47 protein-coding genes and 1 pseudogene are annotated in these 44,841 nt (G+C 45.0%); 47 read left to right on the top strand and 1 reads right to left on the bottom strand.

The features are described 5' to 3' along the window. The first annotated feature begins 83 nt into the window (after positions 1-83). From aac(6') to RP262_RS08710, 25 genes are all read left to right on the top strand, one after another. The gene (gene aac(6') / locus RP262_RS08830) at positions 84-512 is read left to right on the top strand and encodes an aminoglycoside 6'-N-acetyltransferase (protein WP_002912789.1); all 429 of its coding nucleotides are present in this window, start codon (positions 84-86) and stop codon (positions 510-512) included. A 120-nt stretch (positions 513-632) separates the two neighbouring features. Then, positions 633-1,511 carry a phosphotransferase gene (locus tag RP262_RS08825; protein ID WP_311154909.1) on the top strand — a complete coding sequence of 293 codons (879 nt, stop codon included), beginning with the start codon at positions 633-635 and terminating at the stop codon, positions 1,509-1,511. 238 nt (positions 1,512-1,749) lie between these two features. After that, positions 1,750-3,507: a glycoside hydrolase family 13 protein gene (locus tag RP262_RS08820; protein WP_311154908.1), complete on the top strand. Its 1,758-nt coding sequence runs from the start codon at positions 1,750-1,752 to the stop codon at positions 3,505-3,507. A gap of 85 nt (positions 3,508-3,592) precedes the next feature. Then, a complete protein-coding gene (locus RP262_RS08815) occupies positions 3,593-4,090 on the top strand; it encodes a hypothetical protein (RefSeq protein ID WP_311154907.1) in 498 nt (165 codons plus the stop codon). A 58-nt stretch (positions 4,091-4,148) separates the two neighbouring features. Then, positions 4,149-4,691 (top strand): ClbS/DfsB family four-helix bundle protein, encoded by a 543-nt coding sequence (locus tag RP262_RS08810; RefSeq protein WP_311154906.1) that lies wholly within the window; start codon positions 4,149-4,151, stop codon positions 4,689-4,691. 33 nt (positions 4,692-4,724) lie between these two features. After that, positions 4,725-5,570, top strand: a complete 846-nt coding sequence (locus RP262_RS08805; RefSeq protein WP_311154905.1) for a DUF4300 family protein — start codon at positions 4,725-4,727, stop codon at positions 5,568-5,570. A 46-nt stretch (positions 5,571-5,616) separates the two neighbouring features. Then, a complete protein-coding gene (locus RP262_RS08800) occupies positions 5,617-5,928 on the top strand; it encodes a hypothetical protein (RefSeq protein WP_311154904.1) in 312 nt (103 codons plus the stop codon). Positions 5,929-6,128: 200 nt separating this feature from the next. Continuing rightward, a complete protein-coding gene (rexB, locus tag RP262_RS08795) occupies positions 6,129-9,410 on the top strand; it encodes an ATP-dependent nuclease subunit B (protein WP_311154903.1) in 3,282 nt (1,093 codons plus the stop codon). Next, positions 9,407-13,081, top strand: coding sequence for a helicase-exonuclease AddAB subunit AddA (gene addA / locus RP262_RS08790; protein WP_311154902.1), 3,675 nt, complete (start codon positions 9,407-9,409; stop codon positions 13,079-13,081). Before rexB ends, addA begins: the two co-directional genes overlap by 4 nt. Positions 13,082-13,114: 33 nt before the next feature. After that, entirely contained in the window at positions 13,115-13,420 is a 306-nt protein-coding gene (locus RP262_RS08785) for a DUF4298 domain-containing protein (RefSeq protein ID WP_311154901.1), read from the top strand. Positions 13,421-13,886: 466 nt separating this feature from the next. After that, positions 13,887-14,945 (top strand): histidinol-phosphate transaminase, encoded by a 1,059-nt coding sequence (gene hisC / locus RP262_RS08780; RefSeq protein ID WP_311154900.1) that lies wholly within the window; start codon positions 13,887-13,889, stop codon positions 14,943-14,945. Between the two features lie 55 nt (positions 14,946-15,000). Further along, on the top strand, positions 15,001-15,990 hold the full coding sequence (locus tag RP262_RS08775; protein ID WP_311154899.1) for an ATP phosphoribosyltransferase regulatory subunit: 990 nt from the start codon (positions 15,001-15,003) through the stop codon (positions 15,988-15,990). Then, on the top strand, positions 15,987-16,631 hold the full coding sequence (hisG, locus tag RP262_RS08770) for an ATP phosphoribosyltransferase (RefSeq protein ID WP_008809347.1): 645 nt from the start codon (positions 15,987-15,989) through the stop codon (positions 16,629-16,631). The genes RP262_RS08775 and hisG overlap by 4 nt, the downstream gene beginning before the upstream one ends. Beyond that, positions 16,628-17,920 (top strand): histidinol dehydrogenase, encoded by a 1,293-nt coding sequence (gene hisD / locus RP262_RS08765; RefSeq protein WP_311154898.1) that lies wholly within the window; start codon positions 16,628-16,630, stop codon positions 17,918-17,920. Before hisG ends, hisD begins: the two co-directional genes overlap by 4 nt. An 11-nt stretch (positions 17,921-17,931) precedes the next feature. Beyond that, a complete protein-coding gene (hisB, locus tag RP262_RS08760) occupies positions 17,932-18,516 on the top strand; it encodes an imidazoleglycerol-phosphate dehydratase HisB (protein WP_125382440.1) in 585 nt (194 codons plus the stop codon). 34 nt (positions 18,517-18,550) lie between these two features. After that, entirely contained in the window at positions 18,551-19,174 is a 624-nt protein-coding gene (gene hisH / locus RP262_RS08755; RefSeq protein WP_311154897.1) for an imidazole glycerol phosphate synthase subunit HisH, read from the top strand. Further along, positions 19,152-19,874, top strand: coding sequence for a 1-(5-phosphoribosyl)-5-[(5-phosphoribosylamino)methylideneamino]imidazole-4-carboxamide isomerase (gene hisA, locus RP262_RS08750; protein ID WP_311154896.1), 723 nt, complete (start codon positions 19,152-19,154; stop codon positions 19,872-19,874). Before hisH ends, hisA begins: the two co-directional genes overlap by 23 nt. A 2-nt stretch (positions 19,875-19,876) precedes the next feature. Beyond that, positions 19,877-20,635 carry an imidazole glycerol phosphate synthase subunit HisF gene (gene hisF, locus RP262_RS08745; protein ID WP_311154895.1) on the top strand — a complete coding sequence of 253 codons (759 nt, stop codon included), beginning with the start codon at positions 19,877-19,879 and terminating at the stop codon, positions 20,633-20,635. Then, complete coding sequence (gene hisI / locus RP262_RS08740; protein WP_002904741.1) at positions 20,635-20,979, top strand: phosphoribosyl-AMP cyclohydrolase; 345 nt, start codon at positions 20,635-20,637, stop codon at positions 20,977-20,979. Before hisF ends, hisI begins: the two co-directional genes overlap by 1 nt. Before the next feature lie 117 nt (positions 20,980-21,096). Further along, positions 21,097-21,411 (top strand): phosphoribosyl-ATP diphosphatase, encoded by a 315-nt coding sequence (gene hisE, locus RP262_RS08735; protein WP_311154894.1) that lies wholly within the window; start codon positions 21,097-21,099, stop codon positions 21,409-21,411. 33 nt (positions 21,412-21,444) lie between these two features. Beyond that, positions 21,445-22,194: a PHP domain-containing protein gene (locus RP262_RS08730; protein WP_311154893.1), complete on the top strand. Its 750-nt coding sequence runs from the start codon at positions 21,445-21,447 to the stop codon at positions 22,192-22,194. An 11-nt stretch (positions 22,195-22,205) separates the two neighbouring features. Next, the gene (locus RP262_RS08725; RefSeq protein WP_311154892.1) at positions 22,206-22,520 is read left to right on the top strand and encodes a GNAT family N-acetyltransferase; all 315 of its coding nucleotides are present in this window, start codon (positions 22,206-22,208) and stop codon (positions 22,518-22,520) included. 16 nt (positions 22,521-22,536) lie between these two features. Then, the gene (locus RP262_RS08720) at positions 22,537-23,463 is read left to right on the top strand and encodes a YafY family protein (protein WP_311154891.1); all 927 of its coding nucleotides are present in this window, start codon (positions 22,537-22,539) and stop codon (positions 23,461-23,463) included. An 83-nt stretch (positions 23,464-23,546) separates the two neighbouring features. Next, the gene (locus RP262_RS08715; RefSeq protein ID WP_311154890.1) at positions 23,547-23,912 is read left to right on the top strand and encodes a hypothetical protein; all 366 of its coding nucleotides are present in this window, start codon (positions 23,547-23,549) and stop codon (positions 23,910-23,912) included. Between the two features lie 197 nt (positions 23,913-24,109). Beyond that, on the top strand, positions 24,110-24,508 hold the full coding sequence (locus RP262_RS08710; RefSeq protein ID WP_311154889.1) for a hypothetical protein: 399 nt from the start codon (positions 24,110-24,112) through the stop codon (positions 24,506-24,508). A gap of 74 nt (positions 24,509-24,582) precedes the next feature. On the opposite strand, the gene RP262_RS08705 is transcribed toward RP262_RS08710, so the two are convergent. Beyond that, positions 24,583-24,753: a DUF3042 family protein gene (locus RP262_RS08705; protein WP_002895160.1), complete on the bottom strand. Its 171-nt coding sequence runs from the start codon at positions 24,751-24,753 to the stop codon at positions 24,583-24,585. An 82-nt stretch (positions 24,754-24,835) separates the two neighbouring features. On the opposite strand from RP262_RS08705, the gene miaA reads away from it, so the two are divergent. The 22 genes and pseudogenes from miaA to rfbB form a co-directional block, all read left to right on the top strand. Further along, positions 24,836-25,720 carry a tRNA (adenosine(37)-N6)-dimethylallyltransferase MiaA gene (miaA, locus tag RP262_RS08700; RefSeq protein ID WP_311154888.1) on the top strand — a complete coding sequence of 295 codons (885 nt, stop codon included), beginning with the start codon at positions 24,836-24,838 and terminating at the stop codon, positions 25,718-25,720. Between the two features lie 31 nt (positions 25,721-25,751). Then, a complete protein-coding gene (hflX, locus tag RP262_RS08695) occupies positions 25,752-26,990 on the top strand; it encodes a GTPase HflX (RefSeq protein WP_311154887.1) in 1,239 nt (412 codons plus the stop codon). After that, a complete protein-coding gene (locus RP262_RS08690; RefSeq protein ID WP_311154886.1) occupies positions 26,983-27,606 on the top strand; it encodes a cystathionine beta-lyase in 624 nt (207 codons plus the stop codon). Before hflX ends, RP262_RS08690 begins: the two co-directional genes overlap by 8 nt. 10 nt (positions 27,607-27,616) lie before the next feature. Beyond that, positions 27,617-28,546: a ribonuclease Z gene (gene rnz / locus RP262_RS08685; protein WP_311154885.1), complete on the top strand. Its 930-nt coding sequence runs from the start codon at positions 27,617-27,619 to the stop codon at positions 28,544-28,546. A 39-nt stretch (positions 28,547-28,585) separates the two neighbouring features. Further along, a complete protein-coding gene (locus RP262_RS08680; RefSeq protein ID WP_311154884.1) occupies positions 28,586-29,077 on the top strand; it encodes a hypothetical protein in 492 nt (163 codons plus the stop codon). Between the two features lie 28 nt (positions 29,078-29,105). Beyond that, positions 29,106-29,861, top strand: coding sequence for an SDR family oxidoreductase (locus RP262_RS08675; RefSeq protein ID WP_311154883.1), 756 nt, complete (start codon positions 29,106-29,108; stop codon positions 29,859-29,861). Between the two features lie 6 nt (positions 29,862-29,867). Beyond that, positions 29,868-30,578: a methyltransferase domain-containing protein gene (locus RP262_RS08670; RefSeq protein ID WP_311154882.1), complete on the top strand. Its 711-nt coding sequence runs from the start codon at positions 29,868-29,870 to the stop codon at positions 30,576-30,578. A 58-nt stretch (positions 30,579-30,636) separates the two neighbouring features. Continuing rightward, positions 30,637-31,677 (top strand): acyltransferase family protein, encoded by a 1,041-nt coding sequence (locus tag RP262_RS08665; protein ID WP_311154881.1) that lies wholly within the window; start codon positions 30,637-30,639, stop codon positions 31,675-31,677. A 93-nt stretch (positions 31,678-31,770) separates the two neighbouring features. After that, positions 31,771-32,361 carry an HD domain-containing protein gene (locus RP262_RS08660; protein WP_311154880.1) on the top strand — a complete coding sequence of 197 codons (591 nt, stop codon included), beginning with the start codon at positions 31,771-31,773 and terminating at the stop codon, positions 32,359-32,361. Positions 32,362-32,466: 105 nt separating this feature from the next. Further along, positions 32,467-34,689 (top strand): single-stranded-DNA-specific exonuclease RecJ, encoded by a 2,223-nt coding sequence (gene recJ, locus RP262_RS08655; RefSeq protein WP_311154879.1) that lies wholly within the window; start codon positions 32,467-32,469, stop codon positions 34,687-34,689. A gap of 272 nt (positions 34,690-34,961) precedes the next feature. After that, a complete protein-coding gene (locus tag RP262_RS08650; RefSeq protein WP_311154878.1) occupies positions 34,962-35,474 on the top strand; it encodes an adenine phosphoribosyltransferase in 513 nt (170 codons plus the stop codon). Between the two features lie 147 nt (positions 35,475-35,621). After that, positions 35,622-36,563, top strand: a complete 942-nt coding sequence (metA, locus tag RP262_RS08645) for a homoserine O-succinyltransferase (RefSeq protein ID WP_311154877.1) — start codon at positions 35,622-35,624, stop codon at positions 36,561-36,563. 8 nt (positions 36,564-36,571) lie between these two features. Further along, entirely contained in the window at positions 36,572-37,252 is a 681-nt protein-coding gene (locus RP262_RS08640; RefSeq protein ID WP_311154876.1) for a DnaD domain-containing protein, read from the top strand. A gap of 67 nt (positions 37,253-37,319) precedes the next feature. Beyond that, positions 37,320-38,108: a glutathione-dependent disulfide-bond oxidoreductase gene (gene yghU, locus RP262_RS08635; RefSeq protein ID WP_311154875.1), complete on the top strand. Its 789-nt coding sequence runs from the start codon at positions 37,320-37,322 to the stop codon at positions 38,106-38,108. Positions 38,109-38,247: 139 nt separating this feature from the next. Beyond that, on the top strand, positions 38,248-38,937 hold the full coding sequence (locus RP262_RS08630; protein ID WP_311154874.1) for a tRNA (adenine(22)-N(1))-methyltransferase TrmK: 690 nt from the start codon (positions 38,248-38,250) through the stop codon (positions 38,935-38,937). Next, complete coding sequence (locus RP262_RS08625) at positions 38,924-39,721, top strand: Nif3-like dinuclear metal center hexameric protein (protein WP_311154873.1); 798 nt, start codon at positions 38,924-38,926, stop codon at positions 39,719-39,721. The genes RP262_RS08630 and RP262_RS08625 overlap by 14 nt, the downstream gene beginning before the upstream one ends. An 11-nt stretch (positions 39,722-39,732) precedes the next feature. Beyond that, entirely contained in the window at positions 39,733-40,827 is a 1,095-nt protein-coding gene (locus RP262_RS08620; protein WP_311154872.1) for an FAD-dependent oxidoreductase, read from the top strand. 1 nt (position 40,828) lies between these two features. Further along, positions 40,829-41,299, top strand: a complete 471-nt coding sequence (locus RP262_RS08615) for an 8-oxo-dGTP diphosphatase (RefSeq protein WP_311154871.1) — start codon at positions 40,829-40,831, stop codon at positions 41,297-41,299. Positions 41,300-41,321: 22 nt separating this feature from the next. Then, a pseudogene (gene tmpA, locus RP262_RS08610) lies at positions 41,322-42,146 on the top strand (ZIP family manganese transporter TmpA). Between the two features lie 134 nt (positions 42,147-42,280). Continuing rightward, positions 42,281-43,150 carry a glucose-1-phosphate thymidylyltransferase RfbA gene (rfbA, locus tag RP262_RS08605; protein WP_002897349.1) on the top strand — a complete coding sequence of 290 codons (870 nt, stop codon included), beginning with the start codon at positions 42,281-42,283 and terminating at the stop codon, positions 43,148-43,150. A 4-nt stretch (positions 43,151-43,154) separates the two neighbouring features. After that, on the top strand, positions 43,155-43,748 hold the full coding sequence (locus RP262_RS08600; protein ID WP_311154870.1) for a dTDP-4-dehydrorhamnose 3,5-epimerase family protein: 594 nt from the start codon (positions 43,155-43,157) through the stop codon (positions 43,746-43,748). Positions 43,749-43,961: 213 nt separating this feature from the next. Next, on the top strand, positions 43,962-44,841 hold an 880-nt coding region (rfbB, locus tag RP262_RS08595), incomplete at its 3' end, for a dTDP-glucose 4,6-dehydratase (protein ID WP_311154869.1).

Raw genomic sequence — 44,841 nt, 5'->3', positions numbered from 1 at the left:
GATGGTATTGGTATCAATCAATGAGTAACAAAGTAACAGCATGATTCGAAACATTTGCTTGTAATTTGCGGAGGAACATCAATATGGATGGAATAACAAAAGATTCTATAAAAACGGCTAAACTAATGAAACAATTATGGCCCCAATTGACCGATAAAGAAGCTATTGATGAAGTAAAAAGATATACGAATGGCAAAAATACTGCAATCTTTACTGAAGTTGAAGGTGACACAATTGTAGGTTTAGCACTATGTTCACTCAGATTTGATTATGTTGAAGGTTGTAAATATAGTCCTGTTGGATTCTTAGAAGGGATTATTGTCGACGAGGAATATCGTTTAAAGGATATTGCTAAAAATCTCTGTACAAAATGTGAGGAATGGGCGAAAAATAAAGGATGTAAGGAATTTGCAAGTGACTGTACTTTAACGAATACGGATTCTATAAGATTTCATCTCAATATTGGATTTCAGGAGGCAAATAGAATTATTCATTTTAAGAAGAAATTATAATTTCAGAACGTGGTCAAAATTTATGTATCTTTAGGAAGTGTGAAAGAATGTACGGACTACGAATTACTTTTCATTAGTTAAGAATATAGTAATCTTGTAAAGTTAATCGAGGAGTTATTGATGGAGTTTATTAGTAAGATAGCCATAAGTAAAGGCTGGTCAGATGATAAAAAATATTGTGTTACAGACCAGAACCAGCAAAAATATTTATTGCGTGTTTCTGATAAAGGAAAGTTAGATTCTAAGAAAATTGAATTTGATATAATGGAGAAGGTTGCATTTCTTGGAGTTCGTATGTGTAAACCGATTAAATTTGAATTCTGCGGTGACGAAGTGCATTGTATACACGAGTGGATAGATGGAAGAGATGCAATAGATACCATTTTAACTTATTCAGAAAACCAACAATACACTTACGGAGTAGAGGCAGGAAGAATACTTAGAAAGATTCATACAATTCCTGCTACAGAAGTTTGTGAAGACTGGGAAATCTTTTTTAATCGAAAAATTGATGATAAAATCTCCAAATACAAAGAATGTCCCGTCCAATATGAAAGTGGGCAGGTCTTTATTGATTTTTTGAACGAAAACCGTGAACTGCTAAAAAATAGACCCCGGGTTTTGCAACATGGTGATTATCATATTGGGAATTTCATGATTGGAGAAGATTGTGAGATTTATGTGATTGACTTTGATCGTTTTGACTTTGGAGATCCTTGGGAGGAGTTCAATCGTATTGTGTGGTCTGTTCAAGTATCTCCCTCTTTTGCATCAGGTATGATAGATGGATATTTTGATGACAAGGTTCCAGATTTATTTTGGAAACTTCTTGCCGTTTACATTCTAAGTAACATAGTTGGAGCTCTTCCATGGGCTGTTCCTTATGGAGAAGAGGAAATATCAGTAATGCAAAATCAAGCTAAGGAAATTTTAGAATGGTATGATGATATGAACCGACTAGTCCCAAGTTGGTATATGAACAAGAATAATACTGAATAATTTAAGCGTTTGAATATCAATTTGGAAAAAGAATAGAATACAATGAAATCTCAAAATTGAAACTACTATTAAGCCTTGTCCTCAAGGCTTTTTAATATTTCCTGCTATACCTCCTATTCCCAAACTTGAACAATAGCTTGCAATCATTTTTTTAAAATAGTATACTAGGGCTAAGTTATGGAATCGTTTGCATAGAATTACGATGAATTAAAAAAAAGAAATCTAGGAGTTGAAAAGTATGGAATTAACAGCCATTTATCATAGACCGGAGTCGGAGTATGCCTATCTTTATAAAAAAGGTCAAGTGCATATCAGAATTAGGACTAAGAAAGAGGATATAGAGAAAATCGTTTTGCACTATGGGGATCCCTTTATCTTTCTTGAGGATTCCTATGAAGATGTGAAAGAGATGGTCAAAGTGACTTCTGATGCCTTATTTGATTATTGGCAAGTTGCTGTCTCTGTGCGCTTTGCTCGGATTCAGTATCTGTTTGAGCTTGAGGATAAAGAGGGGCAAAGTGTCCTGTATGGAGATAAAGGTTTCGCTGACAATAGTCCAGAAAACCTTGCTTTAGAGGGCAATGGTTTTAAACTCCCTTATATTCACGAAATTGACGGCTGCCAGGTTCCTGACTGGGTTTCAAAAACGGTCTGGTATCAGATTTTCCCAGAACGATTTTCCAACGGAAATGCTGAACTTACACCAGAAGGAGCTCTAGATTGGGATCCGTCTATCAGACCTAAAAGTAGTGATTTCTTTGGTGGGGATTTACAGGGGATTATTGACCATCTGGATTATTTGCAAGACCTAGGGATTACAGGGCTCTATCTCTGTCCCATCTTTGAGTCTCCAAGTAATCACAAGTACAATACGACGGATTACTTTGAAATTGATCGACACTTTGGAGACAAGAGTACCTTCCGCCAACTGGTGGAGCAAGCTCATCTGCGTGGCATGAAGGTTATGCTGGATGCGGTTTTCAATCATATGGGCGATCAATCCGCTCAATGGCAGGATGTTCTCCAGCATGGTGAAAATTCAGCTTACAAAGACTGGTTCCACATTCAAGAGTTCCCAGTGACGAATGACAAGCTTGTGAATCCCAAAGAACTGCCTTATCATACCTTTGCCTTTGCCAGCTATATGCCTAAGTTAAATACAGCAAATCCTGAGGTAAAAGACTATCTCTTAAGCGTTGCGACCTATTGGATTGAACATTTTGATATTGATGCTTGGCGGCTGGATGTGGCCAATGAAGTTGATCATCAATTCTGGCGAGATTTCCGCAAGGCCGTTTTGTCCAAAAAGCCTGACCTTTATATTCTTGGAGAGGTTTGGCATACCTCTCAGCCTTGGTTAAATGGAGATGAGTTTCACGCTGTCATGAACTATCCTCTATCGGATAGTATCAAGGACTACTTTTTGAGCAGGAGCAAGAAGACCAGTCAATTCATAGCTGAGATTAACTGCCAGTCTATGTACTACAAGCAGCAGATTTCTGAGGTCATGTTTAATCTCTTGGATTCGCATGATACGGAGCGCATCTTGACGACAGCTCAAGGTGATATCCAGCTTGTAAAATCCGCACTTGCCTTTCTCTTTTTACAAAGGGGAACTCCTTGTATCTATTATGGGACTGAGCTAGAATTGGGCGGAGGTATGGATCCGGATTGTAGACGGGTCATGCCTTGGGAGCGGGTTTCAAGTAGCAATGACATGCTCAATTTTATGAAGAACTTGATTCAGCTTCGCACGGAAACTGCGGACATTATTCAGCATGGGAAATTTACCTTAGAAGAAATCGAGCCTAATGTGCTTGTTTTAGAGTGGGAACATGACGGTCAAAGTATCCGAGCGATTTTTAATCAGTCGAATGAGAATTATCTTTTAGACAGAGATTCATCTGATTTGGTGAGTCATTGCCAAACTGATGACGAGAAACTTGTCATCTTACCAAAGGGGGTTGTAGTTTATTGTGATGAGTCTAAAAGGTAATGAAGTTGAAACATAGAAACTCGGACAAACAGGCTCTTTAAACCTTCTTTTTTAAAGTGTCAGAATTTTTTCATGGTGGTGTAAGATGAAATCAAAAGAACTTCTGAAGAAAAGACTGATTAATTTAGCTAGCGGGGAATTGGCAGCTTTTTTAGTATTTTGGATGAATTTTTTCCTACTAAAAAAGTGGATTTTTACTACCGAAGCCTTCATTTCTATTTCCTTCTCTTTATTTCTGCTAACTTTTATCTTGATACAAGGTTCCATTTTTTGGTGGATTTTAATCAAGAGGATTTCCAATCCAGGATTTGCTGAAAAGTATACGGGAAAGATTTACAAGATATTGAAGAAATTAGATTTTATTTTACTAGCTGTGGGAATTTTTGTGATATTATTGAATCATGGAGAAGTTTCCACGTTCATTATTTCTTTTTCGATTTGGATATTTGCTCTTATAGAGTGGGTAAATTACTATCAATTGCAATTGTCCTACAGCTTGAATCCTGCTGTTTTATGGAGATATTTTCGACATAGGAAATTGAAAAAGAGTAAAATAGCAAAGGAAATTGATAAAATCCTATAATGCTGATGATTTGCAAAATGATTTCCAAGAGCCGAAAGATGCAAAGGAGTGCAATCTTATGCCTAGACCGAAAACTAAAGAAGATCTGCTGTTAGCTGCTAAGGAAAACTTTGAGAAGTTACAAACTCTCATTTCCAAATTGTCTGATGAAGAGTTACACACGCCTTTTGATTTTTCTCGGGATGAAAAGAAGAAAGAGGCCCATTGGAGACGAGATAAAAATCTAAGAGATGTTTTGATTCACCTCTATGAATGGCATCAGCTCTTGTTGAATTGGGTGCATGCCAATCAAAATGGACAAGAGCAGCCTTTTCTTCCTGCTCCCTATAACTGGAGGACCTATGAAGAGTTGAATCTGGAATTTTGGAAGAAACATCAGAATACTTCTCTTGAAGAGGCAACTGAGATCTTTCATCAGTCCCATCAAGATGTTTTGCACTTGGCAGACACATTTACAAACGAAGAATTATTTTCAAAAAATGTCTATAAATGGGTCGGAGGAACTGTACTAGGTTCCTATTTTGTAAGTGCTACCTCCAGTCATTATGACTGGGCCATGAAAAAGTTGAAGGCTCATCAGAAAAATTGTAAATTAAAGTAATTAATTGAATACGAGTAGTGGAGAAGAAAAAATATGAAAAAATATAGTAAAATAATCATGTACTGTGCCTGCCTGGCCATGGCTTTGGGGCTGGCGGCATGCGCTAGTTCCCAGAAAAATAATCAAACAAGTCAAACTACATCGACTTATTCAAATCTAAACAGTAAAAAGAGTGTCGAAGAAGTTAAGAATTTGTTGGCTGCCGACTTGGATAAAGACAGTGTCGATAACTTTGTCAATCTAGTCAATGACTACAATGGACTTGTTGGCTCTACTGGATTAACGGGCGATTTCACTAAGTTTACCAAAACCGAATATGATGTAGAAAAAATCAATCCTCTATGGCAGGCAAAGAAGGGCGATTTTATCGGGACAAATTGCCGGATTAATACCTATACTTTGTTGAAAAATAGCATCGAAATTCCTCAAATTGAAAAAGATGACGAACTCTTGTTCATAGATAATGATTCGATTGACAAGGGGAAGCTCTTTGATGCCAAGGATAAGGAAGATTTTAATATCTTGTTTTCAAGAGTCAAGACTGAAGCGACTCAAGATGTAAAAGTCCATGCTAAGAAGATGGAGGAATACTTCAAGCAGTTCAAGTTTAGTGAAAAAGCAAGGATGCTTTCTGTCATTGTCCACGACAATCTTGATGGTGATTCTCTCTTTGTAGGGCATGTCGGCGTCTTAGTTCCAGACAAAGACGGATATTTATTTATCGAAAAGCTGACCTTTGAAGAGCCTTACCAGGCTATCAAGTTTGCGACCAAGGAAGATGTCTACAAATACTTGCAGACCAAATATAAAGACTACACAGGGGAAGGTTTGGCCAAGCCCTTTATCATGGACAATGATAAGTGGGTAGAGGGTAAGTAATGTGCTTTAGTTAGCATTAAGAAAATAGAACTGGGAGATTTAGCGTATGGAATTAAAAGATTTTACAGAAAAAGAGCAAGAGCAGATTAGTCAAGGGCTCAGCACTGCAGAAATTTCTGATAAGGAAGCTGCCAAAAAGATTCTGGCACTTGTGCCTAAGGAATGGATTAATAGGATTCCTTTTTTCGTGAGAGGGCATGCGACGACCAAGACCGTTGAGAGAGTTGCCAAGCAATATCCTGAACTATTCGCTGTTGCTAAGCAGCAAGGCGAACTTCCTAACAAGGAAAGAAAAGAATTGCGCGTGGTTATGACAAGCATTTTTGAAGAAAAGATGAATAAGCATAAGATTAAATGAGCCCTTACTTTGAAAGAAGTGAGAGCCTTAGGAAGTCACTGAAAGCAGTGGCTTTTTCGTTTTTTATGGAAATGACGAAGCTATTCACTAACGCTATCTTTGGATGCAGGCTTCTAATTGGGCTTTGGGACTATTCTCCATGAGAATTATTGGCAAAAATGGTATAATGTTCCTATATTTTCTAGAGGAAAAGGCAGGCTATGAAATTACTTTATACAGATATTCGCCATTCTTTGACCAAGGTTTTAGTGGCTGAGGCTGAGAGCTTGGTGGCGGCTGGTAAGCGAGTCTTTTATATTGCGCCAAATTCGCTATCTTTTGAGAAGGAGCGAGCGGTTTTGGAGTGCCTGAAAACTCAGGCTTCCTTTGCCATTACGGTGACGCGCTTTGCCCAGATGGCTCGGTATTTTGTCCTCAATGATGTTCGGCAAGGGCAGAGTTTGGACGATATTGGTCTAGGAATGCTGATTTATCGGACCTTGACAGAGTTAGATGATGGAGAGCTTAAGGTCTATGGCAGGATTAAGAAGGATCCCCAGTTTATCCAGCAGCTGATGGATCTATACCATGAACTTCAGACTGCCCAAATGTCATTTGCGGATTTGGAATTTCTTGAGGAGCCTGAGAAGCGGGAGGATCTAGTTAAGATTTTTACAGCGGTGACTGCTGCTCTGAATAAGGGTGATTTTGATTCGTCTTCTCAGATTGCTGCTTTTGCCCAGCATATTCTGTCAGGTGACACAGATGAGGAATTGGCAGATTTGGCCCTGGTCATCGATGGCTTTACTCGTTTTTCTGCTGAAGAGGAATACCTGGTCGGTCTTCTGCATCGAAAAGGTGTGGAGATTGTCATCGGGACCTATGCCAGCCAAAAAGCCTATCGAGCAGCCTTTCGTGAGGGCAATCTCTATCAGGCCAGCGTGGATTTTCTGCGAAAACTGGCTGAGGACTATCAGGTCAAGCCTGACCATATCCCTCATGCGGAAGCAGAAGATGCCTTTGGACGGATTTCTAGGATTTTGGAGAGTCGTTATGACTTTTCTGAGCCGGCTGTTGAAGTTAGTGAGACAGACCGCGCGCAGCTTCAGATTTGGGCTACTATGAATCAGAAAGAAGAGCTGGAGTATGTGGCTAAGTCCATCCGGCAGCGGGTTCATGATGGTGTGCGCTATAAGGATATTCGTCTGCTTTTGGGAGATGTGGAAGCCTACCAGCTTCAGCTCAAGACCATTTTTGGCCAATATCAGATTCCCTACTATCTGGGGCGGAGCGAGTCGATGGCCCAGCATCCGCTGGTTCAGTTTATCGAGTCCTTGGAGCGGCTCAAACGCTATAATTTCCAATTGGAAGACCTGCTCAATCTCTTAAAGACGGGGCTCTATGGCGATTTGACTCAAGAGGAGCTGGATCAATTTGAGCAATATCTGCGCTTTGCGGATATCAAGGGAGCAGGCAAGCTAGCCAAGGATTTCACGGCTAATAGCCAAGGGAAATTTGACCTAGACTGTCTCAATCATATTCGTCGCCGAGTCATGACTCCGCTGCAAGACTTTTTCAAATCCCGTAGCCAGACGGCGTCTGGTCTCCTAGCTAAGTTTACGGAGTTTGTCCAAGCAGCTCGTTTGTCGGATAATTTGACAGCTCTGTTGCAGGGAGAAAGTCAGCAGGAGCAGGAGCGTCATGAGGAAGTCTGGAAGGCTTTCAGCCATGTCTTAGAGCAGTTTGCTCAAGTCTTTGCAGATAGCAAGGTCAAACTAGACGATTTTCTAGCCTTGGTCTTGTCAGGTATGCTTTTGTCCAACTATCGGACGGTGCCAGCGACAGTAGATGTGGTCAAGGTCCAGTCTTATGACCTGATAGAGCCTTTAGCAGCACCTTATGTCTACGCGATTGGACTGACACAGGAGCGTTTCCCTAAAATCGCACAAAACAAGAGTCTGCTTAGTGATGAAGACCGGGCTCGGCTCAATGATGCAACGGATTCTCAGGCGGAACTCCAGATTGCCAGCTCAGAAAATCTCAAGAAGAATCGCTATACGGCTCTGTCGCTGATGAATTCTGCTACCAGAGAGCTGATCTTGTCTGCGCCAGCCTTAGTCAATGAAGTAGAGGACAGCATGTCGACCTATCTACTGGAATTGACTGCAGCTCCGCTTTCTTTGCCTATCATTGTCAAAAAGCCTCAAGCTTCCAGTGATGATATTGGCAGCTACCGAGCTCTGCTTTCTCAAATCATCGAGCTCTACCAAGAGGAGATTGATCGAGAGTGGACAGCGGAGGAGCAGACTTTTTGGGCGGTGGCTGTGCGGGTTCTCCGCAAGAAATTGGCAGCAGAAGGCATCAGCATTCCGCAAATCAGCAAGGAACTGAAAACGGAGACGCTGCAGCCGGAAACTCTGCAAGTCCTTTATCCAAAAGATCAGCCTCTCCGACTTTCTGCGTCAGCTCTAAACGAATATTTCCGGCATCAGTATGCTTATTTTCTCAAGTATGTTCTGCGCCTGCAGGAAGAGTGGACCATTCATCCCGATGCTCGCAGTCATGGGATTTTCCTTCATCGGATCTTTGAAAAGGTCCTGCAGGATGATTCGTCGGCTGATTTTGACCGACGTTTAGCGCAGGCTATGGAGGAGACCAGCCGAGAGACCGAGTTTGAGAGCATCTACAGTGAGTCGGGACAGACTCGTTTTGCCCGCCAGCTCTTGCTAGATACGGCGCGGGCGACCGGCTGGGTGCTGGCTCATCCGACTGGGATTGAGACCATTGGTGAGGAGACAGGCTTTGGCTCAGCTTCTAAGCCTTTCCTGACCTTGGAAAATGGCAGAGCAGTGACCGTGAGCGGTAAGGTGGACCGGATTGACCGTATGACCAAGACCGAGAGTCTGGGAGTGGTGGACTATAAGTCTGGCGATATTAAGTTCAGCTTTGAAAAGTTCTTTAATGGACTGAATTCTCAGCTGCCGACCTATCTGGCAGCGATTGAAGAGTTAGCAGACTATCAAGAGGATAAGGGAACATTTGGTGCCATGTATTTGCAGATGACCGATCCGATTGTGGCGCTTAAAGATACCAAGACCTTGGCGGATGCAGTCAATCAGTCTATGAAGCCATTGCAGTACAAGGGGCTATTTGTGGCTGATGCTGTCAAGGAGCTTGGTCCGCTCTATGAAAAAAATAAGACCAACTTGCTGAGTCAGGGAGACTTGGACTTGCTGCTGGCCTACAATACTTATCTCTACAAAAAAGCTGCAGAAGGCATTCTATCAGGCCATTTTGCAGTCAATCCTTATACAGAGAATGGGCGAAGCATTGCTCCTTATGTAGAGCAGTTTAAGGCCATTACTGGCTTTGAAGCCAATCTCCATCTAGGACAGGCACGGCAGCTAGAAAAGCTGGATGCAAGCAAGTTTGATAGACGGCCGACTGGTGAGAAGTTACGCCAGGCCTGGCTAGAAAAGATGAGGGAGGAGATGGAAAAATGAAGAGAATTCCTTTTTTAACTGCAGAAGAAATTGCTCTTAAGCAAGCCCAAGAAGCTGCTTCGGACAAGCCACAGAAAAAGACTGCAGAGCAGATTGAGGCCATCTACTCCTCTGGCCAGAATATTCTGGTCTCCGCATCGGCCGGCTCGGGTAAGACTTTTGTCATGGTCCAGCGGATTATCGACCAGATTCTAAGAGGTGTTGCTGTCAGTCAGCTCTTTATCTCAACCTTTACCGTCAAGGCGGCAGGCGAGCTAAAAGAGAGGTTGGAGAAGGAACTGGGGCAGGCCTTGAAAGAGGCCGAGAGTCCTGAACTCAAGCAACATTTGGCCCAGCAATTAGCTGATCTGCCCAATGCCGATATTGGTACCATGGACGCCTTTACCCAGAAAGTACTTAGTCGCTATGGTTACCTGCTTGGTTTGGCACCGAACTTTCGGATTCTCCAGTCTGCCAGTGAGCAGCTGATTCTGCAAAATGAAGTCTTTAGCCAAGTATTTGATCGTTACTATAACAGCGAGCGTCAGGATTTGTTTAGCCGTTTGGTTAAGAATTTTACTGGTAAGCGCAAGGATTTATCAGGCTTCCGGGAGCAAGTTTATCGGATTTACAGCTTTCTGCAGTCAACCAGCAGTCCTCAGCGCTGGCTGAAGGAAACCTTCCTTTATGGCTATGAGCACAGCGACTTTGCAGCAGAGAGAGAGCGGATATTTGGTCAAATCAAATCAGCTCTTTTGGAACTGGAAGCTTTCTTTTCTGCCCATCTGGAGCATGAAGGAAGAGAGTTTGCGGGCGCCAAGTATCAGGAGAATGTCCAAGACGCTCTGACCGCCTTAGCAGGGCTGAATGAATTGTCACCGATAGAAGAAACAGCTCAGATTCTCAAACAAATCGTGGCACTTTCCCAACTGTCCAATGGCCAAGCCTTTACAGCTCGGGTTGGCAAGAATGCAGACGAGCTCAAAAAAGAAATGGCCAAGGACTACAATGAGGCCAGGAAGCCTATGATTGAGCGGCTGCGCAGCTTTGACCAGCAGCTTTATCAGCTAGACTTTATCGAGCAGCATCAGGATGAATGCCTGCCTCTAGTTGAGCTTCTGCGGGATTTTGTGGCGGATTTTGCACAGGCTTACTTGGAGCGTAAGAAGGCGGAAAATGCCTTTGAATTTGGTGACATCAGCCATTTTGCTATTGAGATTTTAGAGACATTCCCAGAGGTGCGTCGCTTTTATCAGGAACGTTACCACGAGGTCATGGTGGATGAGTATCAGGATACCAACCACACGCAGGAGCGCATGCTGGACTTGCTTTCCAGAGGGCAAAATCGCTTTATGGTAGGTGATATCAAGCAGTCTATCTACCGCTTCCGTCAAGCGGATCCGCAGATTTTCAGTGATAAGTTTAAGGCTTATCAAGAGGATAGCAGTCAGGGCAAGCTAATCGTCCTTAAGGAAAATTTCCGTAGTCATCTTGAGGTGCTAGAAGCAACCAATGATGTTTTCAAACGCCTGATGGATGAAGAAGTCGGTGAAATTGACTACAATGAAACCCACTATCTGGTGGCTGGCAATCCATCCAAACGCGAGCCTAATCCAGCTAACCGCGCTTCCTTCTTAATCTATGAAGGCTCCAAGGAGAGTCTGGAAGAGGAGGCTGATGAAGGCTTGCCACAGGCAGTATCAGCTGGAGAAGTGGATCTAGTCATCAAGGAAATCATCCGCCTGCACAATGAAGAAGGAGTGGCATTTAAAGATATTACGCTGCTGACGGCATCCAGAACCCGCAATGATTTGATTTTAGCTGCCTTTGAGCAGCACCAAATTCCGCTGGTACCAGATGATGGCGCAGCAAACTATCTGCAGTCGGTTGAGGTTTTGGTTATGCTGGATACCCTTCGGACCATCAATAATCCACTGAATGACTATGCCCTGACAGCCCTTCTCAAGTCTCCCATGTTTGACTTTGGTGAGGATGAGCTGGCTCGGCTGTACCTGCAGGCCAGTCAAGAACGTTCTCAAGAAAATCTTTATGAAAAATTGCTCAATGCCCTTGAAGGAAGAGGTTTGAACCCTGCTTTAGTCACCCAGGAACTGCAGAAAAAGCTGCAGCATTTCCATGAGACCCTACAAAGCTGGCGGATCTATTCCAAGACGCATTCGCTGTATGACTTGATTTGGAAGATTTACCAGGACCGTTTCTACTATGATATGGTGGGGACTCTGGCCAATGGTGCCCAGAGACAGGCCAATCTCTATGCTCTCTCTTTACGGGCCAACGAGTATGAAAAGTCTAGCTTTAAAGGTCTGTCTCGCTTTATCGGGATGATAGACCGTATCTTGGAAAATCAGCACGATCTAGCCAGTGTGCCAGTGGCGGCACCTAAGGATGCCGTTCGTCTCATGACCATTCATAAGAGTAAGGGGCTGGAGTTCAAGTATGTCTTTCTGCTCAATATGGACAAGGCCTTCAATCGTCAGGATAGCAGCTCTGCTATTATCCTTAGCCGAGCCAAGGGAATCGGCATCAAGTATGTAGCGGATGTATCAGTGTCTGTGGAAGACCCCTATGCGCCGAATCAGCTGCGCATTTCCATGGATACGCTGCCTTATCAGCAGAATCTAGCGGAGCTGCAGTTGGCTAGTCTGTCTGAGCAGATGCGCTTGCTTTATGTGGCTATGACGCGGGCTGAAACCAAGCTTTATCTGGTCGGCAAGGGCAGTCAAGAGGCCTTGGATAAGCGTCAGTGGGGCAAGAGCCAGCAAGGGCGTTTGTCTGCCAGTCTGCGCAGCCAACTCAACAATTTCCAAGACTGGCTCTATGCCATTCAGGCTGTTTTTTCCGATGAGAATCTCGCCTACGAGACCCGTTTTGTCACTGATGAGGAGCTAACTGCTGAAGAGATAGGGCAGATTAATGAGCTTGTGCTCTTTCCAGCGGATGATTTGGCAGATAATCGTCAGTCGGATGATATCCGTCGGGCTCTGGATATTTTAGAAAGCGTGGATCAGCTGAATAGCCAGTATCGCTCTGCTATTGAGCTGCCTAGTGTACGAACTCCAAGTCAGATTAAGAAGTTTTATGAGCCCATCATGGATACGGATGGTCTGGATATTATGGATGAGCGAGCAGCTTTTAGGCCTCAGCCCAGCTTTGAGTTGCCTGATTTTGGCAAGAAAGCCAAAGTGACTGGAGCTCAAGTCGGCAGTGCCGTTCATGAACTCATGCAGCGGATTCCTTTGGATGGCCGTCCCAGCATGGCTGTACTTCGTTCTGCCTTGGCTCAGGTTCAGGCCGATGAAGCGGTCAAAAAGCAGATTCAGCTGCCTAAGATTGCATCTTTCTTCGAGACGGATTTGGGACGCCTCTTGATTGAGAACAGTGACAGAGTTCGTCGAGAAGCACCGTTTGCCATGCTCAAGAGGGATGACGCTAGCGGTCAGGAATTTGTTTTGCGGGGGATTTTGGATGGTTACCTGCTCTTTGAGGACCGAATCATTCTCTTTGATTACAAGACGGATAAATATAAAGATTCATCTGAGTTGATTGCTCGCTATCGTGGCCAGCTAGACTTATATGCTCAAGCTCTCAGCCGTTCTTATGGCATTTCGCAGATTGAAAAATATTTGATTCTGCTTGGCGGTGAGCAGCTGCAGGTAGTTAAGGTGGATTGATTAGCTTGTCATGTCTGGAAAGGAAGGAAGCCTGTGGAACAGTTAGAACGCATTCAAAAAATGGAAAAGCACCTGAATAAATATTCTCAGGTATTGGCAAGAGCTCAGGAAGCTTTAGCTGAGCTGGAGCGCTGCCAGTCAGATTATATCCAGCTGAGGGACTACTATACTGGTCAGGAATTTTTTGATGATTTAGAGTTCTCGAATGGCCCGGATTTCCCTGAAAATATAGCTTGCGGCGTCTTAAGCGAAGATGCTGTCTATGACCTGATGGGGGAGCATTTTGAGACAGCGATTAGTTTGTTGGATTTGTCTAGTGCCATGCTGAAAGAACGTTAATTCATTTAGAAAGAAAAAAATATTTAATTTTTTTCAATTTTCCTCTTGCTTTTTAATAAAAATTCATGTAGAATATTCAACAATAAATTGAAAGCGATGAGAGAAAAAGTCTGAGACAAGAAACAGAGAGTGCCTAATGGTGAGACGGCATGCAATCCTTAGACGACACATTCTTGAGTGCGGATGCGAAATCAGTCAGCAGTCTGAGACTAGTGTCCGACGGTTGATTGCCGTTATCAATCTGGAGTCTTGTACTCCCAGAGGGTCCTCAGGCGACTGGGGTCCGAATAAAGGTGGAACCGCGTGTCAACGTCCTTGCAAAGTTTTTTTGCGAGGGCTTTTTATTATATTTAAACTAGAAGATTCCCCTATTTTCCTTTAGCAAAGCGGTAAATTTCGTCTTCAATTTTTTATAAGCCCAAAAATAAGTGTCAGATAATGGCTAGTGTGAAAGAGAGGTGGCAAGATGGTTAAGCTAAAAGGTCTCAGGCAGATCAATCCCTATGTAGCGGGGCAGCAGCCTAATGAGCCAGACATGATTAAGCTCAATACCAATGAAAATGCTTATGGGCCAAGTCCTAAGGTGGCAGAGGCCCTGCAGAACTTTGATGCCCAGGAGTTGCGCAAGTATTCCAGTTTGGATCAGGCGGAGATCTGTCAGGCTTTGGCGGCAAATTTAGGTATTTCGCCCGACCAGCTCATTATTGGTAACGGGAGTGATGACATCTTGTCCATGGCTTTCCTGGCCTTCTTTAACAGCGGCGAGTCGGTCTTATTTCCGGACTTGACCTATGGTTTTTACAAGGTTTGGGCGGACCTCTACCACGTGCCTTTTCGAGAAATCCCTCTGACAGCCGATTTTGAGGTCCATCCGTCAGATTATTTTGGAGATAATGGCGGTATTATTCTGGCCAATCCCAATGCCCCGACAGGGATTTATCTGCCGCTGGAACAGTTGGAGGAAATTCTGGCGTCCAATCAGGATGTGGTCGTGGTGGTGGATGAGGCCTATATTCACTTTGGTGGTCAATCTGCCCTGCCTCTTCTAGAAACCTATCCCAACCTCTTTATCACGCGGACCTTTTCCAAGGATGCGGCCTTGGCTGGTCTGCGGGTGGGCTACGGCATCGGCCATCCAGACTTAATAGCTGTCATGAAAGCTGTCAAGGACTCCATTAATCCTTACTCAGTGGATATGTTAGCAGAGCGCTTGGCTCTTGCAGCGGTGAAAGATTGGGATTATTATTTGGAGACCGGTAGAGCCATTCAAGAGACCCGAGATTGGTTTTCTGGGGAATTGACTGCGCTGGATTTCCAAGTCCTGCCTAGTCAGACCAACTTTGTCCTAGCTCAGCCAACTAGAATCTCTGCAGCAGAGGTTTTCCAGAAGCTAGAGGAGCGTCGGATTTATGTGCGGTATTTTCCAAAAGCAGAGCGAATCAAAGACTTTCTGCGCATCTCTATCGGACGGCGAGAGGAGATGGAAGCAGTCTTGGCAGTTATCAAGGAAATTTGCAGCAGCTGAGAGTTTGACTCAAATCCAGCCAGTGTAAGAATAGAGCAAGAAAGGAAAGCAGCCTATGAATAAAATCACCCTTCCGATTGGCATGCATGACAAACTTTTCAAGAGGGCACGTGTGACCTACGAGATTGAGCGGGACATCAGTGATTTCCTGATGGCTCAGGGCTTCAATCGGATTGACACACCGACTTTAGAGCATTTTGAGGTCTTCAGTGACCATGTGGAGCCCCATCATTATCATCTTTTCGATAAAAAAGGCGAGCTATTGGTGCTACGGCCTGATGTGACCAGCCAGATTGGTCGGGTCATTGCTTCGACCAGAGTGCATACGCCGACCAAGTTTTCCTATTCGGGCAAGGTCTTTCACTATCAAGAAGAGCTGCGCGGTCTTGCCAACGAGCTCAGTCAAGCTGGTATTGAGATTATCGGCTATCCAGCTCGCGAGGCGGTGCTTGAGGCTATCAAGACAGCCAAGCAGTCGCTGGATTTAGCGCAGGTTAAGTCTTATCAGTTCGAGTTTTCCCATGCGGCGATCCTGCAGACCATCCTAGAGAGTCTGGCCTTGGATTCGCAGGAGGAGGCCCAGCTACTTGATTATATTCGCAAGAAAAATCGAACGGGGATCTTTGAATTCACCCAGACCAGATCGAGTGAATTTGATGAGTTTTTACAGGAGCTGCCTTATCTGTTTGGCCCTAGCCAACAGGTTTTAGCTAGGGCCAGAGAGCTGGTTGACAACGAGCGGATATTGACGGCTCTAGATGATGTGGAGCAGGTTCTGCAGAGCCTATCAGGCTTGCTGGATCAGACAATCATGGACTTGGGTCAGGTAGCGACCATGCCTTACTATACTGGATTGACCTTCAAGGTCTTTGGAGACCGAGTACCAGATGCTTTTCTATCTGGTGGTCGCTATGATCAGCTTTTTAAGCGCTTCGGGGCAGCAGAACTGACAGCTATCGGCTGGTCCCTAGACATTGACAGTGTCTATCAGGCCATTCATGATGACCTGCCTGACGAGGGCGGAAAGGAAGGTGATGGCAGATGAGTCAGATTACCATTGCCCTGACCAAGGGGCGGATTGAGGAAGATACGGTCAAGCTCTTGACCCAGGCTGGCTTTGATATGTCCTTCATGGCAGACAAGGGGCGCAGCTTGATTTTTGAAAGTCCAGACAGTCGCTTTCGCTTTCTCTTGGTCAAAGGGCCTGACGTGACGACCTATGTGCGCCACGGAGTCGCTGATCTGGGCATCGTCGGCAAGGATATTCTTTTTGAGCATCCGACTGGCTATCTGGAGCTGCTGGATCTGAACTTTGGCCTTTGTAAATTCTCACTGGCCTCGGTGCCCAGCTATGACCCTCATGATCACAAGCGCAAGCGGATTGCGACCAAGTACCCGACGGTGGCAACTGATTATTTTAATCAAAAAGGGGAAGATGTGGAAATTATCTCCATCCAAGGCAGTGTGGAGATTTCACCAGTTCTGGGCTTGGCGGATGCCATTGTTGATATTGTGGAGACGGGGCATACCCTGTCAGCTAATGGCCTGCTGGTTTTTGAAGACATTTGTCGGGTGTCTGCCCGGCTCATTGCCAATCAGGCTTCCCTGAAAAATAACCCGGATATCATGCCTTTTGTGGCAAAGATTGAATCCCTAGTAGGAAGAAGAGAGGTGGCTTTTAAATGACAATTATCAAGCGTTTAAGTGGAAGTAACGAAGAAATTTCATGGATTTTATACGAAGAGCAGCAGCAGCTCAGCCAGCAGAACTTAGATGTGGAAGAAGCGGTGGCTGAGATTATAGAAACGGTCAAACAGGACGGTGACCAAGCTTTAAGAGACTATACCATGCTCTTTGACAAGGTTGAGGTGACAGAGTTTGAGATTGGGCAGGAGCTGATTGATCAGGCTTTTGAGGAGATTGATCCAGAGGTCTTGGCCGCCCTGAAAAATGCCCAAGCCAATATCGAATCCTACCACCGCCAGCAGTTGGAGACTGGTTTTGAGGATAGTCCCAGCGAGGGTGTTATCCGTGGTCAGTTGATTCGGCCGATTGAACGGGTCGGCACCTATGTACCTGGTGGCACCGCAGCTTATCCATCCTCCGTCCTCATGAATGTTATCCCAGCCAAGATTGCCGGTGTCAAGGAAATCATCATGATTACACCACCCCAGGAGCATTTTACTCCAGCGATTTTGGTTGCAGCCAAGCTGGCTGGTGTGGATCGAATTTTCCAAATTGGCGGAGCCCAAGGTGTAGCAGCTCTGGCTTATGGAACTGAGACCATTCCCAAGGTAGATAAGATAACGGGACCTGGCAATATCTTTGTGGCTACGGCCAAGAAGATGGTTTATGGTGTCGTGGGAATTGACATGATTGCTGGGCCTTCGGAGATTGGAGTCATTGCGGATCGTTCAGCCAGTCCAGTCTATGTGGCGGCCGACCTTCTATCGCAAGCTGAGCACGACAAGCTAGCTCGGGCTATTCTGGTGACCGACTCGGAATTGTTGGCGGATCAAGTCGAAGCAGAGCTGGACAGACAGCTCAAAGAGCTGCCGCGGAAGGAAATAGCACGTGCTTCGATTGAGAACAACGGCCGCATCATCCTTGCGTCTTCTAAGAAAGCCATGTTTGAGCTCATGAATCAGGTGGCACCTGAGCATTTGGAAATAGCCATGGATGATGCCTACAGCTATCTGGATCAGGTTGAAAATGCTGGCTCTGTCTTTCTGGGACACTATACCAGTGAGCCAATTGGTGACTACTATGCGGGAGCCAATCACGTTTTACCGACAACCAGCACCAGCCGTTTTTCATCAGCTTTGGGTGTCTATGACTTCATCAAGCGCATCCAGTACACCCAGTACAGCCGTGCTGCTGTAGGGGCAGCTGACAAGGATATTACCAGTCTGGCCTATGCAGAAGGCCTGCAGGGACATGCCAAGGCCATCGAAGCCCGCAGACAGGAAAAATAGAAGGAGTTGCCATGAGACAAGCTGAAATCAAGCGAAAAACACAGGAGACCGATATTGAACTGACTGTGAATCTCGACCAACAGGAGCCGGTAGCTATCGAGACTGGTGTCGGATTCTTTGACCATATGCTGACCCTTTTTGCCCGCCACAGTAGGATTTCTCTGACGGTCAAGGCTGAAGGCGACCTTTGGGTGGACAGCCATCATACGGTCGAGGATGTGGGCATCGTGCTGGGGCAGGCTCTGCGTCAGATTTTGGGAGACAAGGCCGGTATCAACCGCTACGGTACTAGCTTTGTGCCTATGGATGAAACCCTAGGCATGGCCAGTCTGGACTTATCCGGTCGCTCCTATCTGGTCTTTGAGGCGGATTTTGATAATCCCAAGCTTGGGAATTTCGATACTGAGCTGGTGGAGGAATTTTTCCAAGCCCTAGCCTTTAATCTGCAGATGAATCTGCACCTGAAAATCCTTCATGGCAAGAACAGCCACCACAAGGCGGAAAGTCTCTTTAAGGCGACTGGACGAGCTTTGCGGGAGGCTATTACGATAAATCCAGAGATTCATGGAGTCAACTCCACCAAGGGCTTGCTCTAGCTTGTCCTTCTGAGTGAAAGGAGTTGATGTAGAGATGATGATTGTTATTGATTATGACGCGGGAAATACTGCAAATGTTCTCCGCGCTCTGGCTCAGGTCGGAGTAGAAGCGCGTCTGTCAGCTGATCCGCAGGAAGTTTTAGCTGCCGATGGTTTGATTTTACCAGGAGTAGGTGCTTTTCCTACTGCCATGCAGGAGTTGGAAAAGCGAGGGCTGGTGTCAGTTATTCAGGAGGCTGTGGCTGATGGCAAGCCTCTCTTGGGCATTTGCTTAGGCATGCAGCTCCTGCTGGAGGTTGGATTGGAGAATGGTCAAAGCTCTGGACTGGGTTTGATTCCCGGTGTTTGCCGCCGGATTCCGGACCAGGCTGGTCTGCCTGTGCCTCACATGGGCTGGAATGACTTACAGCTCCAGCAGTCGTCTGCTTTGACAGCTGGTCTTGATGGCCAGTCAGTCTATTTCGTCCATAGCTACTATACGGATGTTCCAGAGGAGTACTTGGATGTAACGGCTGATTATGGGCGACCTATCCCAGCCATGATTCACAGAGGCTCGGTCTTTGGCTGCCAGTTTCACCCAGAAAAGTCTGGTGCTGTTGGCCTCGGTATCCTAGAGAAGTTTAAGGAGTATGTCTATGAAAATACTGCCCGCTATTGATATCAAAGATGGCCAGGCCGTCCGCCTTTTTAAAGGGGATTTTAGCCAGAAGACGGTAGTCAATCCCGATGTCTTGGAGCAAGCTCGAGTTTTCAAAGAAGCTGGGGTTGCCATGATTCATGTGGTTGACTTGGACGGAGCCTTAGAAGGTCGGGCGGCCAATCGAGATTTGATTGCTCGGATTAAAGCGGTGACTGGCCTAGCTATCCAAGTCGGGGGTGGCATCCGCAGTCTGGAGCAGATTGAAGATTACCTGGCGGTCGGTATTGATCGTGTCATTATCGGCTCCATGGCTGTTAAGAATCCTGAATTTGTTGAGGCTGCGCTGGAGCGCTTTGGAAGCAGCAAAATCGTGATTGGCATTGATACGAAAGAGGGGCTGGTTGCGACTGAGGGTTGGCTGGAAACCAGCAGTCAAGACTATGTCAGTCTGGCGCTGGCCATGGAAAAAATCGGCGTCCGTCTCTTCGTCTATACAGATGTGGAGCGAGACGGGACTCTTACTGGCCCCAATATCCAGCATTATCAAAAATTGCTGGCGTCCCTCAAGCATGCTCAAGTCATTGCCTCAGGTGGCATCCAGTCAGCGGATGACTTAGAAGAACTGAAAAAGCTGGGCTTGGCTGGTGCTATTGTGGGCAAGGCCTATTACAGTGGACGAATTAGCCTAGAGCAGATCAAGGAAGTAGAAAGGGGATAGTCATGCTGAAAAAACGAATCATTCCCTGTCTGGATGTCAAGGACGGCCGGGTGGTCAAGGGCATCAACTTTGTCAATCTGACTGATGTAGGAGATCCAGTCGATGCGGCCAAGGCCTACTATGAAGCTGGCTGTGATGAGTTGGTCTTTCTGGACATTACCGCCACCCATGAGGAGCGGGACACGACGGTCGATATGGTCCGGCGCGTGGCGGAGCAGGTTTTCATTCCCTTTACCGTCGGGGGCGGCATTCGTACGGTTGAGGACATGAAGCGGATGTTGCAGGCTGGGGCAGATAAGGTTGCAGTTAATTCCTCAGCATTGGCAAGTCCTCAGCTTTTGGCTGACTGTGCTGAGAAATTCGGCAGCCAATGCGTGGTGCTGGCCGTGGATGCTAAGAAAGAAGCGGATGGCAGCTGGCATGTCTATCTGGCTGGTGGCCGCAAGGACAGCGGTCGAGACCTGTTAGATTGGGTTCAAGAAGCTGTCAGTCTCGGAGCGGGGGAAATTCTTCTGACCAGTATGGACAAGGACGGGACCAAGTCTGGTTTTGACTTGCCAATGCTGGAAGCCGTCTCCCAAGTGGTGTCCGTTCCCATCATCGCATCTGGTGGTGCTGGCAGTAGCCAGCATATCCTAGAAGTTTTTGAAAAGACTGCAGCGACAGGTGCCTTGGCCGCTTCAATTTTCCATTATGGTCAGGTCTCCATCGCAGAGACCAAAAAAGCCATGCTGGAAGCTGGATTGGAGGTGCGCATCTGATGACAGAAGTAAAGTTAGATTTTCAAAAGCAAGGCGGTCTTATACCTGCCATTATCCTAGACCACACCAGCAAAGAAGTCCTCATGCTGGCCTATCTCAATGAAGAAGCCTACCAACTGACCCGCACTAGCGGACAAATGTGGTACTGGAGTCGGTCACGTCAGGAGCTTTGGCATAAGGGAGCCACCAGCGGCCACTACCAGACCGTCAAAAAAATCACAGCTGATTGCGACTTAGATACCCTGCTGATCGAGGTTGACCAACTGGGAGCAGCCTGCCACACCGGTGCCAAATCCTGCTTTTTCCATCCAATCTGGGATGAACAAGCCAGCAAAACTGACTAAAAGCTCCCTTGGTTTACTTTAGTACTTGGTTAATGCAAAAATAAAACTAAGATATCAGCCTGCCATTGGAAAGAATTGCTTTTTATAGTAAAATAAGGACAGTAACAAGGAGATACCATGCTAGAAACCCTCTATCAAGAAGCCCTCAAACGCAAAAAAGAGCCCAAGGAAGGCTCCTATACCAGCTATCTCTATGACAAGGGGCTGGACAAGATTCTCAAAAAAGTCGGTGAAGAAGCGACAGAAGTGGTCATTGCGGCTAAAAATGCTAACAAGGACGAGATGGCCAATGAGACAGCTGATCTGCTCTACCATCTGGCGGTCGCTCTCGTCGAGACTGGCGTCAGTCTGGAAGAGGTAGAGGCCGTCCTCCAGGCCCGTCAGGGCAAGCAAAGCCGGATTCACGACCGACCTGAAATTGATAATTACTAAAAGGACACGAGATTTGCAGAAAGGCGGTCCAGCATGCGCGATAACCATCTTCATACCTATTTTTCCTATGATTCTGAGGCAGATTTCTGTGACTATCTGGACCATTACGAGGGCGAGATTGTCACCACTGAGCACTATGATTTGTCCAATCCCTACCCTTACGAAGCTGTCTCGCCCCACGATGATGTGCCTGACTATGAGGCCTATTCAGCAAAAATAGCAGAGCTGAACCAGCAATATGGCAACCGCATCAAAAAGGGCATTGAAATTGGCTATTACGCTCCGCGTAAGGACGATATCCTAGCTTTCCTAGCGGACAAGGAATATGACCTGAAACTATTGTCCGTCCACCACAATGGTAGTTTTGACTATCTGGAAGTTCCTGTCCTGCAGCTGGATAAGATGGAGCTGATTCACTCCTACCTGAGAGAGTTGGAAGAGGCTATCGAGGCTGTGCCAGCAGATGTCTTAGCTCACTTTGACTATGGTTTCCGCAAATTCGATCTTACCGTAGAGGAGTTAAAAACTTTTGAACCAGAGCTGCGACAGCTTTTTCAAAAGATGATTGACCATGGTCTGGCCTTTGAGCTCAACTGCAAGTCCATGTATCTATATGGTCACGAGGAACTCTATATCTATGCTCTTTCGCTAGTCAAGGAGCTGGGTGGCCAGCGGTTTTCAGTGGGATCAGACGGCCATAAGCTGGAGCATTTCCGCTTGCAATTTGACCGAGTTGGCAAAATTTTAGCTGAAGCTGGCATAGGCGAGGAGCAGTTGATCTAGAAGGAGAAGTCATGACTGAGATTAGGCCCTTAAAATCAGAGAAAATCCCGCTCTTAGAGGAATTTCTTTACCAAGCTATTTTTATTCTCCCAGGTCTAGAGCCGCTGCCCAGAACTATCTTGAAGGAGCCAGAACTAGAGATGTATATCAAGGACTTTAGGCAGCAGTTGATGACGGCCATGCTGGACTTGCTCAAGTCCAAAGGCTACCCAAGTGTCTCCCTCTCCGTTTCAAAAGACAATCCCGCCGTTGGCTTTTATCAAAGACTGGGCTTTGTTACGGTTGAAGAGAGAGAAGACGATTATTTGATGCTGTGCCGATTGTAATAAGAAAAGAAAACTCATGAAACTAGAACGATTAATTTATATTCTACTAGCCCTTTTGAATAAGAGACAGATAACAGCTAAAGAAATTGCTGAACGTTTTGAAATATCTACTCGTACCGTATATCGAGATATGGATACGCTCAGCTTAGCTGGAATCCCTATCTACTCTGAACGTGGGGATAAGGGTGGTTTTTATATACCAGATGACTACAAGATGGACAGCAGTTTTTTCACAGAAGAAGAAAAGCAGTTTATCATCAATATGAGCCAAAATGTTGGCAAAATTGTTGGCCGTCCGAGTTTTGACAATATTGAGCATAAGCTTACTTCTCAAGAGGCGATCGATAGGGTTAATCCTTTTTACTTCGATCTTACTTCATGGTCTCTCAATACAAATTATTTACTTGAAATTGAGCAGGCTATACAAACTGGGAAGAAAGTTTCCTTTTCTTATTTTTCTAAAAAACAAGAACGAAGTCGGCGAACGATTCTTCCTCATCGACTGATTTTTAAACTAAATGCTTGGTATGTTATCGGCTACTGTTTAGAAAAGTTAGATTTTCGTTTTTTCAAACTCAGCAGAATTCGAGATTTGCAGCCAGCAGAAGAGGCTGTCGATATTGGAGATTACCCACTTTTATCTCAAGAAAAGTTAGAGCTTCTTTTAAATCCATCCAAAGATAAAGTTGAGGGCAGTAAAGAAGAAGTAGAGCTAATTTTTGAAGAATCTGCGCTTCCAAAAATTTATGACCATTTCACAGAAGAAGAAATCACTGTTGAGCAAACCAGAATAAAGGTCCATGCTTTCAGAGCATTAACACCGGCCTTTTTCGAATTGATTTTAAGTTTTGCTCATCAAGTAAAAGTCATATCACCAAAAGAACTGCAGGATAAATTAATTGATACTCTTCAAAAAAATCTTCAGCAATATGACAGACTGTAGTCATATTGCTTTTTGTATACTCTTAAGTGGGCTCAAGCTTTCATTAGTTTGAAAACTGCCTAAATTATTTTTGGAGGTTCCAAATGGATACAAAAACATTAGCAGAAAGCTATTTTACCGCAGTTAATAAAGGTGGCTGGGAAGATTTCGTAGCAGAAAACTTTAATTATGGAATGTGCGACAGTCAGGAGATCAGGCAAGGGCGTGATGTTTATCTGCAAGGTGCAGGTCAATTCTATGCTTTGAGCCAGCATCTTGAAGTGAAGAAGTTATTGGTAGAGGGACGAGAAGCAGCAGCTTTAAATCGCTATCGCCTGCAGTCACCACAAGGAAATGAACTAGAGTTGGATGTGGCGGAATTTTTAAAATTTGATGAATCAGACAAATTGATTGCATCTACTATTTACTTTGATACTCATCGTTTTCAAGAGTTTATGCAAGGGAGATAAGCATGTAGAAAAGTCACCGAATGGTGGCTTTTTTCAGTAATCAATGACTTCTACAAATGCTTTATCGTATTATTTGTAAGTTTTCTTGCCGAGTGGTAAAATAAAGCCGAAATAAAATATGTTCTCCTAGAGCAATATAATTGATTAGTAATAATTAATTTGACTGTTCTTCGTAGTCATATAAAGGAGTTGATTTTATGACTAATACTAGGCGAGCAGTGCTAGCGCTGAGTTTGGGTGTTTTGTTATTGCTAGCAGTGGGAATTCTACTGCAGGTTCATTTTTGGAGAATGATCATTTTGCTAGGTCTATTCTTTTTTGTGGAAGTATTTATCATCTGGTACTCAGGAAGTAAGTCTAAGTCGCAGATTAGTGGCAGGCAAAGCCTTGAACTCTTCTGGCTTTATATCAAACAGTTGAAAATCTTTTATGTCACAATTGTGTGTCTTGCGATTCCTTTCGTTTCTCTGTCTTCCAATCCTGCTTTCGATTTGTTTTTTGTGCTTGAGCTGTTAGTATTTTTGCTCTTAAGCAATTATATCTTTAGCTCTTATGGCATTCAACCGCCCAAGAAAGAAAGAGCTTTTAAAGTCTAATAGCTTTGATTACTGTTTTTTCAAAAAAGAAAAAAGCCTGGATTTTTCCAGGCTTTTTAGTGAAATGTGCAGGCTTAGTGTGCTACACGTTTGCGAGCTGCTTTTTTACGGTTTTCTTCGATGAAAGCCGCTTTTTGTTCTTCAGGTTCGATGACTTTTTTCTTGACAGCATATACTGCGCCTGCCACAGCAGCTACAGTAGCTGCAACTCCTGTAAGAACGCCTTTTCCAAATCCTTTAGCCATGTGATTTCTCCTTTTCTGAACTTTTATTATTTATGTTATAATTAATAGTAACGAAAAATCAAAATTTTTTCAAGGAAAAACGATGAAAACCAAAATAATTGTGATAGTGGGGCCTACGGCGGTCGGAAAAACGGCTTTGAGTATCGAGGTAGCCAAGCGCTTCAATGGGCAAATCATCAGCGGTGACAGTCAGCAGGTCTATCGTGGCTTGGATATTGGTACAGCTAAGATTCGTTTGGATGAGCAAGAGGGCATTCCCCATCATCTGCTGGATGTGAGGGAGGTTGGAGAAAGCTACTCGGCCTATGATTTTGTGACTGAGGCGGATCAGGCTATTCGTGAGATTGAGTCTCAAGGTCAGCTTCCCATCATTTGTGGCGGCACAGGTCTCTATATCCAGAGCTTGCTCGAGGGCTATCATCTGGGCGGCTCCGTCCCTCACGAGGAGATTCTGGCCTATCGGGCGCAGCTGGATAGTTGGTCAGATGAAGCTTTGTTTGGGAAAATAGCAGAGCTGGGTATCGAGATTCCTCAGATAAATCGACGCAGGGCTATGAGGGCGCTAGAGATTGCTCAGTTAGGCGGGCAACTAGAAAACAGTCAGCCAGATTATGATGCCCTGCTGATTTGTCTAGATGATGAGCGGGAGCGACTTTATGAGCGAATCAATCAGCGAGTAGATCTGATGATAGAAGCCGGGCTTTTAGAAGAAGCCCGTTGGCTGTTTGATAAAGCTCCGACCAGTCAAGCCAGCAAAGGCATCGGCTACAAGGAACTTTTCCCCTACTTTGAAGGCCGGATAAGTCTTGAAGAGGCGGTGGACAAGCTCAAGCAAAATACCCGACGTTTCGCCAAGCGCCAGCTGACTTGGTTTCGAAATCGGATGTCTGTAACCTTTTATCAGGTGGGAAATCCAGACTATAAAAATCAGGTCATGGAAGACATCAGGAAGTTTTTGGACAAGTAACTGGCTGACCAAGTCTTAGTAAGGATATGAGATGATAGAAACAGAGAAAAAAACAGAGCGTGTCTTTTTGGTCGGTGTGGAACTAGCAGACACGGAGAATTTTGACCTATCCATGGAGGAGCTGCAAAGTCTAGCTAAGACTGCAGGGGCTGAGGTAGTTGGCTCCTATAGCCAGAAGCGGGAAAAGTATGACAGCAAGACCTTTGTCGGATCTGGAAAGTTAGAAGAAATCCGGCAGATGGTTGATGCCGAAGAGATTTCGACTGTTATTGTCAATAACCGCTTGACACCTCGCCAGAATGTCAATCTGGAGGAAAGCTTGGGTGTCAAGGTTATTGACCGTATGCAGCTGATTTTGGATATTTTTGCCATGAGAGCTAGGAGTCACGAGGGCAAGTTTCAGGTGCATCTGGCCCAGCTCAAGTACCTCTTGCCTCGCTTGGTTGGTCAGGGCATTATGCTCAGCCGTCAGGCAGGTGGCATTGGCTCCCGCGGGCCTGGTGAAAGCCAGCTGGAGCTCAATCGACGCAGTGTCCGCAATCAGATTCATGATATTGAGCGCCAGCTCAAGGTTGTCGAGAAAAATCGGGCAACCGTTCGTGAAAAACGGCTGGAATCCAGTATTTTCAAAATCGGCCTCATCGGTTATACCAATGCTGGAAAGTCTACGATTATGAACTGCTTGACTAGTAAGAGTCAGTATGAGGCCGACGAACTCTTTGCGACGCTAGATGCCACGACCAAGAACATCAACCTCAGTGGTCAGCTCAATGTCACGCTGACTGACACGGTCGGCTTCATTCAGGATTTGCCTACAGAGCTAGTATCCAGCTTTAAATCCACACTGGAAGAGAGTAAAAATGTCGATTTGCTGGTCCATGTTATTGACGCTAGCGACCCTCATCATGAAGAACATGAAAAGACCGTCCTTGACATCATGAAAGAGCTGGACATGCTGGATATTCCCCGGCTGACTCTCTATAACAAAGCGGACAAGGCGGAGCATTTCACCCCGACCCTGACTCCTTATTCTTTGATTTCGGCTAAGGCGGACAATAGCAGAGCTGTTTTGCAGCAAGTCCTGCTGGAGCGGATGAAAGAGTTATTTTTGCCTTTTACCATCAAGGTAGCACCTGCTAAAGCTTACAAGATTCATGATTTAGAGAAAGTCGCGATTATGGGGAAACGAGAATACTTAGACGATGTCGAAGTCATTTCAGGATGGATTGCCGAGAAAAACAAATGGAAACTGGAAGAATTTTATGACTGATTATATAGATTTGGCCCTCAAATACGGTGGTTTTACGAGCCTAGACAGGATCTACTTAGAGCAAGTATTGGCTGGCCTGACAGAGGAGCAGAAGAGAAGCTTTATCACGCCACCTCCTAGTGTTATCAACGCTTACTTTGCAGAGCTTTATCAGAAGAAAAGTCCTGAAGCCGCGACAGCCTATTTTTTAGAAATCAGTCAGGCGCTGGACTTGTGGAATCCGGAGCCTAGCTTTGTAGAAAGTAAACCTTTTGTACGACTTAATCTTTCTGGCAAGTCCTATGGATTTTGCTATGAGAGCGAGAAAGTCGGCTTGGTCTTCCCTGAAAAGCCAGAGCCTGCAACAGCTGACTTGCTCTTTGAAATCGCCCAAGTCTTTCCACAATACTTGGTCTATGAAGAAGCTGGGAGAATAAAAATGGTGCCTCTCAAATCTGAGTCGCAAGTCGTGGACAGTCAGGCGCTGACTGCCTTGACCGATTGGCAGCAGCTGGCTGATGGCAGCCAGAGGGTTCTGGGCTACAATCAAGACGAAGTGAGTCAGCTGGCTCAGTCCTATGCTGGCAGAAAATACTATCACTCGCAGAATCGCTCTGCCATGATTTATATCATTTAGAAAGAATAACATGCAATTACAATTTTTAGGAACCGGAGCCGGTCAGCCCTCCAAGGCTCGCAATGTGTCCAGCCTTGTCCTCAAGCTTTTGGAGGAAATCAATGAGGTCTGGATGTTTGACTGCGGCGAAGGCACCCAGCACCAGATTTTGGAGACGACGATTAAACCTCGCAAAATCAGTAAGATTTTCATCACGCATCTGCATGGCGACCATATTTTTGGCTTGCCGGGCTTTCTGTCCAGTCGCTCCTTTCAGGCTAATGAAGAGCAGACGAATTTAGAAATTTATGGTCCCAAAGGCATTAAAAACTTTGTCCTGTCTAGTCTGCGCGTGTCAGGTTCTCGTCTACCTTATCGGATTGATTTTCATGAGTTTGATGAAAACAGTCTGGGCAAGATTCTGGAAACGGACAAGTTCACAGTTTATGCGGATAAGCTGGATCACACGATTTTCTGTGTGGGCTATCGGGTGATGCAGAAAGATTTGGAAGGAACGCTGGATGCAGATAAGCTACGAGCAGCGGGTGTTCCCTTTGGCCCCCTTTTTGGAAAGGTTAAGAATGGTCAGGATATCGTCCTAGAAGATGGGACCAAAATCATCGCAGCCGACTATATCTCAGCTCCTCGTCCAGGCAAGACCATTACTATTCTAGGTGATACCCGTAAGACTGCTGCCAGCGTTCGCTTGGCTGTGGCAGCAGATGTGCTGGTCCATGAAGCGACCTATGGCAAGGGAGATGAAAAACTGGCCCGTAATCACGGTCATTCTACCAATATGCAGGCAGCAGAAGTAGCTAAGGAAGCTGGTGCCAAGCGCCTCCTCCTCAATCATATCAGTGCTCGCTTTCTAGCCAAGGACATCAGCCAAATGCGCCGCGATGCCAGTGCTGTCTTTGACAACGTCCATGTGGTTAAGGACTTGGAAGAGGTGGAGTTATAATTTTACAGTCTCGGACAGTTTCGTTGAGAGGAAAATAAGATGACAGTTGAAAATCGTTTATTTGATAAAGCTGATTGGTATTTTGAGGATGCATTAACCAACTATATTTATAGTTATAACTTAGAAAATGAAGAATTAACACAAGATGATTATCGAGAGGTTCATCGTTGGGCTGCGAATCATATTGGCTTCTTCGTTACTTGGCTCATCCAGCATGATGCAAAGGAAATGATGATTCCTGATGAAGAAACATCATTCCAAAGTGTCAAAGACGAGCAAACTTTGGGTGTAGATTATGTTCTAGACTGGTGTGACGGAAAATTGGGAACAATGGATATCAAAAAGGATTTTCAGGCTTTTGTGAACGATTACTATGAGCATCAGTACATGAAGGATTATTCCAAATTTGTAGTCGATGACTTGTACGACCTACCTTTGGAATTTTTAGGTAGCTGGGAGGATTATCATCTTTTTGCTGCTGTCATTGATCAAGCTTATGCTGACTATTTAGCTGGAAAAAGATTTCATTAAAACGATCAACACTTTGAAAGGGATTGAGATGCGCACTATCATCATCACAGGGGCTAGCGGTGGACTGGCCCAGGAAATAGTTAAGCTCTTGCCTCATGACCGACTGATTTTGGTCGGAAGGAGCAAGGCTAAGCTGGAAAAACTATATGGAGAAAAAGAAAATCTTGACCTAGTGGAGCTGGATATCACAGACAGCTCAGCTTTGGAAAACTTTGCTGAGCGGATTGACAGCCAGTATGGCCACGTAGATGTCCTAGTCAATAACGCTGGCTATGGGATTTTTGAAGAATTTGACAAAATCACCTTTAGCGATATCGAGGCCATGTTTGAGGTCAATACCTTTGCCCTGATGAACCTATCCCGTATCTTTGGGACTCGGATGAAGCAGGCAGGTCAAGGACATATCGTCAATATCGTTAGTATGGCCGGCCTCATTGCCAGTAGCAAGTCCAGTCTTTACTCAGCGACCAAGTTTGCAGCGATTGGTTTTTCCAATGCCCTGCGTTTGGAACTCCTGCCTTTTGGGGTTTATGTCACGACGGTGAACCCAGGTCCTATTAAAACTTCCTTTTTCGATCAAGCGGATCCTGATGGTTCCTATGTAAAAGCAGTCGACAAGTATATCCTTGAGCCTGACTTTGTAGCGAGCAAAATTGTCAGCTCCTTTGGCAAAAAGAAGCGGGAAATTAATCTACCTGGGATTCTCAATCTAGCGCACAAGCTTTATACCCTTTTTCCAAGAATTGCTGACAAGATGGCAGCCAATATGTTTAACTATAAGTGAGGTTTTATGACAGCTAATCTACAAGCGTACAAGGCTCATCTGCAGGCGCCTTGGGGCAAGCTTCAGTATGATATTGTTTTTGCCTTTCTAGAGTCGCTGAAGGGCCAGAAAATTCTTGATTTCGGTAGCGGTTTTGGGATTGTGGCTGATTTTCTAGCGGAAAACAACCAAGTGACCGCCATCGAACCGAACCCAGAAATTATTGCTGAGCGCAAGAAGGACTTTTCCTATGAGCAATTGCAAGGTAGCTTGGACCTTCTGCAAACATTGCCAGTCCAGTCTTTTGATGTCATCATCTGTCATAATGTCTTAGAGTATGTATCTGACCCTGCTCTCTATTTGACAGAATTTTCCCGCCTCTTAAAAAAGGACGGCAAAATTTCTCTGGTCAAGCATCACGAGGTTGGGCGCATTATGCATACGGTGGTTTTTGAAAATGATCCAGAAAAAGCCCAGCAGCTTTTGGCGGGTGAGACATATCAAACCCACAGCATGGGAGCTGCTAAGGTCTATCAGGTTCAGGAAGTGATTTCAGGTCTTCCGATAGAAGTTGAGGATTATCAAGGACTACGGATTTTTTACGGGCTGCAATCCAATGACTATAAAACTGCCCCTGACTGGGCTGAAAAGATGTTTGAGATGGAGCTGGCTGTCTGCAACCAATCACCTTATCGAGACATCGCTGCCTTTCAGCATGTTTGGCTAGTCAAGTCCTAGGTCAAAGGAAAAAAGTGCTCATTTACATCTTAAACAAACCTCGTAAGGAGAAAGCTTGATGCAAAGGAGAGAAGTCATAGAGCCAGGGCAGCCAGTCAATTATGCCCTGATCAGCCTTTTTCAATATATCGCTTCTGTTTTGGTGATTATGGTCCATTGCCAGAGGCTTTTTGAACATGAAGCTCTGCATTTTATTCAGAAGAGTATGTTTGGCCGCATGGCAGTGCCTTTCTTTTTAATTTCTTCAGCCTATTTTTTCCGAGTACGCTGGAAGCGAGAGCACAGTTCTACGAAACTGACTCTGTATATTAAAGGCATTTTAAAGGTCTATGGCTTCTGGAGCTTGGTCTATCTCCCCTATGCTTTGACTTATTTCCAATCACTGCATTTACCGCTCTACCTAGCTCCGCTGGCTATCCTAGCAGCGCTCTTCTACATAGGAATGAGCTACCAGCTCTGGTATATCCCCGCCTTTCTCTTAGGCTTGCTGCTGGTCCATTTTTTGTATAGGAAGTTAGGCTCTAAGAAAACATTTGTCCTTTTACTGCTTCTCTATGCCTTAGGTGCTATTGAGACTTATCACGCCTATCTGGCGCCTAGTCTGCTGACAGACTGGTACGATGCCTATGCCAAGCTCTTTTTCACTAGCAGGAATGGCCTCTTCTATACGCCCATTTTTATCTATTTAGGCTACTTTCTAGCTGATTACGGGCAGGTAGCATTATTTCAGAAAAAACGCTGGCTGTCTCTTCTGCTGGCAAGCCTTTTCCTGGTAGGTGAAGGAGTTCTGGTTTACATCAGGCAGGGACTGGATAAAAACTTTTTCTTTGCTCTCATTCCCTTTACGCTCTTCTTATTCAATTGGCTGTTAAAAACTCAGTGGAAGCGTGAAAAAAACTGGCGACATTTAAAAGATCTAAGTATCCTTTATTTCTTCCTCCATCCTATCTTTATTGAGTTATCTTTCTTTCTGCTCAAATCCCGGCACTTGACCAAGTGGGAAACTGGCCGTTGGGCCTTCCTTCTGACGCTTATCCTGACCCATCTGACGTCAGAATTAGTGATTCGATGGCAAAGGAAAAAAACAGAAAAGAAGTGAAAGTTTAGTTTTTGAAGAAAATGATATAGATTGTTTTGAGTAACTATCAATTTTGAATAGAATTAGCTATAAAACATTTCAAAGGAGTTTCACATGCTTGAACGTCTACAACAGCAGCTGGCTTTTACCAATGAGCTGGAAAAGCTGAAAGCCACTCATCGCAACAATCGTACCTTGGATGCCTATCGTTTTGAGAATTCTGCAGAGCATAGTTGGCAGGGGGCGCTCATGGCGCTAGTCTTTCGAGAATATATCCCTGAAGAAGTTAATCTGAAAAAGGTCATGTCTATGTTATTGATTCATGATTTGGGCGAAATATATGCTGGCGATACCTTTATCTTTGACGACGTGGGCAAGAGCGATTCTTACGATAGAGAGCTGGAGTCCTTGAAAATCAGTTTGGACAAGTTGCCATCAGATCAGCAGAATATCTTTTTAGGGCTCTGGCAGGAGTTTGAAACCGGCATTAGCATAGAAGCTAAATATGCACGAGTGCTGGATGCTCTGGTTCCCCTGCTCAATCACTTGGAAGTCGCTCAGCCCCATGACAACCCTCATGGCCTGACCAAGTCGCAGGTTATTTCTAAGAAATCCTTTATCAAAGAAACCTCTGAAACTCTTTGGGAATTGGCTCAGGAAGTTATTGATCAAAGTGTTGCTAAGGGGCTTTACCTAGATGAGTGAGCCTGATGGTCTCGCTCGTAGATAGAAAGTTTGAGACTGGTTGAACCAGTCTTTTCATGTTATAATATTCAGACAAGATTGAACGGAGAAAGTGTTTCACTCATCATGATTAGCTCAAAATACGACTGGCAGTTTGCCACTAATTTTACAGATGAAAAATTTTTAAAACAGGCTAAGAAAGCCGGATTAGAACCTGCCGCTGCCAGTCTTCTTTACCAAAGAGGTGTGCAGACTGAAGTGGCTTTACAGGAATTTTTGGAGCCTAGTTTAGACCAGCTTCATGACCCTTATAGCCTCCATGATATGGAACGGGCAGTGAAGCGGATTCGCGCAGCGATTGAGAATTACGAACAGATTTTGATCTATGGTGATTATGATGCTGATGGGATGACCTCGGCATCTATTGTCAAGGAAGCCTTGGAGCAGTTGGGGGCTGAGTGTCAGGTCTATCTGCCCAATCGCTTTACGGATGGCTATGGTCCTAATAGCAGTGTTTACAAATATTTTATTGAAAATCAAGGCATCTCGCTCATTATTACAGTAGATAATGGAGTGGCGGGCCTTGAAGCTATCGAACTGGCCCAGTCTCTGGGCGTGGATGTCATCGTGACGGATCACCACTCCATGCCTGAGGAGCTGCCAAACGCCTATGCTATCGTCCATCCGGAACATAGCGGAGCGGATTACCCTTTCAAGCATCTGGCTGGTTGTGGAGTGGCTTTTAAGCTGGCAACTGCCTTGTTGGAAGAAGTCCAAGTCGAACTTTTGGACTTAGTTGCCATTGGCACCATTGCCGATATGGTCAGTCTGACAGGGGAAAATCGGATCTTAGTCAAATACGGCCTTTCCGTCCTCAAAAATACCCTGCGAGTAGGACTTCAGGAACTCTTCAAAATCGCTGGTATTCAGCCTGATGAACTGGATGAAGAAACAGTTGGTTTCCAGATTGCTCCCCGGCTCAACGCCTTGGGACGGCTGGATGATCCTAATCCAGCGATTGAGCTTTTGACAGGATTTGACGACGAAGAAGCTCGTGACATTGCACTCATGATCAACCAGAAAAACGACGAGCGCAAGGAAATCGTCCAGCAGATTTATGAAGAAGCACAAACCATGCTGGATCCTAAGAGACCAGTGCAGGTGCTGGCCAAGGAAGGTTGGAACCCTGGTGTGCTCGGGATTGTCGCTGGGCGTTTGCTGGAAGAGCTGCACCAGCCAGTAATAGTGCTTAATATTGAGGATGGCATCGCTAAGGGCAGCGCCCGCAGTATTGAAGCGGTCAATATTTTTGAGGCCTTGGACAGTCACCGTGATCTCTTTGTAGCCTTTGGCGGGCACGCTGGAGCGGCTGGAATGACTCTTGAAGCAGACAAACTAGCAGAGCTATCTGATATCCTGACGGCCTACATCTTAGACAATGATTTGGATTTGACTGGCAAAACAGCCCTTTATTTAGATGAGGAGCTGCATCTGCCAGAACTGACCCTAGATACGCTCAAAAGCTTCGAAAAACTGGCTCCTTTTGGTATGGATAATAAAAAGCCGCTTTTTTACCTCAAGGATTTTAAAGTGGACAATACTCGGACTATGGGAGCTGGCAATAGCCATCTCAAGCTAAAAATTTCTCAGGGAGATGCTACTTTTGAAGTAGTAGCTTTTGGGCAAGGAAGTCTGGCGACAGAGTTTGCCCAAACCAAGAATCTGGAGCTGGCTGTCAGCCTCTCTGTCAATAAATGGAATGGACAGACCAGTCTCCAGCTCATGCTGGTAGATGCCCGTGTGGACGGTGTTCAGCTTTTCAATATCCGCAGCAAAAATGCGACGCTACCTGGCAAGGTTCCAGTCTTGCGTTTCACAGAGGAATTGCCGGATTTGACAAATAGCAGAGCAGTTGTGGTTTATGACCTGCCTGATGATTTGCAGGTCTTGAAGAAGATTCTTCAATCACAGGATTTCGAAGCTATTTACTTTAAGAATGAAATTGCCAAGCCATACTATCTTACAGGTTATGGCAACCGTGAGCAGTTTGCCAAACTCTACAAAACTATCTATCAGTTCCCCGATTTTGATGTTCGCTATAAGCTCAAGGATCTAGCAGCTTACCTGAAAATCGACCCTATTCTCTTGGTCAAAATGATTCAGATTTTTGAAGAGCTGGGCTTTGTCAGCATTACCGAAGGCGTCATGAAGGTCAATAAAGAAGCAGAAAAGAAAGAAATTGACAGTAGTCACATTTACCAAGACCTCAAGCGCCTAGTCAAAGAACAAGAACTCATGGCTCTGGGCACCGTGCAGGAGATTTATGATTATTTGATGGAAGCAGACTGAAAATTGTTCAGGTAATCACGTTAAAAAGTGAATGACTTGGACCTATGTCTCAGCATGTTAGGGAAAAGGAAGTTTCGCTCTTTGAGTTGACAGAAGAAATTATAAAGAATATCCAACTCTATCTCAGCCTCAATATGGTGGTCTATAAATGGATCAGACATGATTTTTCAGATTAAATAATAGATACCAATAAAAAGTAAATTTTCTATTACCATTTGGATGAAAAAGTGATATAATAGAGAGTAAAAAATTTTTTTGAAAGAAAGTATATCATGAATTTAAAAGACTACATTGCAACAATCGAAAATTATCCAAAGGAGGGCGTGACATTCCGTGATATCAGCCCGCTGATGGCAGACGGAAATGCCTATAGCTACGCTATTCGTGAAATTGTACAATATGCAACTGACAAAAAAATCGATATGATTGTAGGCCCAGAAGCACGTGGTTTCATTGTAGGATGCCCTGTGGCTTTTGAATTGGGTATTGGTTTTGCTCCTGTTCGTAAACCTGGAAAATTACCACGCGAAGTTATCTCAGCAGATTACGAAAAAGAGTACGGCCTTGATACCTTAACGATGCATGCTGATTCCATCAAACCAGGTCAACGCGTTCTAATCGTAGATGATCTTCTTGCGACTGGCGGAACAGTGAAGGCGACGATTGAGATGATTGAGCGCCTTGGCGGTATAGTTGCTGGATGCGCCTTCCTTATTGAGCTAGATGAGCTCAAGGGTCGCGAAGCTATCGGTGAATACGACTACAAGGTTCTGATGCACTATTAATACATAGTTTCTAGCTATATCTAGTTAGAGAAAAAGTATAATTGAAAACTATATCTCCTTTCAGTATAATGAAAGTACATTCTATAAACAAAGAATAGGCTGGAAAAGTATTTCCAAGCCTTTCTAACGATTGAAGGAGATATTTTCATGCCGATTAAGATTGATAAGAAACTGCCAGCTGTTGACATTTTAGGTTCTGAGAATATCTTTGTCATGGATGATGATAGGGCTGATCATCAGGATATCCGCCCTCTGAATATTTTGGTACTCAATCTCATGCCCCAGAAAATGGTGACAGAAACTCAGATACTGCGCCATTTGGCTAATACCCCGCTGCAGTTGACTATTGACTTCCTCTACATGAGCTCTCATCAGTCTAAAACGACACGTGCAGAGCATATGGAGACTTTCTATAAGACTTTTGATGAGGTTAAAAATCGCTATTTTGATGGCTTGATTATCACTGGTGCGCCAGTAGAGCATCTGCCTTTTGAAGCGGTGGACTACTGGGAAGAGTTCCAGCAGGTGATTGAATGGTCCAAGAGCCATGTCTTTTCGACTCTGCATATCTGTTGGGGAGCTCAGGCTGGACTTTACGCTCGTTACGGCGTTGACAAGCACCAGATGATGCGTAAATTATCGGGTGTTTATAGCCAGTCAGCTGATAGCAGCAACCTGCTTTTCCGTGGCTTTGACGATGAGTTTTATGCGCCGCATTCCCGTCATACTGAAGTTCTAAAGGAAGATATTGTCAATTTGACCAATCTGGAAATTCTTTCGTTTGGAGAGGATACGGGTCTCTCTGTGTTGGCTAGCCGAGACTTGCGAGAAGTATATAGCTTCGGTCACATGGAATACGACCGCGATACTTTATCTAAGGAATATTTCCGCGATTTGAAGGCAGGGAAGAATCCACATATTCCAGAGAATTATTTCAAAAACGATGATGTCCATGCGACACCGGCCTTGCGTTGGAGTTCGGCCGCAGCACTCTTTTTCAATAATTGGGTCAATTACGCTGTCTATCAGGAGACACCTTTCGACTGGGAGAGTCCTGAAAATGATGTATCGTTTTTTGCTTATCTATAAGAGGTGACATGACTTATTTATCAGCTTTTAAATCGGGCAATCTAGTAATCCCGAGTGCCCTTCTTTTACATTTTAAGGACATCTTTGATTCCAGCGATGATTTCTTGGTCTGGCAGTTTTTCTATCTGCAAAATACGACTTCCTTGGAAGAGTTGGCACCTAGTCAGATTGCGGAGCATATTGGCAAGACCCTTTCAGAAGTCAATCGCTCTATGTCCCATTTGACGGAGAAAGGTCTCTTGCAGTATAAGACCATTGAGCTGAATGGAGAGACAGAGGTTATCTTTGATGCTTCGCCGGCTTTGGAAAAGCTGGATGAACTGCTAGCAGCCAAAAGTGGTCCGCAGACTGTGTCAAAGGCACCTCAGAATGTTTTGAAAGACTTGGTGGAGACCTTCCAGCAGGAGCTGGGCCGTCTCTTGACACCCTTTGAAATTGAGGACTTGACCAAGACTGTCCAAGACGATAAAACCAATCCTGACTTGGTCAAGGCTGCCCTTCGTGAGGCTGTTTTTAATGGCAAGGCCAACTGGAAGTATATTCAGGCTATCTTGCGTAATTGGCGCAAGGAAGGCATCACTACACTTGCTCAGGTAGAAGCCAAGCGGGAAGAACGTGAAGCGGCTAATCCTCAAAATGTGACAGTTTCAGATGATTTCCTCAATGCCATGAATTTATGGAAGGACTGACTTTATTAGATTTACAGCGGTCTGTTAGATACGACAGGCCCTTGGTTTTATAAAAAAGGAGAAAAGTATGACCTATCAATTGCCAAAAGTCTGGTCCGCTGCGGACAGCGACCAAGGAAAATTTTCAGGTATCAATCAGCCTACTGCAGGCGCGCGTTTTGAGCAGAAGCTTCCTGTCGGTGAAGAGCCTTTTCAGCTTTATTCACTTGGGACTCCAAATGGGGTCAAGGTGACGATTATGCTGGAGGAACTACTGGCAGCAGGTGTGACAGAGGCTGCCTATGACCTATACAAAATCAGCATCATGGATGGTGAACAGTTTGGCTTAGATTTTGTAAAAATCAATCCCAACTCTAAGATTCCGGCCTTGTTGGATCAGTCAGCTGATAAGCCGATTCCTGTATTTGAATCAGCGAATATCCTGCTCTATCTGGCAGAGAAGTTTGGAAAGCTGATTCCGTCAGATTTGGCTGGTCGGACTGAGGTACTCAACTGGCTCTTCTGGCAGACAGGCGCGGCGCCCTTCTTGGGGGGTGGATTTGGTCATTTCTTTAACTATGCACCAGAAAAGCTAGAATATCCCATCAACCGCTTTACGATGGAAGCCAAGCGACAGCTGGATTTATTAGATAAAGAATTGGCTAAGAAAGCTTATATCGCTGGAGATGACTACAGTATTGCTGATATTGCTATCTGGTCTTGGTATGGGCAGTTGGTGCAGGATAAGCTCTATCCAGGCGCAGCTGAGTTCTTGGATGCCACCTCCTACAAACATCTAGTTACTTGGGCGGAGAAGATTGCAGCTCGTCCGGCGGTTCAGCGCGGTTTAGCTGCCAAGTATCAAGAAATTAAATAATTTGTAAGGGTTAGAAAATCTCTTCATCAAGTGGCGAGACAAAATCAGTTTATCAACAGGCTGATTTTGTCTCCGCTGCTTTTTTTATACCCTTAAAAATGATATACTGAATACAAGAATGTTTAGAAAAGAGTAAGCGATGCAAAAAAAGACTATTTCCCAACGCTTGGAGCGAGTAGCTGCTTTTGTGCCGGATGGGGCAAAGTTGCTGGATGTTGGGAGCGATCATGCCTATCTGCCTATTTACCTGATTCAGCAGGGACGGATTGAGAAGGCTCTGGCCGGTGAAGTGGTAGAGGGGCCTTTTCAGTCTGCTCAGAAAAATGTGGCAGAGCATGGGCTGACAGAGCAGATTGAAGTTCGTTTGGCCAATGGTTTGGCAGCTTTGGAAGCGGGAGATCAGATTGACACCATCGTTATCGCTGGCATGGGTGGTCGCTTGATTTCAGAGATTTTGAAAAATGGCAGATCTAAGCTTGAGTCCGTTTCCCGCTTGATTTTGCAGCCCAATAACAGAGAGGATGAGCTCCGCAGCTGGCTGGTATCTAACGGCTTTCGCTTGCTGGCTGAGGATATCTTAGAAGAGGCTGGTAAGTTTTACGAAATCCTGGTAGCAGAAGCAGGCCAGCAAACTTTGACAGAGCAAGAAAAGCGCTTTGGTCCTTTTCTGATGAAGCAACAGTCACCTGCTTTTCAGCTAAGATGGCAGAAAGAACTGGAGAAACTAGAAGGAGCTCTAACCCATATCCCAGAAAAGAATGAGCTGGAACGCTCTGCTATGTCCCAAAAAATCGAAAGTATCAAGGAGGTACTCCATGCTAGCAAGTGAAATCATCGCCCGTTATGAAGCCTATTGCCCGCAAGAACTGTCAATAGAGGGTGACATTTCAGGCTTGCAAATCGGAACATTGGACAAAGAAGTGGACAAAGTTCTAGTGGCACTGGATATTCGAGAGCAAACGGTGGCGGAGGCTATTGAGGCAGGTGCTGGACTGATTATCGTTAAGCATGCGCCTATCTTTCGCCCTCTTAAGGATCTAGTGGCGGATAAGGCTCAAAATCAGATGATTTTAGACCTCATCAAGCATGATATTGCTGTCTATGTTAGCCATACCAATATTGATGTCGTGGAGGACGGGCTCAATGATTGGTTCTGTCAGCTTTTAGAGATTGAGGAGACAAGTTTTCTTAGTCAGACGAGTCCAGATCACGGTATTGGCCGTGTTGGTAAGATTGCTCCTCAGACCTTTGGTGACTTTGCGGCTAAGGTCAAGACTGCCTTTAGGCTGGATAGTTTGCGTCTGGTGGGTTATGGTGAAGCGGACCTCGAGCGTGTGATTGAGCGTGTAGCTATTTGTGGTGGCAGCGGTCAGTCCTTTTATCCGGAGGCCATTGCCAAGGGAGCGCAGGTCTACATAACTGGTGATATTTACTATCATACAGCTCAGGAGATGCTGACAGAAGAACTTTTGGCACTGGATCCTGGACACCATATCGAGGTTCTATTTACGGAAAAATTAAAAGAAAAGCTTAATAGTTGGAAGGCAGAAGAGGGATGGGAGATTGAGATTCTGGCTAGTCAGGCTTGGACCAATCCTTTCCGACATATTTGAGAGGGAGCGACATGAAAAAAGTAGCAGTGATTGGAGCTGGGATTGTCGGATCAACAGCGGCTTACTATTTGTCCAAATCCCCAGATGTGGAAGTGACTGTCTTTGATGACGGCAAGGGGCAGGCAACCAAGGCAGCCGCTGGTATTATCAGTCCTTGGTTTTCCAAGCGTCGCAACAAGGCTTGGTACAGGATGGCGCGCCTAGGCGCTGATTTTTATCAGGACTTGATTGCGGAACTGAAAGATGCTGGAATCCAGACAGACTTTTACCAACAGACAGGTGTTTATCTGCTGAAAAAGGATGAGAGCAAGCTGCAGGAGCTTTATGATTTGGCTGCTAATCGTCGTGAAGAGTCGCCCTTAATAGAGGACTTGAGTCTTCTTAGCCTTCAGGAAGCCCATGAGAAATTTCCAGACTTGCAAGGCTTTGAGCGGCTTCTTTATGCTTCCGGTGGTGCCCGTGTGGAGGGAGCACTCTTGACGGAGACGCTTGTGAAAGCAAGCAAGGCAGAGTTGGTTGAGAAAAAGGCAAGCTTGACAGTAGATGGAGAGCAACTTCTTGTGGACGGACGCAGCTTTGACTGTGTCATCTTAGCTGTGGGTGCTTGGCTGGGAGAAATCCTACAGCCACTTGGCTATGAGACAGATGTTCGACCGCAAAAGGGACAGCTACGGGATTTTAAACTGGCTGAGCAGACGGATGACTACCCTGTGGTTATGCCTGAGGGAGAGCTGGATGTCATTCCTTTTCTAGCCAGTAAGGTCAGTGTCGGTGCCAGTCATGAAAATGATCAGGGCTTTGATTTGACAGTTGATAAGACGGTATTGAATCAGTTGCAGCGAGAAGCGGAAACTTATTTGCCGAGGTTGGCTACTGCAGAGATTCTAGGCGATCGCGTGGGAACACGGGCTTATACCAGCGACTTTGCTCCATTCTTTGGAGCTGTGCCAGATTTGCCACATGTCTACGCTGCCAGCGGGTTGGGCTCTTCTGGTCTGACAACTGGCCCGCTTATCGGACGCCAATTGGCCCAGATGGCTCTAGGAGAAGCGGGGCTGCTGAATCCAGCTGACTATCCTATTGAGCGGTATGTGAAGAAGGTTTGATATGACAGAAACTATTTTGAATTGGGTCAATGTTTGTGTGAAAAAAGATGATGAAATTTTACTGCTTAATCGCCAACATGATAACTTTAAGGGATGGATACAACCAGGTGGGAAGGTAGAGTTTCCAGAATCTTTTTTTGAAGCTGCAAGGCGCGAATTAAAAGAAGAAACGGGGCTGACTGCTCTAAACTTGGAATTGAAGGGGATTTCAGGCTTCACTAATCCAAGTAAAGAAGAACGGTATGTATATTACGATTTTCTTTGTACTGCCTTTGAAGGACAAGTTAGGGGAAACGATCATGAAGGGGAGCCCAAATGGTGGAAGATTTCCGAACTTGGACAAATAGATATGCAGGACGACATACGTGAACGTTTGCCTCTCTACTGGCGGAAAGGCTCTTTCGAGCGGATTCATTACTGGAATGAGGAAAAGCACTGTATCGGGGAAACCAAGACGATTTTGTATGATTGATTTCAGAGGATAAGGAGAAGTTATGGACTGGTTACGATCGCAGCCTGTGGTTATGCAGGCTTTATTAGTGGGGCTTTTTACATGGGGATGTACCATTGTGGGCTCGGCTGTTGTATTTTTCTTTAAATAAGTCAGTCGCAAGTTGCTGGATATTATGATGGGCTTTGCGGCAGGCGTCATGATTGCGGCTTCCTTTTGTTCGCTTCTGGCACCGTCGATTGAGTATGCGCAAAGTTCTTATGGCAAGCTGTCCTGGCTGCCGGCAGCGATTGGCTTTTTAGTGGGAGGTTTTTTCCTGCGGCTGATTGATGCAGTAGTGCCTCACTTGCACTTGAGCAAGGGCATTTCGGAGGCAGAGAGTGTTCCTGAGCATAGCCGCAAGAAGCTGTCCAAGACAGCCCTGCTCTTTTTAGCCATTACCATTCACAATTTTCCAGAAGGTTTGGCAGTCGGAGTAGCCTTTGGTGCTTTGGCCGCCAATCCTAGTCCGGAAGCCTTTGTCGGTGCGATTGGCCTAGCTTTGGGAATTGGCCTGCAAAACGTCCCAGAAGGAGCGGCTCTGTCCATTCCGATTCGGACGGACGGCAAGTCTCGCCTTAAAGCCTTTTACTGGGGCTCCATGTCTGCTATTGTAGAGCCAATTGGGGCAGTACTTGGGGCAGTTGCTGTTATGGCCATGACGGCTATTCTACCCTATGCTCTTTCCTTTGCGGCGGGTGCTATGATTTTCGTGGTGGTAGAGGAGCTGATACCGGATTCGCAGACCAATGGCAATACCGATGTGGCGACTTTAGGTCTCATGGTGGGTTTTGTTCTCATGATGGTCTTGGATGTGGCTTTGGGTTGATGCCAACTTGGAATCAAAGAGCGGAAGAAAGCGGAATTTCCGCTCTTTTTCTTTTATTTAAGAGTAGTGAAAAGGATGACATCCGCTTTCAAAAATGGTAGAATAAGGAGAATACATTAAGAGAGGAAACTCATATGAAAGGTATTATTCTTGCAGGTGGTTCTGGTACACGTTTGTATCCATTGACCCGCGCTGCGTCAAAACAGCTCATGCCGGTTTATGACAAACCCATGATTTATTATCCACTGTCAACTCTTATGTTGGCTGGTATCAAGGACATCTTGATTATCTCTACTCCGACGGATCTGCCTCGTTTTGAGGATCTGCTGGGAGATGGATCTGAGTTCGGTATCAAGCTTTCTTATGCAGAGCAGCCAAGTCCGGACGGATTGGCACAAGCCTTTATCATTGGGGCTGATTTCATTGGAGATGACCGCGTGGCGCTGATTCTTGGGGATAATATTTACCATGGACCAGGTCTGAGTAAAATGCTCCAAAATGCTGCTGCTAAGGAAAAAGGAGCAACTGTTTTTGGCTACCATGTCAAGGATCCAGAACGCTTTGGTGTAGTAGAATTTGATGAAAATATGAATGCTATTTCTATCGAAGAAAAACCGGAACAACCGCGCTCTAACTATGCAGTAACAGGACTGTATTTCTACGATAACGATGTTGTAGAGATTGCCAAGAATATTAAGCCAAGTCCTCGCGGAGAACTGGAAATCACTGACGTTAACAAGGCTTACTTGGATCGTGGCGATTTGTCTGTTGAGCTTATGGGACGTGGTTTTGCCTGGTTGGATACAGGTACCCACGAAAGTCTCTTAGAGGCAGCTCAATATATCGAAACAGTTCAGCGTATGCAGAACGTTCAGGTGGCGAATCTGGAAGAAATTGCCTATCGTATGGGCTATATCACTAAAGAGCAAGTGCATGAATTGGCGCAGCCATTGAAAAAGAATGAATATGGCCACTATCTCTTGCGCTTGATTGGAGAAGAATAAAAAGATGACGGAACAATTTTTTGATAAGGAATTAGCAGCGCGTGAGGTTCCCGGAATATCAGGTATGTTGGAATTTGATATCCCTGTTCGTGGGGACAACCGAGGCTGGTTTAAGGAGAATTTCCAGAAGGAAAAAATGCTGCCGCTAGGCTTTCCTGAAAGCTTCTTTGCAGAAGGAAAACTGCAAAATAATGTCAGCTTTTCTCGCAAAAATGTCCTGCGTGGTCTTCATGCTGAACCATGGGACAAGTACATCTCTGTTGCAGATGACGGTAAGGTGCTGGGAACTTGGGTAGACCTGCGTGAAGGTGAGACTTTTGGCAATACCTACCAGACAGTAATTGATGCCAGCAAGGGGATTTTTGTGCCACGTGGCGTCGCCAACGGCTTCCAAGTCCTTTCTGATACTGTTTCCTACAGCTATCTGGTCAATGACTACTGGGCTTTGGAACTCAAACCTAAGTATGCCTTTGTCAACTATGCAGACCCAGCTTTAGGCATCCAGTGGGAAAACCTAGAAGCAGCAGAAGTCTCAGAAGCAGACAAGAACCATCCACTGCTTAAGGATGTCAAACCTCTAAGAAAAGAAGATTTGTAAGAAGAGTGAATAGAACAAGTGTTTGAATATATTATCTATTTCTTGCTGATTATATTCTATTTTCTTATTTCTTTAGGACCATTAGGATTCATTCTGATGATGGTTCTCCTCTTTTTGTTTATTTTCTTAGCCTTTTATATAATTTCAAAATTACTATTTTTTACGAAACAAATAATTCCTTATTTTGTTTTATTATGGAGAAAAAATAAATCAATGACTGAATACAAAAAAATTATCGTGACAGGTGGAGCTGGTTTTATCGGTTCTAACTTTGTCCACTATGTTTACAATAACTTTCCAGATGTCCATGTGACAGTGCTGGACAAGCTGACTTACGCAGGTAATCGGGCTAACATTGAAGAAATTTTAGGCGACCGAGTGGAGTTAGTTGTTGGAGATATTGCTGATGCAGCCTTAGTTGATAAGCTGGCAGCTGAAGCTGATGCTATCGTTCACTATGCAGCAGAAAGCCACAATGATAACTCGCTCAATGACCCGAGTCCATTTATCCACACCAACTTCATCGGAACTTACACACTTTTGGAAGCAGCTCGTAAATACAACATTCGTTTCCACCATGTGTCAACTGACGAAGTCTATGGGGACCTGCCTCTGCGTGAAGATTTACCAGGTCATGGAGAAGGCCCAGGTGAGAAATTTACCGCTGAAACTAAGTACAATCCAAGCTCGCCTTACTCCTCAACTAAAGCAGCTTCAGACTTGATTGTTAAAGCTTGGGTGCGCTCATTTGGTGTCAAAGCGACGATTTCTAACTGTTCAAACAACTATGGTCCTTACCAGCACATCGAGAAGTTTATTCCGCGCCAAATCACCAATATCCTGAGCGGTATCAAGCCAAAACTCTACGGTGAAGGTAAAAACGTTCGTGACTGGATTCATACTAATGACCATTCATCAGGCGTTTGGACGATTTTGACCAAGGGTCAAATCGGTGAAACTTACTTGATTGGTGCTGATGGCGAGAAGAACAATAAGGAAGTTCTGGAGCTGATTCTCAAGGAAATGGGACAGCCAGCAGATGCTTATGACCATGTGACAGACCGTGCCGGCCATGACCTCCGCTATGCCATTG

Origin of the sequence: uncultured Streptococcus sp. (genome assembly GCF_963456385.1) — a bacterium.
Taxonomy (GTDB): domain Bacteria; phylum Bacillota; class Bacilli; order Lactobacillales; family Streptococcaceae; genus Streptococcus.
This window is presented reverse-complemented; position numbering and strand designations above follow the sequence as displayed.

Bases quoted from the DNA above. Each gene is read 5' to 3' on its own strand.
- RP262_RS08800 (WP_311154904.1), top strand. From the start codon at position 5,617: ATGGAATTAAAAGATTTTACAGAAAAAGAGCAAGAGCAGATTAGTCAA.
- metA (WP_311154877.1), top strand. From the start codon at position 35,622: ATGCCGATTAAGATTGATAAGAAACTGCCAGCTGTTGACATTTTAGGT.
- RP262_RS08640 (WP_311154876.1), top strand. From the start codon at position 36,572: ATGACTTATTTATCAGCTTTTAAATCGGGCAATCTAGTAATCCCGAGT.
- miaA (WP_311154888.1), top strand. From the start codon at position 24,836: ATGAAAACCAAAATAATTGTGATAGTGGGGCCTACGGCGGTCGGAAAA.
- RP262_RS08775 (WP_311154899.1), top strand. From the start codon at position 15,001: ATGAATAAAATCACCCTTCCGATTGGCATGCATGACAAACTTTTCAAG.
- RP262_RS08825 (WP_311154909.1), top strand. From the start codon at position 633: ATGGAGTTTATTAGTAAGATAGCCATAAGTAAAGGCTGGTCAGATGAT.
- addA (WP_311154902.1), top strand. From the start codon at position 9,407: ATGAAGAGAATTCCTTTTTTAACTGCAGAAGAAATTGCTCTTAAGCAA.
- RP262_RS08720 (WP_311154891.1), top strand. From the start codon at position 22,537: ATGAAACTAGAACGATTAATTTATATTCTACTAGCCCTTTTGAATAAG.
- RP262_RS08710 (WP_311154889.1), top strand. From the start codon at position 24,110: ATGACTAATACTAGGCGAGCAGTGCTAGCGCTGAGTTTGGGTGTTTTG.
- RP262_RS08730 (WP_311154893.1), top strand. From the start codon at position 21,445: ATGCGCGATAACCATCTTCATACCTATTTTTCCTATGATTCTGAGGCA.
- yghU (WP_311154875.1), top strand. From the start codon at position 37,320: ATGACCTATCAATTGCCAAAAGTCTGGTCCGCTGCGGACAGCGACCAA.
- RP262_RS08820 (WP_311154908.1), top strand. From the start codon at position 1,750: ATGGAATTAACAGCCATTTATCATAGACCGGAGTCGGAGTATGCCTAT.
- RP262_RS08725 (WP_311154892.1), top strand. From the start codon at position 22,206: ATGACTGAGATTAGGCCCTTAAAATCAGAGAAAATCCCGCTCTTAGAG.
- rnz (WP_311154885.1), top strand. From the start codon at position 27,617: ATGCAATTACAATTTTTAGGAACCGGAGCCGGTCAGCCCTCCAAGGCT.
- hflX (WP_311154887.1), top strand. From the start codon at position 25,752: ATGATAGAAACAGAGAAAAAAACAGAGCGTGTCTTTTTGGTCGGTGTG.
- RP262_RS08660 (WP_311154880.1), top strand. From the start codon at position 31,771: ATGCTTGAACGTCTACAACAGCAGCTGGCTTTTACCAATGAGCTGGAA.
- hisA (WP_311154896.1), top strand. From the start codon at position 19,152: ATGAAAATACTGCCCGCTATTGATATCAAAGATGGCCAGGCCGTCCGC.
- RP262_RS08675 (WP_311154883.1), top strand. From the start codon at position 29,106: ATGCGCACTATCATCATCACAGGGGCTAGCGGTGGACTGGCCCAGGAA.
- hisE (WP_311154894.1), top strand. From the start codon at position 21,097: ATGCTAGAAACCCTCTATCAAGAAGCCCTCAAACGCAAAAAAGAGCCC.
- rexB (WP_311154903.1), top strand. From the start codon at position 6,129: ATGAAATTACTTTATACAGATATTCGCCATTCTTTGACCAAGGTTTTA.
- hisB (WP_125382440.1), top strand. From the start codon at position 17,932: ATGAGACAAGCTGAAATCAAGCGAAAAACACAGGAGACCGATATTGAA.
- RP262_RS08690 (WP_311154886.1), top strand. From the start codon at position 26,983: ATGACTGATTATATAGATTTGGCCCTCAAATACGGTGGTTTTACGAGC.
- hisI (WP_002904741.1), top strand. From the start codon at position 20,635: ATGACAGAAGTAAAGTTAGATTTTCAAAAGCAAGGCGGTCTTATACCT.
- hisG (WP_008809347.1), top strand. From the start codon at position 15,987: ATGAGTCAGATTACCATTGCCCTGACCAAGGGGCGGATTGAGGAAGAT.
- RP262_RS08715 (WP_311154890.1), top strand. From the start codon at position 23,547: ATGGATACAAAAACATTAGCAGAAAGCTATTTTACCGCAGTTAATAAA.
- rfbA (WP_002897349.1), top strand. From the start codon at position 42,281: ATGAAAGGTATTATTCTTGCAGGTGGTTCTGGTACACGTTTGTATCCA.
- hisC (WP_311154900.1), top strand. From the start codon at position 13,887: ATGGTTAAGCTAAAAGGTCTCAGGCAGATCAATCCCTATGTAGCGGGG.
- RP262_RS08670 (WP_311154882.1), top strand. From the start codon at position 29,868: ATGACAGCTAATCTACAAGCGTACAAGGCTCATCTGCAGGCGCCTTGG.
- RP262_RS08815 (WP_311154907.1), top strand. From the start codon at position 3,593: ATGAAATCAAAAGAACTTCTGAAGAAAAGACTGATTAATTTAGCTAGC.
- hisD (WP_311154898.1), top strand. From the start codon at position 16,628: ATGACAATTATCAAGCGTTTAAGTGGAAGTAACGAAGAAATTTCATGG.
- RP262_RS08665 (WP_311154881.1), top strand. From the start codon at position 30,637: ATGCAAAGGAGAGAAGTCATAGAGCCAGGGCAGCCAGTCAATTATGCC.
- recJ (WP_311154879.1), top strand. From the start codon at position 32,467: ATGATTAGCTCAAAATACGACTGGCAGTTTGCCACTAATTTTACAGAT.
- RP262_RS08615 (WP_311154871.1), top strand. From the start codon at position 40,829: ATGACAGAAACTATTTTGAATTGGGTCAATGTTTGTGTGAAAAAAGAT.
- RP262_RS08650 (WP_311154878.1), top strand. From the start codon at position 34,962: ATGAATTTAAAAGACTACATTGCAACAATCGAAAATTATCCAAAGGAG.
- RP262_RS08680 (WP_311154884.1), top strand. From the start codon at position 28,586: ATGACAGTTGAAAATCGTTTATTTGATAAAGCTGATTGGTATTTTGAG.
- hisF (WP_311154895.1), top strand. From the start codon at position 19,877: ATGCTGAAAAAACGAATCATTCCCTGTCTGGATGTCAAGGACGGCCGG.
- RP262_RS08805 (WP_311154905.1), top strand. From the start codon at position 4,725: ATGAAAAAATATAGTAAAATAATCATGTACTGTGCCTGCCTGGCCATG.
- RP262_RS08810 (WP_311154906.1), top strand. From the start codon at position 4,149: ATGCCTAGACCGAAAACTAAAGAAGATCTGCTGTTAGCTGCTAAGGAA.
- RP262_RS08705 (WP_002895160.1), bottom strand. From the start codon at position 24,753: ATGGCTAAAGGATTTGGAAAAGGCGTTCTTACAGGAGTTGCAGCTACT.
- hisH (WP_311154897.1), top strand. From the start codon at position 18,551: ATGATGATTGTTATTGATTATGACGCGGGAAATACTGCAAATGTTCTC.
- RP262_RS08625 (WP_311154873.1), top strand. From the start codon at position 38,924: ATGCTAGCAAGTGAAATCATCGCCCGTTATGAAGCCTATTGCCCGCAA.
- RP262_RS08620 (WP_311154872.1), top strand. From the start codon at position 39,733: ATGAAAAAAGTAGCAGTGATTGGAGCTGGGATTGTCGGATCAACAGCG.
- RP262_RS08600 (WP_311154870.1), top strand. From the start codon at position 43,155: ATGACGGAACAATTTTTTGATAAGGAATTAGCAGCGCGTGAGGTTCCC.
- RP262_RS08630 (WP_311154874.1), top strand. From the start codon at position 38,248: ATGCAAAAAAAGACTATTTCCCAACGCTTGGAGCGAGTAGCTGCTTTT.